The organism is Opitutaceae bacterium, from assembly GCA_015075305.1.
Taxonomy (GTDB): Bacteria; Verrucomicrobiota; Verrucomicrobiia; order Opitutales; family Opitutaceae; genus UBA6669.
Map to the genome: position 1 here is coordinate 115,343 of JABTUS010000006.1, position 57,671 is coordinate 173,013.

At 59.8% G+C, this 57,671-nt stretch carries 38 protein-coding genes, 1 tRNA gene and 1 pseudogene (2 of these 40 running past the window's edge); 29 read left to right on the forward strand and 11 right to left on the reverse strand.

What is annotated here, in order from left to right:
* Positions 1–614: the start of a sulfatase gene (locus HS122_12675; protein MBE7539253.1), read on the reverse strand. 805 nt of this gene lie to the left of the window's left edge; the window shows 614 of its 1,419 coding nt (coding positions 1–614); its start codon is at positions 612–614; the stop codon falls past the left edge of the window.
* A gap of 330 nt (positions 615–944) precedes the next feature.
* Between HS122_12675 and HS122_12680 the strand changes: the two genes are divergently transcribed.
* The 10 genes from HS122_12680 (at position 945) to HS122_12725 (ending at position 21,934) form a co-directional block, all read left to right on the forward strand.
* Positions 945–3,260 (forward strand): TonB-dependent receptor plug domain-containing protein, encoded by a 2,316-nt coding sequence (locus HS122_12680; protein ID MBE7539254.1) that lies wholly within the window; start codon positions 945–947, stop codon positions 3,258–3,260.
* 265 nt (positions 3,261–3,525) lie between these two features.
* On the forward strand, positions 3,526–5,856 hold the full coding sequence (locus tag HS122_12685; protein ID MBE7539255.1) for a TonB-dependent receptor plug domain-containing protein: 2,331 nt from the start codon (positions 3,526–3,528) through the stop codon (positions 5,854–5,856).
* An 11-nt stretch (positions 5,857–5,867) separates the two neighbouring features.
* On the forward strand, positions 5,868–7,319 hold the full coding sequence (locus HS122_12690; GenBank protein ID MBE7539256.1) for a sulfatase-like hydrolase/transferase: 1,452 nt from the start codon (positions 5,868–5,870) through the stop codon (positions 7,317–7,319).
* A 61-nt stretch (positions 7,320–7,380) separates the two neighbouring features.
* Positions 7,381–8,508 (forward strand): lactonase family protein, encoded by a 1,128-nt coding sequence (locus HS122_12695; protein ID MBE7539257.1) that lies wholly within the window; start codon positions 7,381–7,383, stop codon positions 8,506–8,508.
* 112 nt (positions 8,509–8,620) lie between these two features.
* On the forward strand, positions 8,621–11,413 hold the full coding sequence (locus tag HS122_12700) for a discoidin domain-containing protein (protein MBE7539258.1): 2,793 nt from the start codon (positions 8,621–8,623) through the stop codon (positions 11,411–11,413).
* 182 nt (positions 11,414–11,595) lie between these two features.
* On the forward strand, positions 11,596–15,036 hold the full coding sequence (locus HS122_12705) for a TonB-dependent receptor plug domain-containing protein (protein MBE7539259.1): 3,441 nt from the start codon (positions 11,596–11,598) through the stop codon (positions 15,034–15,036).
* Positions 15,037–15,094: 58 nt separating this feature from the next.
* Positions 15,095–16,024, forward strand: coding sequence for an alpha/beta hydrolase (locus HS122_12710; protein MBE7539260.1), 930 nt, complete (start codon positions 15,095–15,097; stop codon positions 16,022–16,024).
* A gap of 1 nt (position 16,025) precedes the next feature.
* A complete protein-coding gene (locus HS122_12715) occupies positions 16,026–17,009 on the forward strand; it encodes an alpha/beta hydrolase (GenBank protein ID MBE7539261.1) in 984 nt (327 codons plus the stop codon).
* Positions 17,010–17,184: 175 nt separating this feature from the next.
* Positions 17,185–20,358 (forward strand): hypothetical protein, encoded by a 3,174-nt coding sequence (locus HS122_12720; GenBank protein MBE7539262.1) that lies wholly within the window; start codon positions 17,185–17,187, stop codon positions 20,356–20,358.
* A 136-nt stretch (positions 20,359–20,494) separates the two neighbouring features.
* Complete coding sequence (locus HS122_12725; protein ID MBE7539263.1) at positions 20,495–21,934, forward strand: hypothetical protein; 1,440 nt, start codon at positions 20,495–20,497, stop codon at positions 21,932–21,934.
* Between the two features lie 62 nt (positions 21,935–21,996).
* Here HS122_12725 and HS122_12730 read toward each other — a convergent pair whose 3' ends face one another.
* The gene (locus tag HS122_12730; GenBank protein ID MBE7539264.1) at positions 21,997–24,672 is read right to left on the reverse strand and encodes a discoidin domain-containing protein; all 2,676 of its coding nucleotides are present in this window, start codon (positions 24,670–24,672) and stop codon (positions 21,997–21,999) included.
* Positions 24,673–25,108: 436 nt separating this feature from the next.
* Positions 25,109–25,864, reverse strand: a complete 756-nt coding sequence (locus HS122_12735) for an FCD domain-containing protein (GenBank protein MBE7539265.1) — start codon at positions 25,862–25,864, stop codon at positions 25,109–25,111.
* Positions 25,865–26,383: 519 nt separating this feature from the next.
* Here HS122_12735 and HS122_12740 point away from each other — a divergent pair.
* The 4 genes from HS122_12740 to HS122_12755 all read left to right on the forward strand — a co-directional run bounded on the left by HS122_12740 (position 26,384) and on the right by HS122_12755 (position 29,739).
* Positions 26,384–26,956, forward strand: coding sequence for a sigma-70 family RNA polymerase sigma factor (locus HS122_12740; protein ID MBE7539266.1), 573 nt, complete (start codon positions 26,384–26,386; stop codon positions 26,954–26,956).
* Positions 26,957–27,181: 225 nt separating this feature from the next.
* Complete coding sequence (locus HS122_12745; protein MBE7539267.1) at positions 27,182–28,540, forward strand: Nramp family divalent metal transporter; 1,359 nt, start codon at positions 27,182–27,184, stop codon at positions 28,538–28,540.
* A gap of 375 nt (positions 28,541–28,915) precedes the next feature.
* The gene (locus HS122_12750) at positions 28,916–29,218 is read left to right on the forward strand and encodes a DUF1778 domain-containing protein (GenBank protein MBE7539268.1); all 303 of its coding nucleotides are present in this window, start codon (positions 28,916–28,918) and stop codon (positions 29,216–29,218) included.
* Positions 29,218–29,739: a GNAT family N-acetyltransferase gene (locus HS122_12755; GenBank protein MBE7539269.1), complete on the forward strand. Its 522-nt coding sequence runs from the start codon at positions 29,218–29,220 to the stop codon at positions 29,737–29,739. The genes HS122_12750 and HS122_12755 overlap by 1 nt, the downstream gene beginning before the upstream one ends.
* A 401-nt stretch (positions 29,740–30,140) precedes the next feature.
* On the opposite strand, the gene HS122_12760 is transcribed toward HS122_12755, so the two are convergent.
* From HS122_12760 to HS122_12775, 4 genes are all read right to left on the reverse strand, one after another.
* Complete coding sequence (locus HS122_12760) at positions 30,141–31,907, reverse strand: IS1634 family transposase (protein MBE7539270.1); 1,767 nt, start codon at positions 31,905–31,907, stop codon at positions 30,141–30,143.
* Positions 31,908–31,969: 62 nt separating this feature from the next.
* Positions 31,970–32,767: a hypothetical protein gene (locus HS122_12765; GenBank protein ID MBE7539271.1), complete on the reverse strand. Its 798-nt coding sequence runs from the start codon at positions 32,765–32,767 to the stop codon at positions 31,970–31,972.
* Positions 32,764–34,269, reverse strand: a complete 1,506-nt coding sequence (locus tag HS122_12770; protein ID MBE7539272.1) for an Eco57I restriction-modification methylase domain-containing protein — start codon at positions 34,267–34,269, stop codon at positions 32,764–32,766. Before HS122_12770 ends, HS122_12765 begins: the two co-directional genes overlap by 4 nt.
* Positions 34,270–34,632: 363 nt before the next feature.
* Positions 34,633–34,707 (reverse strand) — tRNA-Asn (locus HS122_12775).
* 185 nt (positions 34,708–34,892) lie between these two features.
* Between HS122_12775 and HS122_12780 the strand changes: the two genes are divergently transcribed.
* The 11 genes and pseudogenes from HS122_12780 (at position 34,893) to HS122_12830 (ending at position 46,070) form a co-directional block, all read left to right on the forward strand.
* Positions 34,893–35,684: a 50S ribosomal protein L25 gene (locus HS122_12780; GenBank protein ID MBE7539273.1), complete on the forward strand. Its 792-nt coding sequence runs from the start codon at positions 34,893–34,895 to the stop codon at positions 35,682–35,684.
* A 63-nt stretch (positions 35,685–35,747) separates the two neighbouring features.
* The gene (locus HS122_12785; protein ID MBE7539274.1) at positions 35,748–36,344 is read left to right on the forward strand and encodes an aminoacyl-tRNA hydrolase; all 597 of its coding nucleotides are present in this window, start codon (positions 35,748–35,750) and stop codon (positions 36,342–36,344) included.
* Positions 36,325–36,621 carry a 30S ribosomal protein S6 gene (locus HS122_12790; GenBank protein ID MBE7539275.1) on the forward strand — a complete coding sequence of 99 codons (297 nt, stop codon included), beginning with the start codon at positions 36,325–36,327 and terminating at the stop codon, positions 36,619–36,621. The genes HS122_12785 and HS122_12790 overlap by 20 nt, the downstream gene beginning before the upstream one ends.
* A 28-nt stretch (positions 36,622–36,649) precedes the next feature.
* Entirely contained in the window at positions 36,650–37,132 is a 483-nt protein-coding gene (locus tag HS122_12795; protein MBE7539276.1) for a single-stranded DNA-binding protein, read from the forward strand.
* A gap of 84 nt (positions 37,133–37,216) precedes the next feature.
* Entirely contained in the window at positions 37,217–37,768 is a 552-nt protein-coding gene (locus HS122_12800) for a 50S ribosomal protein L9 (protein MBE7539277.1), read from the forward strand.
* 139 nt (positions 37,769–37,907) lie between these two features.
* Positions 37,908–39,328 (forward strand): annotated as a pseudogene (dnaB, locus tag HS122_12805) (replicative DNA helicase).
* Positions 39,309–41,663 (forward strand): outer membrane protein assembly factor BamA, encoded by a 2,355-nt coding sequence (bamA, locus tag HS122_12810; protein MBE7539278.1) that lies wholly within the window; start codon positions 39,309–39,311, stop codon positions 41,661–41,663. Before dnaB ends, bamA begins: the two are co-directional and overlap by 20 nt.
* 36 nt (positions 41,664–41,699) lie before the next feature.
* A complete protein-coding gene (locus HS122_12815; GenBank protein MBE7539279.1) occupies positions 41,700–42,386 on the forward strand; it encodes an OmpH family outer membrane protein in 687 nt (228 codons plus the stop codon).
* Between the two features lie 103 nt (positions 42,387–42,489).
* Positions 42,490–43,557 carry a UDP-3-O-(3-hydroxymyristoyl)glucosamine N-acyltransferase gene (gene lpxD / locus HS122_12820; protein MBE7539280.1) on the forward strand — a complete coding sequence of 356 codons (1,068 nt, stop codon included), beginning with the start codon at positions 42,490–42,492 and terminating at the stop codon, positions 43,555–43,557.
* 18 nt (positions 43,558–43,575) lie between these two features.
* The gene (locus HS122_12825) at positions 43,576–44,526 is read left to right on the forward strand and encodes a ribose-phosphate pyrophosphokinase (protein MBE7539281.1); all 951 of its coding nucleotides are present in this window, start codon (positions 43,576–43,578) and stop codon (positions 44,524–44,526) included.
* Positions 44,527–44,603: 77 nt separating this feature from the next.
* Positions 44,604–46,070: a Do family serine endopeptidase gene (locus HS122_12830; GenBank protein MBE7539282.1), complete on the forward strand. Its 1,467-nt coding sequence runs from the start codon at positions 44,604–44,606 to the stop codon at positions 46,068–46,070.
* A gap of 38 nt (positions 46,071–46,108) precedes the next feature.
* Here the strand turns inward: HS122_12830 and HS122_12835 are convergent, their stop codons facing one another.
* Positions 46,109–46,687, reverse strand: a complete 579-nt coding sequence (locus tag HS122_12835; GenBank protein MBE7539283.1) for an orotate phosphoribosyltransferase — start codon at positions 46,685–46,687, stop codon at positions 46,109–46,111.
* Between the two features lie 121 nt (positions 46,688–46,808).
* Here HS122_12835 and HS122_12840 point away from each other — a divergent pair, with 121 nt between their 5' ends.
* Positions 46,809–47,651 carry an MBL fold metallo-hydrolase gene (locus HS122_12840; GenBank protein ID MBE7539284.1) on the forward strand — a complete coding sequence of 281 codons (843 nt, stop codon included), beginning with the start codon at positions 46,809–46,811 and terminating at the stop codon, positions 47,649–47,651.
* Positions 47,652–47,682: 31 nt separating this feature from the next.
* Here HS122_12840 and carA read toward each other — a convergent pair whose 3' ends face one another.
* Positions 47,683–48,855 (reverse strand): glutamine-hydrolyzing carbamoyl-phosphate synthase small subunit, encoded by a 1,173-nt coding sequence (gene carA / locus HS122_12845; GenBank protein ID MBE7539285.1) that lies wholly within the window; start codon positions 48,853–48,855, stop codon positions 47,683–47,685.
* A 142-nt stretch (positions 48,856–48,997) separates the two neighbouring features.
* Here carA and HS122_12850 point away from each other — a divergent pair, with 142 nt between their 5' ends.
* On the forward strand, positions 48,998–50,209 hold the full coding sequence (locus HS122_12850; protein ID MBE7539286.1) for a KamA family radical SAM protein: 1,212 nt from the start codon (positions 48,998–49,000) through the stop codon (positions 50,207–50,209).
* A 194-nt stretch (positions 50,210–50,403) separates the two neighbouring features.
* Here HS122_12850 and HS122_12855 read toward each other — a convergent pair whose 3' ends face one another.
* Together HS122_12855 and HS122_12860 are read right to left on the reverse strand one after the other, a co-directional pair.
* A complete protein-coding gene (locus HS122_12855) occupies positions 50,404–51,312 on the reverse strand; it encodes an aldo/keto reductase (protein MBE7539287.1) in 909 nt (302 codons plus the stop codon).
* A gap of 15 nt (positions 51,313–51,327) precedes the next feature.
* Positions 51,328–52,773 carry an aldehyde dehydrogenase family protein gene (locus HS122_12860; protein MBE7539288.1) on the reverse strand — a complete coding sequence of 482 codons (1,446 nt, stop codon included), beginning with the start codon at positions 52,771–52,773 and terminating at the stop codon, positions 51,328–51,330.
* A 297-nt stretch (positions 52,774–53,070) separates the two neighbouring features.
* Here HS122_12860 and HS122_12865 point away from each other — a divergent pair, with 297 nt between their 5' ends.
* On the forward strand, positions 53,071–56,298 hold the full coding sequence (locus tag HS122_12865) for a DUF1553 domain-containing protein (protein ID MBE7539289.1): 3,228 nt from the start codon (positions 53,071–53,073) through the stop codon (positions 56,296–56,298).
* Between the two features lie 15 nt (positions 56,299–56,313).
* Positions 56,314–57,671, forward strand: partial view of a DUF1501 domain-containing protein gene (locus HS122_12870; GenBank protein MBE7539290.1) — the 5' portion only. It continues 94 nt past the right edge of the window; the window shows 1,358 of its 1,452 coding nt (coding positions 1–1,358); it begins with the start codon at positions 56,314–56,316; its stop codon lies beyond the right edge, outside the window.

Here is a 57,671-nt window from a genome sequence, read left to right on the forward strand (position 1 = left end):
CCATCGCGAAGTTCGTAGGTCCCGTCGTAGTAGGCATGGCGGTAATAGTCAGCATGCCCAAGCAACGTGCCGAAATATTCGTCGAAACCAAAGTTCAGGGGGTTGTATTTGTCCTTGTAGCCAAGGTGCCACTTGCCAAAGCAAGCGGTGGCGTATCCGGCGGTCTTCAGCAAACGCGCGATGCTGGGGGCGGTCGGGGGAAGGCCCAGGGCGTTCATGTCCGGCTCCTTCACCCAGGCGCCGTTCACCTTCCTCACCTGCTCCCCGGCAAAGCCCATGGCGAATTCCATCCCCGTCCGCTGTTGCCAGCGTCCGGTGATGAATGCGCAGCGGGTGGGGGTGCAAACCGGCGCGTTCGCGTAGAAGTTGTCCAACTTGACGCCCTCGCGGGCAATGCGGTCGATATTGGGTGTCCGGATGTCAGTGGCCCCGTAGCAGCCCAGGTCGGCGTAGCCCATGTCATCGATCAGGATGAAAACGATGTTGGGGCGCTGCGTCTTCGCAGCGCCGAGCGAGGAAGCGAGGCCGAGCGCGATGGCAAGGGCGACTGCTCCAGTGATTGCGCGAGCGTGGAGTCGACTCGCTGCCGTGAATCCAGCGGGGAAGTGGATCATTGGGAATGGGAATGTTGGAATGGCAGGTGTGCGAGGGAAGTGACAGCAGGCGCTGGTAGCCGCTGGCCGCTCGTCAACAGCAAGACTCGCCAGCGATCCCGGGCGTTTACGGTCGACGACCCTTTGGGCCGGCTTTCCCAGGCAGTGTCAGTACAAACGTCGCCATTCCCAATTGGGTCGGCCAAACGGTGTAAAACCCGGCAATGCAGTTTCCCACGTAAACGCCGCGGCGGATTCAAGCGTCTGCAAGTTGGCGCAGTTTTGCTCGCCGCGATGCCGGTGATGCGACGTTGCGCACAATGCCCAGCATTCGAATTGAGGATCCAATAAATGACACCCCATCATGTTCAGCGATTCGCTCCCAGTTGGTCCATAAACCAGGCTGGATTCCGCAATCTCATGGCAGCGGCGGCGCTTGTCGCCACCACCTTGGACATAGCCGCGCAGGCGACCGTTACCAAGTCCCTCCCCCAGGATTCATCCCCCGCCGACGATGAGGTCATCAGTTTGTCGCCCTTCTCGGTCAATGCATCCGATGACGTTGGATATGGCTCGACAACCACGGGATCGAGCAGCCGCCTCAAGCAGGCCTACATCGACACGCCACAGGTCACCTCAGTCGTGACCAGCGAGTTGATGAAGGATGCCGGACTCTATGATTCGTCAACGGCGATCACTTTTGTTCCCAACGTCTCGACGTGGCGCACCTCGGATCTCCAATCCTTCAATATTCGTGGCATCGGTACAAACACCCTCTACATGGACGGATTTTTCGGCCATGCCCTCCTGTTCATCGACACCGCGTTCACAGATCGGGTCGAAGTCGTGAAAGGGCCGAGTACAACCGCGTTTGGCCGAGGCGATCCGGCCGGTTTCATCAACTATGTCTCAAAGCGTCCGCAATTCAGGGAGGGCACTCGGGCGAGTGCCATGGCGGGCACCGGAGGCCCCCGGGACACTTTCCGCTTCACCGTCGATCGCAACGGCCTTCTTGGCGACAAGGGGACCACCGCCTATCGTTTTGTCGGCCTCTATACGCGGGGCAGTGGTACACGGGATGGCAGCGAGTTCGACCGAAAGGGAGCGCTCCTCTCGGTGGATCACCGGTTCAAGGACAGAGGTGAGCTTCAATTCACAAGCAACTACTTCGTCAACAACTCCGCGGGTACGGTCGGCAACCTCAGTTTCAGCGATGCGACGCTCCAGCGCGCATTCCGGTCGACCATAGTGGGTGGTCCGGTTGTCCCCTTCCTCGGGGTTGATGACACGTTCAACTACGATGGCACGGGATTCAAATCGGACTACGTTGGGGCGACTGTGGTGCTGAACTACAAGCTGGGTGAAAAGTGGAACACCCGGCAGGCCTTCAACTATGCCGAGTCCACACTCTACGGAATCGGCTCCGCAGGGAATGTGGCATCGGTCCGGAGCGGGCCGAACGGTCTGCTGGTCACGCTTCCGGCGAACCTGAACGACAAATACAACCGCGGCTGGTCCTATCAGGCGGACTTTCTCTACGAGACCACGGGGAAATTCCTAAACAGCAAATACAGTCTGCTCTTCGGCGGCGACGCATCGGACGGCGCGTCATTCAGTTCGGCGCAGGCTGCGACGGGAGTGGGCACACAGCTCCTCCTTGCCTTCAACCCGCACGTACCGCTGAATTTTCCCTCTCCCACGCGGTCGATCGGCTCACAGACCAGTGGACTTACCTGGAGCCCGTACGTGCAGGTTCAGGACTCGCTGTTCGATGGAAGACTCCAGATCACGGCCGCGGTGCGCTACATCTATTTTGACCAGGAGGGCCTCACCCTCGCCACCGGCGCCGTATCGCCCATCAAGTATCGCTCACCCCTGCTGCCCACCTACTCAATCCTCTACAAGCCGGTCCGCTGGCTGTCGGTCTATGCATTGAAATCCAAGTATCAGAACCGTCCGAGTTTCCGACCGCAGTACACAGGGGTGGGTGGCGCGCAGATTCCACCCGGCGACCCGAGGCTCGGACTCACCATCACGACCCAGCCCACCACCGAGCTGACCGAGTTCGGAATCAAGGGTTCGATCTTCAAGGAGAAGATCAATTTCAGCCTGGCATACTTCGAAGTGGACAACACCGGTGTCGGTCGCTTTGCCACACTTCCGGATCCCGTCCTGGGTTCGGTCATTTACAACTTTGCCAGCCAGGATGTCGTGAAGGGATGGGAGATCGAGATCTTCGGACAGCCGACCAGGAATATCACGCTCATGCTCGGAGCCGGATTTCTGGACAGCCATGCCAATGTGCCTGTGGCGGGCGGCCAGATCTTCGACCTCGCCTATCCGAACAATCCCAACACGGTGCACGGCAACATCAAGTACTCGTTCGGCCCGAAGGCCCGCGAGGGCTTTTCGATGGTGGCGGGCGCCAAGTCGATCCTGTCGGGCTGGAGCGCCAACGTGAACAGTGTGGGGTCCTTGGGAAATCTGCCATATCCCAAGACAGTGACGCTGGCCAACTTCGGCTTGGAATATGGTTTTCGCGGTGGCAGGGACTCAATCAGTCTGCGAGTAAGCAACGCATTTCACCGTCATGCAGTGGTGGCGGGTTCCTATGTTGGTGCGGCTCAGGGGCGCCAGGTGTTTCTCAGTTACGACAAGCAGTTCTAATTGATGGAAGCGGTCCGGGCAGCGGCCGGAGACACCGCCCCGGAGCTTCCTTCTCCATGGTGCAGTGAGGTTCGTTCGACATGGATTCGCATGCGAGAATGGCGTCCGTCAGAAAAATGCAGTTCAAGGAAAATGAACGGCACCGTAAACGCTCCTCGGTCTTCGTTGGTCACAAAATCAGATCCGCTTCCCTATCTCCGTATGGCAGCGGGTTCTTTTCCGGTAACCATGGCACCTCTCACAAACCCAAGCTTTGATGTTTACGATGAATAAATCAGCTCCATCGCGTCGCGCAACGTTGGCGAACTCCAGGATACTGCGGAGTTTGCGGCTGGCTGGAATTGCCGGCGCGCTCAGCCCCCTGCTCCTGGCGCAGGCACCCGCTTCAAGACAGACCGAGGACGCCAGCACCACCGATCGCGATCAGGAGACAATCAGCCTGTCTCCATTTTCTGTGACTGCCTCCAACGACGTCGGCTACGGCGCGGGCACTGAAGGCTCCAGCGGCAGATTGCGAATCCCGTACCTGGATTCTGCGCAGACAAGCACGATCGTGACCAGCGAGCTCATGGAGGATTTTGGCCTGTCCGATTCCGCCCAGGCCATGCTCTTCATCCCGAATGCGGAGGTGAATCGGACGCAGGATGTCCAGACCTTCAACATTCGCGGCCTCAACACCACGGGCCTCTACATGGACGGCTTCTTTGCGCACAGCCTGACGTTCATCGACACCGCGTTCTTTGACCGCATCGAGGTCGTCAAGGGACCCAGTTCGGTCGGGTTCGGACGGGGTGATCCGGCCGGATTCATCAACTTTGTCTCAAAGCGCCCCCAATACAATCGGCGCACCCTGCTCACCCTTTCCGCCGGAACAGGCGGTCCCAGACCCAACTATCGCGCGGTTCTTGACCACAATGGCTTCTTCGGGAAGAGCCAAAAAACCGCTTATCGTTTTGTGGCGCAATATGGAGGGGGAAGCACCACCCGGGTTGGCAGCGAATTTGAGCGAAGGGGAGCGCTCCTTGCGGTGGACCACAAATTTGGCGACGCGGGCGATTTGTCGGTCACCGCCCACTACTTCCAGAACAATTCCGGATATGCCGTGGGAAACCTGAGTTTCAGCGACCCCACCTTGCAATATGCTTTTCGCTCCACGATCACCGTCGACCAGAAGGTGCCGGTGCACAGTGTCGACACTACATTCAATTTCGCCGGTACGGGAACCGAGGCCGACTATGCGCTCCTCTCGGGCATCCTGAACCTGAGGCTTGGCAGGCACTGGAACATCCGCCAGGCCGCGAAGTATTCGGAATCGCAGAATACCTCACAAGGCACCGCGGGGAATGTTTCCTCGGTGCGGCGCAGGGCTTCCGACGGACAACTTATCTTCACCCAGAGCGCGGCAAGGCACTTTGCGAGCAGCAAGAGTCTCTCCTACCAGCTCGACATGCTCTTTGAACAGTCGAGCAAGTTTCTCGACAGCAATTACAGCCTGCTGTTTGGAGGAGACATCAGCTACGACCGGAATGTCGGACAATCCCAGGCGGCGGTCGCGAACGGGTATCAGACCCAGTTGTACCTGGCGTTCAATCCAAACACGCCGATCACTTTTCCAACCATTCCCCTGTCGCAAACAGGATCGCACACCGACGGCATCAACTGGAGCCCCTATGTCCAGGCTCAGGCAAACTTTCTGGACAAGAAATTCCAGGCGACGGCCGCGGCCAGATATGTCTACCAGGATGTTGATTCGGTGAGCAATGTGACCGGCAGGGTTACACCCATCAAAAACCGGACGCCGCTTCTCCCCATGGCTTCGCTGCTCTACAAGCCGACGAAGAACATTTCGCTCTATGCACTCTGGTCGAAGTTCGAGCAGCAGCAAACGGTGGTGACGACCTACGTCATTCCTGGAGGGGGGCAGCTTCCCATCACCGATCCGCGTTCGCAGTTGATCAGCATTCGAAAGCCCACCACTGAGTTGAAGGAACTTGGAATCAAGACAATGCTCTTTGACGGAAAACTCACCTTGTCGGGCGCAATCTACCGGACGGAGAACAGCGGAGTGGGGCGCCTCGCCCTGCTGCCGGATCCCACCTACGGCTCGGTGCAGTACAACTTCACCAGCGTGGACGTGCTCAAAGGTTATGAAGTTCAGATTGCGGGGCGGGTGACGAATCATCTCACGATCATGCTCGGTGGGGGAATCCAGAAAACCGAAGCCCAGGTGCCGGCCCCTCCGAGTGGCGATATCGTCAATCTTCCCTATCCCGGAAATGCCGACAATGTCTCCGTGAACATCAAGTATTCCTTTGAGTCCAAACCGCGCAGAGGCCTGACCCTGATTGCAGGCGCCAAGAGTTTCCTGAAGGGATGGAGCGCAAATGCCAACAACGTGCCGGCTCTGAAAGATCTTCCCTATCCGGATACCGTGACCGTCGCCACCCTTTCTGCAAGATACGGATTTCGCGACGGGCGCGACAGTCTGACGCTCAGGGTCAACAATGCCTTCCACAAGGAAGCAGTCGTTGCCGGGGGCTACCTCGCGGCTGTGAGCGGACGCCTTTTCACACTTGAATACACCAAGGAGTTCTGACCGGAGGGACGATGCGCCTGATATCCTGTCTCCCTCTTGTCTCCCTGCTGGCCGTCGCGATGACTGCATGGTCTCCCGCGGCGGCCGGAGCCGCGTCGCGGCCAAACGTGGTCTTGATCGTGAGCGACGACATGGGCTATGCGGATCTGCCTGGCTTCGGAATGAACATGGGAATACCGATGCCCCAGATGGACCGACTTCGCACCGGTGGAGTCTCCTTCACCAACGCCTACGCTTCCGCACCCATCTGCGTTGTTTCACGCATGGGAATGTACACCGGCCGCAATCAAGCCCGCTGGGGCGTGTATGAGAACGTTTACGACGGCAATCCCGCCTACATAAAGTTCCAGCGGGAGAAGACCATCGCCAGCTATTTCAAGGAGGCGGGCTATGCGACGTCGCTCGTTGGCAAATGGCATTTGTCGGGCAATGGAAACATCTTGGATCAGCCGCCAGACTTTCTTCCGGATGCCAAGGGATTCGATGAAATCACGATCATCCCCGGTGGCATGTCGAGCTATCAGCCGGGCACGCTACTCTACCGCAAGGGTGGTTCTTTCATTCCTGCGCCGGAGCATCTGACAGATTATTTCGGGCACCTGGCGGCGGACTTCATACAAAGAAAGAAGGACGAGCCCTTCTTCCTTCTGCTCGCGTTCAACGCCGTGCACGCGCCGCTGCATGCCTTGGAAAAGGACATCGAGGAATTCGGCAGCCTGAAGGGTTATGACAGTGGCACCTATGTGCCGGAGCTCGCGGTGGCGAATCGCAACGTCCGCCGGGACCGGGAGGTATACAGCGGCATGATGCGCGCTTTCGACCGGAACATCGGTCGGGTGCTGGATGCCTTGAGTCAGGCGGGAGTGTCGGGTGAAACACTGGTTGTCTATGTCAACGACAATGGAGGACCCGCGCTGGATACTCCGGTCCATTCCTACAATGAGGCCTCAAACCTGCCCTATCGTGGAGGCAAGTTTGACTGCCTTGAGGGAGGAATCCGCGTGCCCATGGTGATCAGCTGGCCGGGGCACATTCCCACCTCCCGAAGATATGGAACGTTCACCGGACTGACCAGCAGCCTCGACATACTCCCAACGGTGCTCGCGGCATGCGGTATCTCGGCACCCAAGGACAGGCCTCTGGACGGCACCAATCTCATCCCGTTTCTCAATCAAACGCCCGTCAGCGACCCGCACAATTCACTGTGCTGGCAGGGATTCTTCCTGGATGAGAAAAACACCGGGCAGGCCGCGATCCGTCAGGGGAAATGGAAGCTCCACCAGTACGCATCCGTTGTGGCCGGGCCGCGCCTTGAGGACTGGGCGCTTTACGATCTCACGGCCGATCCCGGCGAAAAGAGAGACCTTTCAAGAGATCATCCGGGCAAGGTGAAGGAACTGGACGACGATTGGAGAAAGTGGAAGGCGGAGATGCAGCCGCTCGCCCTTGCCAAATCCAAATGAGGCGGACTCACGCGGGGCGTTCTGTGCCGGGCTTCCAGCCAGCGATGAGCGCATCGATCTCATGCAAAGCGCGCACATCTTCGTTTTTGCTTTCCTTCTCCTCAGCGGGCGTTCCCTGAGCCTGGCCAGTCCGCTGGTTTTCGTCACCTCCTTTGGTCCGGGCGCCAAGGGAGCCATCCATGCCTGCCATCTCGATGCGACGGCAGGCGTGCTGGAAGCTGGCCGCCAGGTCGCCCAGCTTCCCAATCCCTACTACCTTGCGCTCTCTCCAGATCGTCGGTTCCTCTATTCCATTTGCGCCGACAACTTCGGCAGCAAGGAGGAAGAAGCAATTGAAGCCTTCCGCATCACGGACAGCGAAGGCAGCCTGCAACCGCTCAACCGACGTTCCACCCGGGGCTCCGCCTCCTGTTTCCTTTGGATCGAGCCCACCGGCCAGACGATGCTCGTCGCCAACTATGCAAGCAGCAGCATCGCTTCTCTGCCCGTGCATGCCGACGGTTCGCTCGGGGAAATCGTTTCTTTCCATCGACATGTCGGCAAGGTGTTCGACCCCGTGCGACAGGGAATGCCTCATCCTCACGCCATCATCCCCAGCCCGGACAACCGCTTCGCCCTGGTGCCAGATCTGGGCCTCGACCGGATCGCGGTCTACACCCTGGACGTCGCTTCTTCAAAGCTCACCCCCCATGAACCGCCTTTTGTCGAAGCCCCTCAACGCTCCGGCCCCCGCCACCTCGTGTTCCATCCGAACGGTCACTGGCTGTATGTCATCAATGAAATCGCGAACTCCGTCACGCGCTACGACTACCATGCCGCACGAGGAACGCTGACCCGCCGTGAAACCATTTCCACGCTTCCCGCCGGCTACGACGGGCGAAGCAACTGCGCCGATTTGAGGATCACGCCTGACGGTCGTTTTCTGTATGCATCCAACCGCACACACGACAGCATTGCGTGCTACACCATCGCTGCGGACGGCGTGCTGAGCCTGATTGAGATCCGTCCGAGCTTGGGAGGGATGCCGCAGGATCTGTGCATCACTCCGGACGGGCGGCTGCTGCTCTGCGCCAACATGCGCGGCGACAATGTCGCTGCGTTTCGCATCGACGCGCACAGCGGGCGGTTGGAGCCGGCCGGCGAGCCGCTTCCCGTGCATAAACCCTCGTGCATTTTGTTGCTGCCTTGATGTCGCGGGACGCGGATGTGGCATGTCCCTATTTGAAAGATTCACGTCCTTTCCGAGAGGTCGGGCAATTGCAATGATCCACCCGACTTTGGAACAACCGGCTGATTCTGCCATGGAATTTATGCACAACATCATCGAGCCAGGACAAAGCGAGGCCGCTCGACGGTCCGCATGGCTCCGGAGCCCACAGGCATGCACGAAACCTTCACTACCCCTGCCGCGCAAGAAGCGGAGCCTCTGCATTGTTTCCAGTTTGCTCTGGCTGGCCGGAGCGGGAGTGATGACGAGGGCGGCGACACTCGACGGGCCCCATGTCTCGCTCACAATTGAGATAGCCGGCGATGTGGTGAATGCGTCGTTGGGATCCTCAGCCCTGCCCGCGTTCGCCTCCGGTCCCTATGCCTGGAACGCAAGAGTGGATGGGGTCGGCTTGGACGGACTGAAGTCGGCCCAGGTCCGCCGGGCAAATGACCGCACCTTGATTGTCACAGGCCGTCTTGGTCCGCTCGATATCGAGCAGCGTTTCACGCTTCTGGAGGATGGTGGCGGCTTTTCCGAAAGCATCATTCTGCACAACCCGACCGGCCGCACGGTGGACATCGACGACCTCCGGTTTGGTTTCTCCCGGAAAGTGGATCCCGCGACCGACCCCTTCCGGTTGGTAGCCGTGCCGTACCGGAGACAGGCGGACGGTTCTTTCCATGACAATTCGATGGCGGACATCGTGGCCGTCGTTGAACGGGGTGGTAAAATCAATGCGACCGGCAATCAGCCGCCGGTGGCGCCTCTGGTTGACGAAGAACACCGGCGTCTGCGCTCGGAAGGTTGGGTGCTGACCGACGGAGCTCGCAGCCTGCTTGTGCTCAAGTACAACAACGAGGCGGTGGAGTTGTCCGCGGTGAACTGGGAGGCCGCGCAGGCTCGGGTGGTGTTCGGGGGCTGTGCTTTTGTTTTGCACAAGGAACCGGTGCAGGCTCGCTCCCTGTGCCCGGAAACCCGGTTCCAATTTGGCGAGACACGCTACGTCTTCTACAATGGCGGCTGGCCGGAGGGTTATGCACTCTACAAGGACTTTCTGAATCGCAGGGGCCATGGGCTCGCGCCGGAATATGATCCGCAGGTTCAGTGGAATGTGCTGTTCGATCTCAGCGACAAAGCCTGGCCCTATAAAAAGGTCCTGGAGCAGGCTGCGCTCGCGAAGGCTGCCGGATGCACACGCCTCTATCTTGATCCAGGCTGGCAGGTTCCCACCACGCCAACCAATCCCCAACCTCTGTATGGCTCGGCGCTGTGGGATGAGAAACGCCTTGGGCCGCTCGATGAATTTGTCCGCCTCATGCGCGATTCCTACGGACTCGAGGTGGGACTGTGGGCCGCCGCCAGCGTCGGACAGAAAGACGCGCAGTGGCCCAGGGATTACTACCGGCAAATGCCCGCCGCCGTTCTGCAAACTCCGCCTCCACGGCAGAGGTATCAAGATCTCGTCCTGCTGCCGATGGTCAAGTCCGCCGCCTCCTCCGCCCTGGACGCGGAGCATGACGCCGGAAAGGTGAGGGATGGCCAGTATGGAAATGGCGCAAGCTGGATCGCCGGTCGCATGCCGGCCTGGATCGAAATCGATCTCAAGCAGCAGCGTGCTATTTCCCAGATCAATCTGAGCAACGACAATACCCGGCGGCACACTGACCGCGCTGCGACCTCCTTTCGCATTCTGACCGCCACCCGTTACAACGTGGATTCCAAGGCGGACACCTGGAAGGTGGTCGGAGAGTACAACCAATACTCCGCCGGCCTGACGAATCAGATGGAGTTTTCCTTCCCGCCGGTCACCGCGCGCTGGGTGCGGATCGAATTGCTCGAACCCGCGGCGGAGCCCGTCCGCATTGATGAAATCGAAATTTATCAGGCGGCTCCGAACAGGGAGAAGACCATCCTGCCTTCAAGCGGGCGGTCCGACGGTGGCAGCGGATTGCTGACCCTGAACGAGCTGTGCATGTCTGACCGGGAGTGGCTGGATGAGAGATTTCGCCGCCTTTCCCGCCTGACCGATTCGGGTGTCCGGTTCCTGATGTTCGACTTTCACGGCTGGAGAGGCCCGTGTTATGCGCCCGATCACGGCCACCCGGTTCCCTCCACCACGCTTGATCACATTGACTCCCTCTATGGCCTTGCCCGCAAGCTCCGGCTGAGGCATCCGGACCTGCGCATCGAAATGCACGACGCCGTCTGGCCCTGGGGGGCGCGCTACCTGCCGGGCTATTTTCGTCAAGGACTGCGCGGCGGCGACTACGACGAGAACTGGGGATACGAGTTCATGTGGAACTCGATCGGGGACATCCGCTCCGGAAAGGCCGCGTGTCTCTACTACTACAACCTGGCCTGCGACATGCCGATGTACCTGCACTTCAACATGCACGCCGACAACGACCAGCTCCTGGCCTTCTGGTGGATGGCGAGCACCGTGCGGCACCTCGGATTCGGCGGGCGCACCAACGCCGCAAAGATGGAGTATCATGGCAGGCTGGAGGAGCTGTCACCGGAACGCGCCACGGCGCGATTCGAGAAACTTTGCGCGGCCATGACCACCTACAATCGCCTTAAGCCGTATTTCACCCACGGGAAATTCAGCGGCATCGGCGGTGACGAAACGCTTCACCTGCATACGCTGCCTGGACAGGCCGGCGGCGTGCTGCTCCTTTTCAACCTTGGAGACCAACCAGTCAATCGTGTCGTGCGCGTACCGCTCAGCCAGTTGGATCTCGGCTCGTCCGCGGAACTGCCGGCCATCAGCGGTGCCAGCGGTTCAATTTCAGGGGACAGCCTGGTGCTCTCCGTACCGCTTGCTCCCGAGAGTCCCGCCCTGATCGCCATCGGCTCAGCCGCCGCGGATGTGGCGCGGAGGTAGGAGTTGCTGCCATTCGATCCTGTTCAGCGCGTAGATTCCAGGATCCCGGGAGGTTCTCGGATCTGATCTCCCGGTTTCCCCATCACTTTCCCCGCTTTGACAAGATTTGGGTAAACAGTCCCGCGGACTCGGCAGTCTCTGAAGTGGCGCATCGAAAATCGCCGCATGCCCTCCAAAAGTCCATGAAGACAAAAGTGTACACACCTGCCCCGCACCCATCCATCGCGCGACCGTTTTCCACCCCCGGTTCCTGGCTCCGTTTCCTGCCAATCGGGATCGTCATCGCCATCTGCCCCGGCGTCGGCGCGCAGGCAACAAGCAGCCCACAATCGAAATCCGACACCGTTCCCGCGCAAAAAATTCCGGTGGTTGCCGCGACTCCTGACGCCGAATCAGAGGGCAATGGCGATGCCAAGGATGTGGTGGCCCTGAATCCCTTCCTCGTGAACGCATCCCAGGACACGGGATACACGGCGCGTTCGTCCCTCGCAGGCACGCGTTTGAACACGCTGCTGAAGGACATCGCATCGTCCATCAGCGTTGTGACCAAGGAGTTTCTTGAGGATACCAACTCCACAAGTCTGGAAAATCTGCTGGTCTACACCGCCAACACGGAGGTTCCCGGCATAGGCGGCAATTTTGCCAACCCGAATGCCTCCCGGGTGGCAGGAGGGGTGATGGCTGCAAGTTTCAGCAACCCGGAGGCCTATACGCGGGTGCGGGGCCTGGCGGCGGCCGATCTCACGCGGGATTTTTTCTCCACATCGATCCCGATGGATTCCTACAACACGAGCCGGGTGGTCATCAACCGCGGAGCGAATGCCATTCTTTACGGTTTGGGAAGCCCGGCGGGAATCATCGACAACCAGACCATCAAGCCTCTCTTCAAGAGCCAGGGAATGACCAGCTACGAGTACGGCAGCTACGGCACCCGCCGCGGAGTGGTCGATCTGGAAAAGGAAATCGTCAGGAAAAAGCTCTCTCTGCGAATCGCGCTGCTGGACGAGGATACAAGGTACCAGCAGAAACCCGCCAAGGTGGTCGACCGGCGAATCACAACTGTTGGCGAATGGCGGCCCTTCAAGAACACCGCGGTTCGCGTCTCCTACGAATATGGCAAAATGGATGGGAACTACCCGCGTCCAATACCGCCGCAAGACCAGGTGAGCCGCTGGTTCGACGTGTCGCCGACAGGAGTCGCCAAGCCGGTCAAGGATCCCTACAACAAGGGGACCCTCAACATGTACAATGCGGCCGGCAGGATGGTGGACAATCTCTACTGGGGCCCGGCGGGCTGGGGATTTGAGCCTGTAATTTTCTTTCCCAATGCTGATGCGTCTGTGGCCGGCGGCGCCCTGCCCAACGGTGCGGATGGATTTGTACCCCTCAACCATCCGATACTGGGCGCTGATGCCTCCAATGGAGTAAGCTACCAGGCGTTTGCGACCATCAGGGGGCTGAACCAGTTGCTTGCAAACATGGTTGGCGCTCCAAAGGACCAGAACGGCAACCTGAAATCCGTCACGCGAAACTTCTATGTGAATGAAGTGGTTCAGGACACGAGCATCTTCGATTTTCGCAATCTGCTTATCGACGGTCCGAACAAAAGCGAGGACCGGGACTTTCAGGTTTTGAATGGGGCCGTCGAGCAGACATTCCTTCAGGGCAACGCAGGACTGACCTACCAGTTCAACAAGGAAAAATCAGGGTACACGCGGCACTCCATCCTTGGCGATGGCTCCCAGTTCTCGGGTCTGGCCGTCGATGTAAACGGAAGGCTGCCCTCGGGCGAGGTGAACCCAAACTTCGGCCGCCTCTTTTTCTCATCAGGCAGTCTGACAAAAAGCATCATCAACGCGGAGAGGGAAAATCACGCGTTCACCGGTTTCTACAAACTCGATCTGGAGAAATACGCAGGCGGCTTCTGGAGACACCTTTTGGGCAATCATACATTGACCGCTTTCTACTCAAAGTCGGAAAGAAACAATGAGTCCTACAACTTCAGTCGTTTTGACATGGATGGATCCTGGCTGCTGGGGAAGGGCAATTTTCATCCGAATCCCCTGGCTTTCTCCGCCTTGGGCACCCACGTCTATGTCTCCCCCAGTATCGCAAACCAGAGCACGGCCGCCGGAGCCCATGCCTCGAATATGCGCACAAAGATCATATTTGAGCCGGAATACTCGATTACATATCTGAACAGGGATACGCACAAGTACACGGTGGGCACCTTTGGGAATGAACAGAACGTGCCCTGGGGCGCGACACTATCGAAACAGGACATAGACAGCAGAGTTCTCATCCTTCACAGCCGGTTTCTTAACAACAATGTAGTGGCCACGTATGGCTACCGGGAGGACGACGTGGGGATCTGGACCAATAATCAACCGCCGCTCAACATCAATGAACGGCGCAACATAAGTCCCAGTGTCTTTCATCTGCCCAGCGACCCCACCTTCACTTCGAGCTCGAATTCCAGGAGTCTTGGCCTTGTCGCCCATGCCCCGGAGGCGTGGCTCAACCGGCTGGGCGCAAGGGGCCTGGGATTGAGCTTGTACTACGCAACGTCAGACAACGCGCAGGTGGGCGTCGAGCGCAAGGACCTCAATGGAGACACGCTTCCTCCGGTGGCCGGAGACACGGAGGAAATAGGATTCGCCGTTTCCTTCGCGGATGGAAAATTCGCCGTGCGGGTCAACAAGTATGAAACATTGGAGACGGGTCTGAACTCGGGTTTGACCGGCCAGTTCTCGGGTTTCATGAATTTCTACCTGCGGGAACATGCGCTGGTTTTCCAGCAGAGCATCATCGATGCGAACGCCTTCAATCAGCCTGATATCGGGCATTTGGCCAACTATGATCCGTTCAAGGGCTCCGAGTATCTCCGGGATCTGATCAAGTTCTCCCGCCAGCCTTTTGAATACACCTTTCCGCCTGGGCTGGTGTTCCCCACGAACCTGCAGTCGAAAGGATGGGAGATCGAGGGGGTGGCGAATCTTACGCCGAACTGGCGGCTGACATTCAACGTCGCGAACCAGGAGGTGATATCGACCAATACGGCGCCGTTGCTGCGCGAATTCATCGCCAAGACAGTCGAACCCGTGCTGGCGGAATTCGGCAAGTTCCCCGTCGACATTCTTGGAGCGGAATCGCTCAAGAGCGCCGTCGAACGCGCCGGCTTGATTGCAACCAAGACAACGCTGCTTTCGGATGGAGCGCCAAAAACCGACGAGATTCGTCCCTGGCGCGCAAATTTGGTTACAAACTACACCTTTGACCGGAGGTCGCGGTTCAAGGGCTTCAACGTTGGCGGGGCCGTTCGTTGGCAGGATAAGATCGGCATCGGGTTTCCAGTCATCCAGGATCCCGCGCTTGGAATCATTTCCGATCTGGCCAACCCCATCTACGGGCCTTCATCGACCAACGTTGATGCCTGGATTGGCTGGATGAGAAAGCTGGGGCCCCGGTTTGGAAACACCGTGCTCAGGCTGCAGTTGAACGTGCGCAATCTCCTGAACGACGATGACCTCATTCCCGTCGTCGCCAATCCCGACCTGACCATCCCCGTCGTCCGCGTACCGGAGGAGCGTGCGTTTGCCCTGCGGGCCTCGCTCAGCTTCTAGTTTTTCATGGTGGTTCCCCCAGACATTCGTCGTGCGTTGAACCCTTTCATTATCCTCGATGAGTATCACACCCGCTGATTTCCGTTTCAGGCGGCACTCCCCGCTTCCTGCCCGACGATTCGCATCCCTGCTCGCGATCGTGTGCCTGCCTGTTCTCGCCGGAGGTGCGTCGGCTGCAGAACCGGTGGTTCCTGCCGGCGTGGAATTTAACCGCGATTTGGAGTTTTCCAATCCCGGCAATCAGCATCTGCAGTTGAATCTGGCCCTTCCCAAGGCGGAGGGCGGTTTGCGTCCGGCGGTGATTTGCATCCACGGCGGAGGCTTTCGCCAGGGCCGCCGTGAAAACTACGACGGTGTCTGCCTCGAACTGGCATCCCGCGGCTATGTCGCGGCCACCATCACCTATCGGCTTGCCCCTGATCACCCGTTTCCGGCGGCAGTGGAGGATTGCAAGGCCGCCGTGCGGTGGCTTCGCGCGCACGCTGCCGAGTACCGCGTGGATCCGGAGCGCATCGCAGCTTGGGGTGGTTCGGCGGGGGCAAATCTCGCCCTGCTCCTCGGCACAACCGCCGGCGTGAAGCAGTTCGAACGCGGGCCCAATCTGGAACAATCGAGTGCGGTGGCCTGCGTGGTCTCCTTCTCGGGTCCCTCCGACCTGACGCGGTCCTACGGCAGCAGCGTGGATGCCGGGGTGGTGCTGCCCCTGTATTTTGGAGGAGACCTCTCCGCAAAGCGGCGCGAGCATATCATCGGCAGTCCGCTCTACTGGGTCACGCCAGAGGCCGCTCCCATTCTCGCCATTCACGGCACCGCCGACCCCTACGTTGCCTATGAGCAATCTTTCTGGATCGTTGACCGCTTGCTCGCCGCAGGCGTCGAAGCCGGTCTGCTGACGATCGAAGAGGCCGGACACGGATTTAAGGGCGCCGACGCAAAGAGAGCCTTGGAAACCGCGATCGTATTCCTGGATCAGAAAATGAAGAAGTAAAATGAACCTTTTCGCACGCTCACCGGCTCGTACGCATTCAAGCGAGAATCCAAGCAATGCGCGCTCTCCGAGGCGGACGCTCCGTGGATATGGGAGAGTCTCCCAGCGAATCGCCTGGGTGTGGGCATGCTGCGGATTGCTCAGCGCCTGCGGGGTCGCCCGGGGTGTCGAATTGAAAGTCCCCTCCAACGTCGAATTTGCCCGGGATATTCAGTATGCGAATCCCGACAATGTTCCCCTCCGGCTCAATCTGGCCCGGCCGAAGGTTGCGGATGACAGGTTGCCCGCGGTGGTCTGCTTCCATGGCGGGGGATTCCGCCAGGGTACGCGTGATATCTACGACGGCCTTTGCCTGGAACTGGCCACGCGCGGCTATGTCGCCCTGACGATTCAGTACCGGTTGTCTCCGCAGTCGCTCTTTCCGGCGGCGGTGCAGGACTGCAAGTCCGCCATTCGATGGCTCCGGGCGCACGCCGCCGAGTATCGGGTGGACCCGGATCGGATCGCAGTTTGGGGAGGCTCAGCGGGAGGCAACCTCGTGCTGATGATGGTTGCCACAGCAGGTGTGCCGGAATTCGAGCGGGGTGACAACCTGGGTCAATCCAGCGCGGTGGCCTGTGGCGTGAGCTTTTGCGGCGCGTCCGATTTCACTCGCTCCTACGGCCGAAGTCTGGGTGCCGCGAGCTCGCTGCCGAACTACTTTGGCGGTGATCTGAGCAGGAAGCGGAAGGAACACATTCATGGAAGCCCCCTGTACTGGATAACGCCGCAGGCGGCCCCGACCATTTGCATTCACGGCACCGAGGACCCCAATGTCGCATGCGAGCAGTCCGTTTGGATGGTCGAGCGATTGCTCAAGGCGGGCGTCAAGGCCGAGCTCTTCTCCGTCCAAGGCGCCGGACATGGCTTCCGGGGAGCGGATCGCGTGCGCGCAGATGCAGCCGGATTTTCCTTCCTGGACCGCCAACTGAAGAACAAGCAGTGAACTTCCGGTTTCGGCGGCACGTTGTTGAGGATGGACGTGTGGTGAATCCCGACCCCATTTGCCTCCGCCTGACACCGCCGCAATGACAAGCAGACAAATCGAATTTCCCCATGGGAGGTCCCACAACCGGACGATTCCGCTTAGTGGGTGCGACTGGAGGATAAGGGATGAACCCATGCCGGGAAGTGACGCGTTCTGCCACGATTGGATCCCTGCGACGGTTCCGGGCAACATCCATGCGGATCTCGAAACAGCGCGGATGCTCAAGCCACTTGCCTACGGGGATTCAGACCAGCGACTTCACGAGGTCGCGAAGCACGCGTGGCAGTACCACAAGTCGTTCCACGTGCCGGCAGGCTTTGCCGGTCGAAGGATTCGCATCGAGTTTGATGGCGTGGACTATCACTGCACCGTGAGAGTCAACGGCGAGGCAATTGGCGAGAACGGCAACATGCACCGCCGGTTCGCGTTTGATGTCACGGATGTTGTCAGAACCGGAATGGTCAACGATCTCGAAATCCGGCTCTCCCCGATGCCTTCGGTCCTTGAACCCTATCTGGAAAAGAGCGACGGGAAACTCAGCGGCACAGGCACCGAATGGCATATTGTTCCAGGCATGACCAAGGCCATCGAGGTGCTGAAAGACATCAAGAGCCCAACGAACTTCGGCTACGACTGGGGCGTCAATATATGGACCTTGGGAATCTGGAAGGATGTGCGCCTGGAGGCCAGGGGGCCGGCAATCATCGAGAGCCTGAAGGTGGAGACTCCTCTGTCGCGAGACTACGCTCGTGCGAGCGTGAAAGTTGCAGCGGTGGTGGACAGCCTCGTCGCAGGGAAGGCCAGGCTTCGGATCAAGGTCAGCGGACACGGCCCGGACTGTGTGGTGGAGCGGGGGATTGCGCTCAATCAGGGGCACAATTGCCTGCAGGCTGAACTTGAGCTGTTTGCTCCCTCGCTGTGGTGGCCCAATGGGCATGGTGGGCAGCCTCTCTACACGCTCGAGGCTGCGGTCGTGGATGGCTCGGGGCGGATTTCACATGTCAAGGAGACGCGTTTTGGCGTGCGTGAGGTGAGTTGGGAGCACACGTCGGAGGCTCCGGCGGATTTTCCGGAGAAGTACATGGCCGTGATCAATGGGAGGAGGATCCGGATGATCGGCTCGAATCTGATTCCCCCGGACCTGCTGTTCGCCCGCATTCCGGAGCGAGCGCCACACTTGTTGCGCCTGGCGAAGGCATTGGGATTCACCGCGCTGCGGGTGTGGGGTGGTGGCGTGATTTTCACCCGTGAGGTCTATGATCTCGCCGATGAACTGGGCCTCATGCTCATCCTTGAACTTCCCATCGCCAACATAGACCCGAAGCAGGATGCGGAACTGTTGAAGAACCTGAGCATCACTCTGCCGAACATCATCAGGCAGGTGTGGAACCATCCCTCCATCGTCGAATACACCGGAGGAAACGAGATGCTGTACGGTGCCAGCGGCGATTTTTCCGTGATCGAGCACATTCGCGGGATCTTTGCCCAGGTTGATCCGAGCCGGATTTTCCGGGACACTGAGCCGGCTGCGGGTGGAGCCCATGGCAAGTGGCACTTCCCCGTAAATCTGAGCAGCCGCGGTGACTGCCTGGAGCTTTACTACTCAGGGTGGAACCAGGATTGTCCAACGGGTGCCGAATTTTTCCCCTACGCGCCGTATCGCGTGCCAGTGCCTGTGTATCCTATCATGCGGCATGGTGAGTATGGGTATCAGACGACTGGGCATCTGGAAGTGTGGCAGCGGGATATTCCGCCTGGCTCGCAATGGCCGATTGACAGGGAGGATCCGGTTCTCATTCGCAAGAATGCGACGTATGCGGTGTTCGATGACGACGCCTGGTTGCTCAAGCCGGTCATCGACTTTCTGTTCGGGGAATCGCCAAATCTTGAGCGGCTGTTGAAGGCCGGCCAGTACATTGGCGCGGAGGGTCTGCGCTATGCCACGGACGCAATCCGCCGGCGGGGAACGGCGACGGGCGGCATGATGACGTGGGACTTCAACGAGCCTTGGACCAATGGCGCGGGCAGCTATTTGGTGGACTACGACGGCCGGGCGCTGATGAACAGTGCGTTCCTCAAACAGGCGGTGGATCCGCTGTCGCTGTCGCTGAAACACGCCTCGCCCCTCTACGACATCCGCGAGGGCATTCGCACCGCGCTCTACCTGACGAGCGATGCCTGCGAACCGGCGAAAGGTCTCACTTGGTCGTGGCGTGCCCGGGATCGTCGCGGAGCGGTGATCACTTCGGATCGAGGGCAGGTGGACATCAATCCGATCGAAGTGAAGAAGCTGGCCGATATCGCGCTGACGCTGCCGGAGAAAACCGCCTTCGGGCCATTTTTCCTGGAGCTGCAACTCGACGACAACCAGGGCCATCGGCTGCACGAGCGCGTGCATGTCTTCGGGCTGCGCGGCGTGCGGGCTCCATTGCAAGGGCTCCTGAGCCGGAGCCTGCTGGATCAGGATGATGATCCGACGGCGCTGGAAGCCTTGCTCGCGGCCGGCGGGCCGGCGACGCATGGGGTTTCACGTCCGGTACAGCGGACCACGCTGCAGGTGGGACCATCTGTAATTTGGGAGGAGGGAGACGAGGAGTTGCTCGAATTTGCGCTGACCAACACGGGGGGAATGACCGCGTTGTTCTGCGACCCACGGCCGGTGCTGAACTATCGCACGGATCTGATCATCGAAAATCTCTTCGTGTGCATTCCGACAGGTGAGTCGCGGAAATTGAGGATTCGCGCCCCGCTCAATTCCAGGGATGGACTGGGCCTGGCGCAGACCGGGTGGCGCATCGAGAGCTGGAATGCGGAACCGGTCTCGATCGAGCCAACAAGCGACGTCGTGCTCGCGCTCGGCCGTGCGGACCGAATGGCCCGGGAGTATGCTGGGTATCCGGGATTGAGGCCGGCGGTTTCGGAAAATTTGATCCGCCTGGTGGGCCACCGGCCTGATCCCGGAAAAGTTCCTTATCTGATGGAGGAGGGCAGGATCGTCGAGTTCAGCTTCGATGCGGGGACCGACGTCGGGAAGCACAGTTCGCTGCTCCGAATCCATTCGGCCGACCAGTCAACCATCGGTGCGTTGGTTCAGGTGGAGCTGAATGGCCGCACTTTCGAGATGCAGTTTCCGCAGGGCTACGGTTTTCAACGGGATGATCCTGCGCACCTTGCCTCGGCGCGAACAAATGCTCTGGCTTTGTCCGCCGGCGTGGTGAGGTCAGGCAACAATGTTTTACGCATCAAGACACTCAACGCAGGCTGGTTCACTTGGGATGCACTCGACCTCAGGACGTTCTCCGAATGACACACGCTGCTGAAGCTTCGCCTGCACGCCTCATGATTTTTCGAAAACAAGAATGGAACTCCGTGACTGCCCATCGTTCTGCTGAGTCATCGCGTCCAACAGGTCGCGCGGGACGAATCGACAGGAGCTCACTATCATGACGTGGATCGATGGCATCATCATCGTGGTCTATATGGCGGCCGTTGTCGTGGCGGGCATTGGGGGACGTGGCCGTCAGGAGAACACCCGGGACTACTTCACTTCCCGTGACGGATTCAAGGGACGCATCGGGCAGGTTATTGTGGGTCTCAGCATCGGAGCCACGCTCTTCAGCGGGATAAGCCTCGTTGCGATTCCGAGTCTCTTTTACGCGTATGGAGTGACCATCACGGCGGTCATGATCAGTTTCCCGCTGGCCTATCTGCTGTTGCGGTACTGGTTTCTTCCTCGCTATCTGGCCGTTGCCCAGAACAGTCCCTATGACATCATTGAAATCCAGTTCGGGCGTCCGACGCGGCTGGTGGCATCCGGCATGTTCCTGCTCCTGCGCCTGGCTTGGATGGCCGCGCTGACCTACGTGCCCGTGCTCGTGATCATGGCGGGAGTAGGGCTTGGGCATGAATGGTTCTGGCCGCTCATTCTGTTCATCGGGCTCAGCAGCACGGCCTACACTGTGGCCGGGGGCATTCGCGGAGTCATCATCACGGATGCCATCCAGTTCATCATCATCATCGTCGTTTTGCTGGCGATCATCCTGTTCATCGGCTTGCGCCTGCCGATGTCATTTGCGGAAGTCAGCGGCTACTTGCAGGGAAACACCGCGCTCCTGAAATTGAACTGGTCGCTGAATCCGACGGTGGCGATGACGGTCCTGGCCATGGGCATCGGAGGGACTTTCAGCAACATGAGCTCCTACATCGCCGACCAGATGTCGCTCCAGCGCTATCTTGCGTCGGGGGGAGTCCGACCCGCGGTGAGTGCATTCGGATCGTGCATGGTGTCAACGGCGCTGATTTTTGTGCTGCTCTATGCCGTTGGACTGGCGATCGGAGCGTGGTACCACATTCATCCCGATTCCGGATTGCCCGCGGATGCAGACAGGGTCTTTCCGTATTTTGTCGCGTCGCAACTGCCGGTCGGATTCATGGGCCTCACGCTTGCGGCCATCCTGGCGGCGACGATGAGCAGCATCACAAGCGGCATCAACGCCCTGTCGGGTTCGCTGTTGAACGATTTCGTTCCCCTTGTCGAACGGGTGGAATCCCGGCGACTGCTTTTGTATGCGCGATTGACGAGCGCGGCCATCGGGATTGGCACGACAATCGGCGCGGGCTTCGTCGAGCGGGTGGGCTCGCTCTACAACATACTCTTTGCCTTCTTCGGCATCTTTCTCGGACCGTTGCTGGCCTGCATGATCTGCACGATTGGGCGTCTGCAGGCGACCGGGCGGATCCTGATACCCGCAATGCTGCTCGGCTGCCTGTCAGGGGTAGGAGTCGCCACCACCCCGATAGCCGATGTATGGATGCCGGCGGTCACGTGCCTGGTGACGTTGTCCGCAGCGTGGCTCGGGTCCCGCATCTGGCGAAAAGTCTAGCGGGTTGTCCGAAGCAGACTCGTTTCGGATTGGAGCGCCAGGATGAGCGGAATTTGCCTTGCTCACTGACTGCGAGTGGACGTGGCGATCGTAGGACCAATTTCAATCAAGGCAGGGCTTTCCGGTGGGAGGGCGACGGTTAGGACGAGATCATCGCCATCGATAGTGCCAGTCGCACCGGCCAGTGCGGGGATGCCGGAGGGCGTTTCGAGATTGAGTTGGCGCAGCGGGACGCGGATGTGGCGGCTGACCGGCTTGTCGCGCAGGTTGAAGACAAGGAGCACCCCGCCGGGTTTCCCGTCCAGGGTATGCAGGTGCAGCGATTCGTCCCCGTTGATTCCGCTGAAATGGCCGTGGGCGAAATACGGCTTGAGCCTGTTGTAGGAGGCCATGGCTACGCGGTATTTCTCCCAGCGTCGGTCCGCACGTTCGGGGGAGATTTCCTCCAGCTTGCCGTGGGGTTCGAGCTTTGCCGCGTTGGAGCGGCCGCCGAAACCAAGATGCCGGATCGTGCTGGCCATCCACCAGAATGCCACCAGTTGATCGTTGTCGGCGAAGATGTTGAAATGAAGATACAGGGGGATGTCCGTGCCCAGATTGTAGTAGTAGAGGCATGCCGCCTTGCCTGATCGGATGTCACCGATCGAGTTCCACATGAACTCGTAGCCCCAGTTTTCATCGTAATCGCCATCACGCAGACCCTGGCGGAAATAGCCGGGCAGGTAGCGCGATCCCCAGGTCCAGATGGCGTCGTGCATTTCGATGCGCAGATTGGGATGCTGCAGACGAAGCCGCCGCGACAATCCGTAGATTGCGTTGATGTGGTCGAGGGTCGTCGAAGGCACGGGGTGCCCGTGGTCCGGGGCATAACAGGGGCCGTTCCAGCTGTGGAAATCGAACATCAGGAAGGACACCCCGTCATCGACGAGCCGCGACAGCCGGCGAAATCGCTCAGCCAGCCACTCCTTGTCCGACATGCAAAGTTCATTGACCGTCTGCATCTTCTCTCCGGAGGGCGTGGCGGCGACGTCGCCGAGCAGTGATTTGTCCTGGCCGTCATCCGCCTTGTAGATCTCGACTTCGTCGATCCGCACGTTTTCCGACGCAGGCTCGCGCACTTCGATGCGCACCCAGCGGGCGCTGATTGGCGCAAACGAGAACTCCATCTGGCCGGTGAGTCCTGATTCGTACTGACTGTATTCCGCGACCGGATGCCAGGTGTTCGCGCGGCTGTCGGCGTTGTGCTGCGTGGCTGTGAGAATCCGGAAAGAGGTCGCCGAACGGTCGGTTTTTTCCCCGGTGTTGTCATTGCTGAGGCGGACGTGCGTGATCACGTACGGTCGCTGGAGGTCGATCTCGACCCATCCGGGCATGCTGCCGGGAATCCAGCTCGCGCCGGCTCCGAACCGGCCGTCACGCACTTTTTTGGGTCCATGATCCGCGTCGAGCGACGAAGAGGCGGCAACGGTCGCGGTGGGCAGCAGGGACAGGTTGTTGTAGCGGTGGCGTCCCTTCGGGGCGTTCAGGATGGAGACGGGCACCTGGCGGAAGTATTGCTTTGGCCATTGCGAATCAAACCGGGCGCGCGCTGCGGTCCAGAGCCCCAACTCCAGTCCGTACTCATCGCGCAGGAGCCTGACCATGGCGTCGAGGGGGCCGAGTCGCTTTTCATCCCATTTCACCGAACCGGCGATTGGCGTCCGTGAACCGTCGTCGGCCGGAGCCTCCCAGCCCGGATCCAGATAGAGCCGCGTGCAGCCGACATCCCTGGCGTAGGCCGCCTGCTTGAGGACCGCCTCATAGGTCCATGCGCCACCACCGAGGTCGAAGAGACCGTTCCATTGGACCTGCGGCTTGTATTCCGGAACCAGCCCGTGCCCCTTGCCGTTCAGGAACGCCTTGTAGATCGCGTAGCCCTCGGGCCAGCTTCCCTTGTAGAATTCGTAGCGCGTTTCTCCGAAGGTGAATGTCCCGTGCGGGCCCAGGGAATTGGCCTGCACCGGCTCCTTGTGAAGCACGAACGCACATCCGCCGAAAACGAGCCGGTTCTTGCCCGCGATCCAACTGACGGCGGAGTGCTCAACGGCCTCGTTGTTGTACTTGGTCACGAGGAGCCCATTGACGCCGTTTGTCAGTATCCAGCTTTCGGAGCGGAGACGCCGGAGCTCCTCGTCCACCAAGGGAGCCACGGGCGGGCAGTTGCCCATGGCGTTGATCTTGCCGCCTCCTCTGATCACGGCGACAACGTCGGCCATTGAGTAGTCGTGGAAGGATCCGTCGGCCTGCCTGCGGTAGGGCACCGCGACCAAGCGATACGGATCTGTCGCCGGATCCATCCGGCGCGAGAATCCGAAACGGACGTCGCCGATGACGACACTCCTTTCGGTTGGATTGCGCAGGCTTATGGTTTCAGTGAATCCCTGGGCGTTCTCGAGCAGGGATACGCGCTGTTCAACCTCCAGGGGACCAAGCTGGCCGGTGACAACCAAGCTGCGCCTGTCGAGCAGTCGAACACGCGCCCCCTTCAATCCATCGTTTTCGATCCCGTCGATTGTTGCCTGCCAGACATAGGGTCCGGCGGCGAAACTGGTCATGGCTTTGGATTGCAGCAGAGCTTCGATGCTGCCGCCTTCCGCATCCAGGGAGAGAGACACCAGGGGACCATCGATTCTTTCAGCCACCGCCTGCACGCCAGCGAACAGGGTCAGAGCAAGAGCCAGGCAATTTGTTCTTATCATTTCGAGTAGGTTGGAGTGCCGGCCCTATTGCGCGTTCCAGTGTTGAACAGGCACGACATTTGCAGCGATTTCGCCGATGATGGAGTGGAATGGTTGGCGAAACACGTTTCCTTGGCCGCGATCCGCAATTGAATCTTATCCGAGACAACCGAGCGGATCTGAGCGCTTACAACCACGTGAAAGATCCTCCATCTGAGGTGTAAACACATGCGAGTGGGCGAGGGTTTGCTCGGACTTCCGATTTCGGCGGAGATCGCGTGTCCGCTGGTGTTCTGCGCTCGCAAGGAAATGAACTCGGCCCGCGAAGTCTGGATTCCGGATGGTTTGCCTGGGATGCGCTTGATCTGGTGTGGAGGGGTGGGGCGGCAGTGGCGCCGCCTTCGTGAGGACTGCGGCGGGCGAGGTTGGACGCCGGGTGGCGGCAATTGCGACGCGGTCAGGCTCGGGACCTGCGGGTGGAAGACATCCTGGGCGGCTTGGCAGTCCCGCCTTCCTTTGCCGTCCAATAGTCAACGGACGCAATCTTGAGGTGCTCGGTCATGGCGAGATCGGCGGCTTCGGAGTCATGATTGGCGATCGCCCGGAAAACCTGTTCGTGTCCCTCATATGCCCTGACAATCGCCCCCTTGAGGCGAATGCCTGCGTCGCGCTGTTCCTGCAGCCATTCGGACAGCGCGGCGTTCATGGCGGTGAAGATGGGATTGCGCGGGATTTCCGCCAGGATCGTGTGGAAAGCCAGATCGGTCTTCGCAAACTCCTCGGGCGAACCCATGACAGCCCGGTTCTCCGCAAGCGCGACCGCCAGCCGGTCCACTTCCTTCGGAGACGCGTGCCGCGCGGCGTAGCGCGCGAGCCCGCACTCGAACAGCATGCGCGCCTCCTGAAGGTCCGCCACACCATGGGGCTGGGCGAGCAGGCCCTGAACGGATCCGGTCAACTGGCTGAAGAGCACCGCATTGTTGGCGCGCGACACCCGTGCGCGGGCCTTTTCCCTCATTGAGATGAAGCCGGATGCCTGCAGCGAAAGCAGGGCTTCCCGGACGGACGTTCGGGATGCACCGAAGTTTTCGGCAAGGACGCGTTCCGAGGGAAGACAACTGCCTTCGGGCAGCTTCCTGCTGATGATCTGGTCGGCAAGCTTGCGGGCGATGTCCTGGTATACGCGGCGGGACGGCGGCGGGTTGGCGCTCATTGGAAAATTGCAACGGTTGGCCGACGAGCTGGCCGCCGCCGGGTGAACCGTTGCGTCTGGTAGGACCATAGTCAAGAATCGGCTTGGTTCATGACAGTCACGCGCGAGCGTGTTCCCCCGGAATGAAATCCGATGGCTGAAGTGAAGGGCCGGGCGGCCCCGACAGGGACTCTGGATGCGCCGATATGTACGGCAACGATGAGGGCGAAGGGCGGGCAGGCACCTTCAGGCTGTTGCTCGCTGGGAATCTGGCAGGCGCGCCTGCCACGGATGCCATGAAGCGCATGACGCAGGAGGGGTGTTTGGCTAGCTTCGGACAATCAAACCTGGCGAACCGAAGTCAGCGGGGTTTCACAGGATGTTCAATACTGGTAGGACCAGATAGATAATCTGGTCATATAAAGTGCTTGACCTTCCGCACGCACAAAATACAGGTCAATCAATGCTCTCCGCACCCCCGGGCCAGTTCGATGCAGCCGCCCCTCGGTCAATGCCGGCCCCTCAACACAATGCTTCACAATGATAACGGATGTTGACAGTCATGGCACTCCGTGTGCCCGCCGCGGCAGTCGGGCCGATTGGTTCACAACCCAGGTTCAGCCGCATGAACCCGCGGTTCGCGGCTACCTGAGGAGCCGGTTTCCTTCGGTCGACGTCGATGATGTCGTCCAGGAATCGTACCTCAAGCTCTGGCGGCACGAGGCCGCCGCGACGATCACCACTGCCAAGGCGTATTTTTTCTCCACCGCACGCAACACGGCGCTGACGTGGATTCGCCGCAGGAGGATCTATTCCGACACTCCGGTGAACGAACTGCCGGAATTGTGCGTGATGGTCAGTGACATGGATGCACCCAGGTGCTGCCAGCGGAGCCAGCAGCTCGAACTGGTGACCGACGCGATCGGCCGTCTGCCGCGGCGCTGCCGTGATATTTTCACGCTCGCAGCAGTGGAAGGACTCTCCAATCGCGAGATCGCAACCCGTCTTGGCGTGGCGGAGAGCACAGTGCGGGTGCAGATCGCGCGTGGGATTCGCAAGATTGCCAATGTCGTCCAGATGCAGAATGAAAGGTGCCAGGCGCTCGGTGCTTGAACCGTCTCCATTGCCGGCCTTCTGTTCAATCGGTGTTGCTTCCGGCAGGCTCCGGGTTGCCGGCAAGTTTGACGCTGCGGCGCAATCGCAATTCCTCACGGGTCGCCACGCCTTGCAGGACTCAACCACACAACGAACGAAATGATTGTCTACCCCGAGCCGCCTGCAGATCTGAGCAGTCGCCGGCCTTGGCGGCATTTGCAGTATTTTGGAGCGGGCGCGATCATGGCGTCGGTCACCATCGGTTCGGGGGAGACGCTCTTCGCCGCCCGCGAAGGCGCCATCTTCGGTTATACCCTGCTCTGGTGCTTCATCGCCGGAGCCGTGTTCAAGGGCGTGCAGGTGTATTCTGCGATGCGGTACATGACGCTCACCGGCGAGCACCCAATGACGCATTGGGGCCGCCTGCCCGGGCCGCGCAACTGGGTGCCGTTGGCGACGGGCGTTCTGTGCATCGTCTGTTTCCCGTTCTGGCTGGCGGGACTTCCCTTGCTGCTGGGGCAGACGATCAACTGGGCTTTCGGGGTGTCCGGCACGGAGGCTGAGCTGCTGCTGAACGCGCGGATCTGGGCCACAATCACGATTGTGGCCGCCGTGAGCGTCACATGGGTGCAAAGCTACGGCGCGCTCGAGAAGATCCAGACGGGCATAGTTTTCCTGCTCCTCGGCTGCATGCTGGTGGCGGCCGTCGCCGCCCGTCCGGATCTGCACGGGATTCTGCTGGGATCGGTGGTGCCGGTCGTGCCCTCGGACTATGCCCCATGGGTGAAGGAGGCATACCCCTTGATAGCCGTCCGCCCGCCCTGGGTGGAGGTCGTGGCAGCCCTTGGCGCCATTGGCGGCGGCACGTATGATTATCTTGGATACGTGAGCCTGCTCCGGGAAAAATGCTGGGGCGCCATCGGTGTGAATCGCGATGCGCCTGACGGTGAAACGGAGAGTGGCGGGGTGGGGCGCACTCCCAATATCGACCTGTCGACCGAGAACGTGCGCCGGGCGAGAATGTGGCTGCGGGCGCCGAAGATAGACGCGGCCGTCAGCTTCTCATCCGTGGCGTTGTTCACGGCCTGTTTTGTCGTTCTGGGCGCGGTCATTCTTCACCCGCAGAAGCTCGTGCCCTCGGGGGACGACCTATTGAGCCATCAGGCGCAGTTCCTGACGAACATATTCCCGTGGCTGCGCTGGGTGTATGTCGTCGGCATATTCTTCGCGATCGGAGGCACCGTCTATGGAGCCTACGAGGTGTACATCCGCACGTCCTTCGAATGCGCGCGGCCGGTGAGCGCAGGCCTGCGCCGGGCCCCGATTCGTGTTTTTCGCGCGACCATCTTGGTCTACTGCGCGGTCGGCGGGATGCTGCTGCTCTGGACGCTTGAGGATCCGATCGCGATCGTCACTCCCGTGTCGATCGTCGGGGGAGTGTTCACCTGCGGACTGTGGTGCTTTGCGATGATCTGGGTCGATCGACGTTTCCTGCCGAAGTGCCTGCAGATGCGCCGAGGGCTGACGCTGCTCCTGGTTGTTTCCGGCGCCTTTCTCACGGCGATGGGAGCGAAGGCAATCTGGGATTTCCTGAGCCGGTAGGAGACTGGCGAGCCTGCTCGTTTCCGATGTGGCAAAGCTGGAGGCCGGCCTGCGGCAACACGCTATTCCTCGATGCCCGGATGCAACCAATCGAGGATCAATGAAACTTTCCGGCCAGGCCGACGCAGCTTGCCCGCGGTGACGTGGATGGGATTCCAGCGAGGATTGCCCCCATGCCGTCGCATTCGACTTCCATGCAGAATGGTTCCGCCTCCGAGGACATCGCACTGCAAAACGACACAGCCGTGTTGCAGGGAGCCGGGTTACCAGGTTGAGATGCCACATGACGCGGCTTCGGTGTGGTTTGAGGCCATGGCCGGGAACGTCGAATAGTTTTAAGTTGCAGGACCCGGCAAATTGCCGGATGGTGGTTTCATGGCTACTTTGGCAGCAAAATCCCGTTCCCGTGCTCGCGCCACCGCCCGACTGGAGGCGAGGATTCCCCGTGATTTCAAGAAGACCTTGGAGCAGGCTGCTGCCGTGACCGGGCACCCGACGGTCACGAGTTTTGTTCTCTTCGCCCTCCAAGCCAGCGCCCGGAGGGTCATCGAAGAACATCAACAGGCCAGACTTTCGGCAGAGGAATCCACTCAGTTCGTGAAGGCGTTGCTTGCGCCAGCCGCACCGAACGCGGCGTTGCGGGGGGCATTTAAGCGTTATCGCGAGGTCAGTGCCTGATGGCCTGCCGTTTTGAACCGCTAACGAAGCAACACGACCGGACCGGGTTTCGTTGCGTCAGCGCGCCTCTCAACACCTATCTCCAGCACATTGCCCGGAAGGACGCGGAGCGTCATGTGGCTGCCGCGTTCGTCATGGTGGATGACGCTGCTCCGTCCACCATCGTGGGCTATTACACACTTTCGGCTTTTGCTGTGGATGTCGCTGAGCTGCCGGAAGCCTTGCAAAAGAAGCTCCCCCGATATCCGCGGCTTCCTGCAACCCTGTTGGGACGGCTGGCGCGAGATGAGCGTTTCCCGGGGACAGGATCGCTGCTATTGATGGACGCGCTGGTCCGCGCGCACCAGAAAGCCGCGGAGATTGCCTCGTTCGCCGTGGTCGCGGACGCGAAAGACGAGGCAGCCCTGGCGTTCTATCAGAAGTTCGGATTTGCCCAGTTGGGCAGCGACCCGAACCGGGTTTTCCTGCCGATGGGCACCATCGCGGAGCTGGTTGGCAGGCAGGATTCGCGCTCGATTTGAATGGGGCGCACATCATCGTCGCTTGGCTTGCATTTCGCCGCTCGATCACGCTGCGCCAGCAATTGGGCAATTTGTTCGGTGGACTGATGCACGCACAACCCGTTCACTTTCGCGCCCGGTCTGCTTCAATACGCTCTTGAGCGATGCCCAGGGATAGATTTGAGCGAGCACCCCGATACTGAGGTGCTCGGCAATTTTCCCACCGCTCGCCATTGTCATCGCACTTCGTGCCATGCCCTACTTTTGAGGGACTCGTACGCGAGGGTAATCACTAAGTGAACAGTATTGGGGTTAAGAAAAACAAGGTCATCGTCCAGTAGACCTTAGCCCGACTTCGCCAACTGGAGGGTATTGAGTTTGTAAGTCGTTGATTCATCGGTCGGAGGTCCGAAAAGTCGGGCCTACACGGCGCTTTTCTGGAGGAGGGGTGAGCGGATCCAGGGAGGAGGCTGAACGGGAAGCGCCAGACCGAGCTGATGGAGGAGAATCGCGACGTCGCTGGCTGGTTCGGTGCGGCGGACCAGAAGCAGTTCGCGTCCGTCGGTGGTGGGAACCCGAACGTCGAGCATTTGAACGGTCGAGAGTTTTTCGAAGACCGTGCGTGGCATCAGTCCACCGGAGAGGTTGCGCAGTTGCTGGCGCAGCGTGATCGACAGGCAATACGCGAGGAAGGCGACGAAGAGGTGCGCCTCGATTCTTTCGGGCTTTTGGTGATAGACCGGGCGAATCGCCAGATCGCCTTTGAGCGTGCGGAACGCCTCCTCCACAAACACCAGCTGCATGTAGTACCGCCACAGGGCGTCCGGGTCGTAGTTGGTCAGGTTCGTTCGCAGCAGATAGCGGCCTTCGCGTCGTCGCACCGTCCGCAGTTTCTGCCGATTGAGCTCATAGGTGAGCATTCCCTCGGGCGAGACCGTGGTGTCGATCAACCGCGCTGCTGCTCCCGCCTCTCCGGAAGCCTTGCCAAGTTTCAGCAGTAGTTCGTCGCGATTGCCTGTTCTCAGTCGCGAGAGTTCGCCGAGGCGTTTCCAATATTTCTTGAGCGCCCGGCGTCGCATCGCCCGCTCCTTGTTCACCCGGGCCGGGCTTTCCGTCAGCACGTAGATCTCGCCGTCTTCCGGCACGCATTTGACCCGCAGTTCTCCGCGCACCTCCACCCATGGCCGTTGTGCCAGTGCCGCTTCCATCCGGTTGAGCCGCGCCTTTGGGGTTCCAACCAGGTAGTGCACCGGCGCGGGGCCTGATCGCATTTGCTCAAGCACCGCCTCGGTCGGCACACCTCGGTCCATCACCCAGATCCTCTGCGCCTGGCCGTGACGCTTCTGCACCATTTCGAGCATCGCGGGCAGCGTGGTTTTGTCAGAGGTGTTGCCTGGCAGCATTTCATAGGCAAGCGGCAGCCCCTCGGGGGTGACCACCAGTGCGATGACCACCTGCACGCAGTCGCTGCGTCGATCGCGACTGTAGCCGAAACGACGCGGATCGGTGTCGCTTTCCGGCGCGTCGCACTCGAAGTACGTGCTCGTCAGATCATAGAGCAGAATCTCATAACGCGCCGCGAACAGATCGCGCCAGCGCTCGCGCAGATGACCGAACAGCGCCTCTTTCTGGGCAAGCAGTAGATCGAGGCATCGGTAGAGTGTGGCAGGTTGTGCGGAGCGTTCATCGACGCCGAGCAGATCCGGCAGGGCGCTCGTGCCAAACCACTGCCGGTGCAGCCGCCATTCGGACCCCGGTGCCAGCAGTCGATAGATCGCAAGAACGCGCAGCACCTTTTCCCAGTCCGTTCCCTCCCGGCTGCAGCCGAACCTCTCGCGGAAAAACTCATCGAGATGAAGCTGCCGCCACAGCGAATCGGCCAGCCAGCACGCTCCCCACTGCCGCGGACGCTCCAGACTCATTGCGCTCAACCTCACCCGCACCGCGTCCACCTCGCCAGACGTCAGCTCTCGATCCTCCGGCCACAAGGCCATCTGCCTCATCGTTCCGCTGTTTTCATCGAGCACGCTCACCGCTTTCTCCCACGACTCCTTTTGTCGGTCGTTCACCTCCCCGAGATAAAGCACATGATGATGCACCACGCGTCCTCCTACCCGCCGACTCTCCACGATCGACCAGCTGCGGTGATCCTTCCCATTCTTGCGCCGAACCCGACACTTCAAGTGCATGCACTCACTTTAGAGGTGAGCGTTCCACGCGGGACCAAGTTGCGGGCGGCAGCGATCTGACGCTACTTCCGGTAGTTGGCCCGGACGTGGGCTTCGAGACTGTTCAGAAAATTCTTTGGGCCAAACTCCGGAAATCGGATTTCATGGTTTGGCTTCGCCCTGCGAATACCTTCGTGAGTCGTTAGGAATGCGCCCGCGTCATAAAGGCGCTTTCCAACCGCCTGTTGTAGAAACACCCGGTAACGCTCGGCGTAGCTGGGACCGAGAAATTTCGGGACATCTGTGAACCGGTCCGCCCCACCGCGATAGACCTCGTGCGCGAGAAAGTGAGGCTGACGAATCTGCGTCTTTCCGTGATCGGTCTCCGCATACTTTCCGATGAAAAAGTACCCCAGCCACGGGCGCGGAAGCGGGGTCGAAAACAGGTTCTCTTCATACGTGTGCCAGAAATCGCAGGCGTTCCCCAAGCTCTCCTCAAGTCGGTTGTTCTGATTGTTGCCGATGCTCTTGTCCTGCGACTTGAACTCTATGGCGGCGTGCAGAATCGGCTCCGATCCAGCCTGCCGATTGGTCGCACAAAACCGGCTGTTGCTGACAACGATTATGTCCCAGTTCTTTGATGGTCTGAAGGTGGATGGCAGAATCGCGCCAGCCTTGCTGAAATGACCGCCGATGTAGATGTCGTCCTTGTCGACGCCCAACCCGATCAGAAAACTTCGGATCGCTCCGATGAATCCGTCCAGATTCTTTCCGCTCAGGTTTTGATCACGACTACCGCCCTGTTTCGAATCACCTTTTCCTTTTTTCTTGAATTTCCACCAGTAGGAAACGGCAGATTGGAAAAAGTCAGTTTCACTCATTCGGGCAGGGCGTTGATGCCGTAAAGCGTATGAGCCAACGCAGTTGCCCTGGCACGATCAAAATCCGTGAAAGCTCTGGCTAGCTGTTCCTGAATTGATGCCGGGATACTATCGGGATGTGGCACCCTAATCCGCCTAAGGTACTGAGCTTGAAACCGGAAGTATCCACCGCGCATCCGAACGCCGTAGCAGCGCACGAAAAATTCGCCGACATCGGACATCAACAGTCCACCCAAGACGGGCAGGTCCCACTTTTTTGAGGTGATCCAGTATATGTTATGGTGCGGATAGGTTTCCCCCTTGTCCAGTGCTGGTTCGAGTCGGCCGCGGATGTCTGCGATGTATAGCTTGCGCTCTCGCACGAGTGAAAGATTTACGCGGTCAATTGTCTTGTGCCACTTCGCAGGATGGTCTTTCGCGGTATGTCGTCCCCTCAGCGTCTCCAAATGAGGCAGCAGGTATGCATGCGTCTTTGGGAATCGATTCAGTTCGACCAGCCCATCCTCGGTCCACGGATTGATTAGATAGCTTCCGGACCAATTGACCCGTGGACCGGCCAGATCGTCACCCATGGCCAAGGGCAGGAGGCGATCTTGCTCAACATCCGGAACCTCCTTTGGGATGAAAATCCTGTCCGCTCCGGTCGCAACTCCTATGCCCACCCGCGTTTCAGTTTCCTCGGTCTCCAGCGGGATACACGAAGCCTCGATTTGCCGAAGCACCGCCAAGCGCTCAGGTGATGAGCACGGCCAGGGTTCAGCACCGCGGAACCATTGATGCAAGCGCGCGCTTCGAAGAAAGGAATCAGACTTCGCAGCGCCCAGCCGATCCAGCAGTTGTCCGCGGTCGGCGGATTCAGCGCCAGGATGGAGCTTGGCGACGGTAGCCGGCCCCTGCTTGCCAGTAGAAATCACTGTAATCGCCGGATAGGCAGAGACCTCAGCTTCGAAGGCATCCACGTCGTGCGCTTCGATGATGAATCGCACATTGAAGCCATCCGTGATCAGGTTGCGAAGCGTCGAGCCATAGTCGTTCAAAAGCCAGCGATCCGCACAGATGTAAGCACACGTGCCGCCTGGTTTCAGCTGCATCAGAGCGGCCTCGTAGAAAGCGACATAAAGGTCGGACCGTCCGCGCATCGTGTGGAAGGCATTGCGATAGAGGGCTGCTTTTGCCGGCGGAATCTCCTCCAAACGAACATACGGGGGATTACCGACGACATAGTCAGCGACCGGAAATCCAAGCGAAGCATCGAGAAAATCCTCGCAGCGAACCCACGAGCGGGCGAGGCGGGCTGCGGTCGTTCCACTTACTCCTAAGGAAATCAATTCCGCCTCAACAGCGTTGACCGCATTCGCCGCTGTTACGGGATCGATTTCGAACGCCCTCAATGCCTCCTCGGCGCGGCTAAGCGACTCTTTGTGCTGTCGGCAGGATTCCACGAGCCGACGGACCATCGCACGGATGAAGGCTCCATCCCCTGCGGATGGCTCCAGCGCCACCTGCTCAAAAAGGCGCTTCGCCGAGTCGTACCCCGCAAGGTCCAGGATGAGATCGACCGCCCAAGGCTTCGTGAAGACCACCCCAGCCGCACCTGTTGTCGATGATGCTAGCATCGCTAGAAGCCGTGGCCTTTCTGCCCATCGAGCAACCCCAAAAGCTCTTTAGACATCGGATATCGGATGGAAAACAGCGCAAATTTGGCAGGAGCTTGAGTCCGCATGATGGATCGTAACGAAACATGGGACGTACAAGACAATCCTCGACGACTCGCGCTGAGCCCCTGGAAGAGGGAAAACGGGACAGCAACCGGACAGGGGATATTTCGGGAAAATCCAGGAAACCCGCATCTTCCTGATCTTCAATGGCTGCCCGGGTAGGGATCGAACCTACGACCAAGTGATTAACAGTCACCTGCTCTGCCACTGAGCTACCGGGCAATCAGACCTATCTCCCAAATGGGACCGGCAAGACATGCGCCGGCTTTTGCCTTGTCAACGCTCCATTTGATCAAAAGTCGCATTGGCTAAAGTTTTGATTGATTTTGGGAGTGGAACGCGATTGCCTCGCCAACTTTTCCATTACGCCTGCCTCCATTCAGGAGCGACCAGGTGGAACGAATATCATGAAGCAAAATCTCGTCCTTAATGTCGCGCCGCGCACGCAGTCCGGTCGGAGTGCCTCCCGTCGCTTGCGCAAAGTAAACCGCGTTCCCGCAATTCTTTACGGGAAACACACAAAGCCGGAAATGCTGGCGGTCGATGGACCGGAGTTCACCCGTTTGCTGAAATCGGTTGCAGGCCGGGCACTGATCATTGAGCTCGCTCGTGCTGACAAGCAGATCAAGGCACTTTCCTTCCTGCAGGAAATTCAACGTGATCCGATCACGGACCGCTACGTCCACGTCGACCTCCACGAGGTGAAGGAGGACGAGCCGTTTGAAATCCGCGTCCCCGTGACCACCGTCGGCGAATCCTTTGGCGTAAAAAACCAAAGCGGCGTTCTGGAAATCGCCACGCTTCAACTGCGCATTCGCTGCCTTGCCAAGGATCTTCCTGAGTCAATTTCGGTCGATGTCACCGAGCTCAAAGTTGGCGAGACCGTCAAGGTGGGTGAGCTCAAGGAGGTTCGCGGCGTCAAGTTTCTCGATCCCAAGGGGCAGCCCGTCGTTTCGTGCGTCGAGCCGGTCGCCGAGGTTGTCACCGCTGAAGTTGCAGCTCCCGCCGCCGCAGCAGCAGCAGCTGGCGCCGCAGCGCCTGCCGCTGGTGCCGCCGCACCCGCCGCCGGCGCAGCCGCCCCCGCCGCGGGCGCCGCTGCCCCGGCCGCCGGTGCAAAGCCCGGTGCCGCCGCCGCGCCTGGTGCCAAGGCTCCGGCGCCCGCCGCCGGTGCGAAACCCGCCGCACCCGCGAAGAAGTAACAACTTTTCGGATACGGTGGCCGTGTCATCCACGGCCGCCGCAGCCCGATCGTTCTTTGAGTCATGTCCATTGCGCTCGTCGCCGGCCTTGGAAACCCTGGCCGTGAATACGAGGGCACCCGTCACAATCTGGGGTGGATCATCCTGGATGCGCTGGCTGCACGGCATCGGTTGTCATGGAAACCCGACAGCCGCTTCGATGCTGAGGTCGCACGCTGGGATCTGGGCGAACGCACGCTGTACCTTGTGAAGCCGCAGAGCTTCATGAACGACAGCGGGCGCCCCCTCCGTCAGCTTGCGAGCTTTTACAAGATTCCCACCTCCTCAATCATCGCAGCCTACGACGACGCCGCCATCGAACTCGGTTGGGTCAAGGTATCCGTGACGGGGAGCGCGGGCGGCCACAATGGTGTGGCCAGCCTGCTCGAACACCTCGGCGACGGATTTGCCCGCTATCGGCTCGGCATCGGTCCCAGGCAGCCGCCGCAGATGGACATCAAAGACTTCGTGCTTGGATCCTTCACTCTAGAACAACGTCAACTCCTCACTCAAATACTCGACCGCCTAGTCGCCGGACTGGAGCTTCTCATCACGGAAGGTCCCGATCGGGCGATGAATCAACTTAATCGCAGAGACAAAAATGAAACCGACCAAACGTAGCTACCGCGCGACATTCATCCTGGACAACCGCGGCAAGGAAGACTCCATCGACCAGATCATCGATGGCGTGAAACAGGATATAGCCGCAGTCCAGGGCGAGGTCACCGCCGTGGAAAACCTCGGCCGCCGCGAGTTCGTGCGAGTCACGGATCGCAAGCTGACCGGCGGCACCTATGTGCAGGTGGCGTTTTCGGCCCCGGCATCCGGCCCCACGGCCCTCCGTGAGCGCCTGCGTCTGAACGGCAACGTCTACCGCACCTTCGTCCAATCCGTCTAGGCTCGGGCGGAAATCCGCCGCTACAACCATGGCCTCGCTCAACAAAGTCTTCCTTATTGGCAACCTGACTCGTGATCCCGAACTCCGGGTAACGCCAAAGGGCACCGCCATTTGTCAGTTCGGCATCGCAGTCAACCGGCAGTTCAAGGATGACTCGGGCGCCACCCGCGATGAAACCACTTTTGTCGACGTCGAGGCGTGGGGCAAGCAGGGCGAACTCGTTTCCAAGTATCTCGGCAAGGGCTCGCAGTGCATGGTCGAGGGTCGCCTCAAGCTCGACCAGTGGGAGGACAAGACGAGCGGACAGAAACGCAGCCGCCTGAAGGTCGTCCTCGAAAACGTCCAGTTTCTCGGTGCCCCGCGCGGCGCGGGCGGCACCCAGGGAGCCGCACAGGCTTCCGGTGGAGAGGATGCGGATCAAACCGCGTCCTACGAGCGTACGTCGCCACCACCGCGTGCGAAGGCTCCTGCAGCGCCTCCCGACAATATCGACGAGGACGTACCGTTTTAGTTTCACGATCCTTTCCAAAGCGCCCACCGCGAAAACGCGGCCCGGTCGCGGCATTAAACAACCACTCTCAACACGTCACCCATCATGGCTCACAACGAAATTCTGCTCCTTCAACCCGTCGACGGACTCGGCGGCGAAGGGGACCAAGTCAAGGTTCGCGCCGGCTACGCCCGCAACTTCCTCCTTCCGCGCAAGATCGCCGTACCGGTGACGCGCGCCAACAAGAAGCATGTCGAGGCGCTTAGAAAGCGTCGAGCCGAGCGCGAAGCGGCCGAACTTTCCGGTGCGCAGGAAATTGCGCGCAAGCTGGAAAAGACGTCGCTCGCGTTCGCGGTCAAGACTGGTGAAGGCGGCAAAGTGTTCGGTGCGATAACGTCGACGGACATCCACGCCAGGCTTGCGGAGGCCGGTATCACGCTGGACAAGAAGCGCATTCACCTGCACACGCCCGTCAAGGCACTCGGCAAACACGAGGTGAAGATCAAGCTGCATGCCGATGTTGCGGTGGATCTGTCATTCGACGTCGTTTCCGAGAATCCCATCGAACCGGTTGTCGAACAGAAACCGGCTGAAGAGGTTCGTGAAAAACGGCGCCCGGTCCGCAAGTCGACCAAGGAAAAGGATCCGGCCAGGTAGGTCGGAAATCATTCCGGGTTGAGCCGAATGACCTTCACATGGGAAAGCCGCGACGTTATCGCGGCTTTCCGGTTTTGGGTCTCGCAGCCCCCGTACACGCGGAATGTTTCCGGTCGCTCTCCATTGAATGGAAATCGCAATGCCTGACGACGCGCCCAGCTCCAGGTTGAGACGCAGGCGGGTGGACGGAGCCGGGCCAGCCACCGTGCAGGAGGGCGGCGGCGTCATGGGCCGCACGCTTCCCCATTCAATCGAGGCAGAGGAGTATCTGATTTCCTGCTGTTTTCTCGACGGCCTCGACGTGGTTTCCCGTTGCCTTGAGAGCCGGTTGCATCCCGCTTCCTTCTACGTCCCGGCCCATCGGACGATCTTTGAGAAACTGACCGAACTCTACAACAAGCAGGCTCCGATCGACATCGCCGTTGTCGCCGAGGAATTGAAGGTGGCGCGCCAGCTCGATGAAATCGGCGGGTACGCCTTCCTCACGCAGATTGCCAATCGCATCCCCACCACGGCGCAGGCGAGCTACTTCATCGACAAGGTTCGCGAGCAGGCGCTGCTCCGGGAATTGATTCGCACGGCGACCGGCACGGTCGAACAATGCTACGAATTCAGCGGAGGCATAGACCAGTTTGTCGACACCATTGAGCAGCAGCTTTTTGCGGTGACCCAGAATCGGACCTCGGAGAGCGCGAGGCACATGAAGGAGCCGACCCGCGAGGCCATGAACGTCATCACGAAGATGATGATGAAGAAGGGTGAGCTCACGGGCGTCTCGTCCGGATTCAAGGATCTTGATCAGTTTACGTTCGGTTTTCAGAGGCAGGAAATGATCGTGCTCGCGGCGCGCCCTTCCATGGGCAAGACGTCGCTTGCGCTGAACTTTGCCGAGGCGGCCGCGATGCCGAGGCGAGGCGAAGGTGTGCCAGTGCTGGTGTTTTCGCTTGAAATGGGGGCCGCCCAGCTTGCGCTGCGCATGCTTTGTTCGCGGGCACGCGTCAACATGAAGCTGTTGCGCGATGGCCTGCTCTCCAGGAATGGGGCGGAACAGCAGGAACTCATCAAGGCGGCGGATGAATTTACGAAGTCCCCGATCTTCATTGATGACTCCTCACAACTGACAATCATGGAGTTGCGCGCAAAGGCGCGGCGCCTGAGTTCGCGGCAGAAAATCGGACTCATTGTTGTCGATTACTTGCAGCTGATCGCTCCAACCGATCCGAAGACGCCCCGGGAACAGCAGGTGGCGGAAATATCCAGAGGATTAAAGGGCCTGGCCAAGGAACTTGACGTGCCGGTGATTGTTCTCAGTCAGCTCAACCGTTCAGCCGAAAAGGAAAACCGCACTCAAGACTATCAGATCTGCGTGAATCAGGATCGATTGAGCAAGATGCTGACGTCGTGCTTATGCTCGCACGACCAAAGGAGGCGGAGGAGAGATTCCAAGTCGCCGCGGACTCGGCCGAGTTAATCGTTGCAAAGCAGCGAAACGGACCGGTAGGAGAGTTGAAGCTTACGTTCCTGCGAGACATCACCCGCTTTGAAAACTACACACAGTAACCCGGTTTTCCGGTTGATTCGCCTCGTCGTGATTCTGGCTCTGGCAGCCTCCGGTCCCTGGCGCGCCGCCGCCCAGTCTGCGACACAGCCGGCGGAAACGCCGTTTCGCGTCGGCACCGTGACCGTGAAGTTTGTGGGGGCGGCGAATGTCAACGAGCAGGTCGTGCGGGCCAACATGCAGATGCGCGAGGGAGGGCCGGTTGACGATGCGATCATTGATGGTGACATCCGCTCACTGTACCGCACGGGTCTCTTCGAGTTCATCGAAATCAAGCAGGAAACCCGGCCCGATCACACGAAAAACATCGTTGTTGAAGTGACCCCTAAATTCCGGGTGCTCAGCGTAAAATTTGAAGGCAACAAGAAGGTGAAGTCGCGCCGGCTGGAAAAAGAGATCAAGACCAAGGCGAACTTCGCCCTGGATGAGCGCCAGGTGAAGGAGGACGCGGAAAAGGTCCGGGAGTACTACCAGAAGGCGGGCTACAACCAGATTTCGATCAATTATTCGATCGAACGCGATCGGAGCACGGGCTTCGGCACCGTCATCTTCAAGATAAGGGAGGGCAACAAGGTCCGGATTGGCGAAATCAAGTTTGTCGGCAATGCAAACGTGAAGGCCCGCAAGCTGCGGAAGGAAATGGAGACCAAGCGCTGGTGGATGTTCTCCTGGCTGACGGGATCCGGGCGCTTCAAGGACGACCAGTTTGAAGATGATATCGACAAGGTCCGGGACTACTACCGGGAGCAGGGTTACCTCGATGTCGAAATCGACAACGACAAGATCAAGTATGACTACCCGTCGCCGAACCGGCTCGTCCTGACCATAAATGTGGTGGAGGGAAAGCAGTATCACATCGGAGAAATCACGTTCAATGGAAACAAGCTATACCAGACAGGGCTGCTTCGTTTGATCCTGCGCCAGAAATCAGGCATGGTGTTTCATCCGTCCAAGCTGGATGAGGACGTCACCGCCCTTGAGGATTTTTATGGCCGCGACGGCTACCTGGACACGCGCGTGCGTCTGAATCGCAAACCCAACATTGCGACGGGCAACATCGACATCGAATACCAGGTTCAGGAAAGCGAGAAATACTATGTCGAGTCGGTGAAGATCGAGGGCAACACGAAGACCAAGAGCATCGTGATCCTGCGCGAGCTCGTTCTTGGCCCCGGCGAGGTCTTTGACATGGTCCGCATGAAGATCTCGAAGCAGCGTCTCGAGAACACGCGGTTTTTCGAGGACGTTAACATGACTCCCGAGACCTCGAACATCCCCTCGCGCCGCAATCTCAAGGTTGCGGTGAAGGAGGGGCGCACGGGCAATCTGACCTTTGGAGCCGGGTTCAGTTCGCTCGAAAAGGCGGTGATTTTTGCCGAAATCACGCAATCGAATTTCGACCTGTTCAACCGCCGCAGCTTCTTCCAGGGCGACGGCCAGAAGTTCCGCCTGCGGATGCAGCTCGGCTCGCAGTCCAGTGAACTTGTCCTGTCGTTCGAGGAACCCTGGCTGTTCGAGCGTGAACTGGCGCTCGGATTCAGCATCTTCCGCACGAGCTCCGACTACGACAGCGCGTTCTATGAGGAAATCCGCACCGGTGGAGAGGTTTATCTGCGCAAGCGCCTCTTCGAACTCGTCGAGGCCAAGCTCGCGTACAGTGCGCAGCAGGTGCAGATCAAGAATGTGGAGCAAAACTTCCAGCTTTATTTCCCCGAGGGGAAGAGCTTCCTTTCGACTGTCAGCCTGCAGATGCTGCGCGACACGCGCGACAAGATCGTCAATACGACGATGGGCAATCGCGCTGAATTGAACCTGGACCTGTCGAGCAGCGCCATAGGGTCCGACTTCAACTACTACAAGGCCGAGTTTCGCGGCTCCCAGTTCTTCCCGATCTTTGACACGCAGTCGCAGGTCGTCGCAATCTACGGGCGTATCGGCGTTCTCGATACGTTTGGCCGCAATGACAAGGGCAAGCCGCGGTTCGAGTACTTTACGCTCGGCGGTCCCTACAACCTGCGCGGTTTCGAGTATCGCGATGTGGGTCCCAAGAACCCGTCGGGTGAGCCCATCGGAGGGCAGAGCTACGGATTCTTGTCCGTCGAGTACACCATCGACATCGTGAGCCCGATCCGGTTTGCGATATTCTATGACGCCGGCTTCGTCAACGAGGGCCCGTACGATTTCAACCCGAGCAAGTATAACGACAACTTCGGCTTTGGCCTGGGCCTGTTTGTCGCGGGTGCTCCGCTTCGCCTCGATTTCGGCATCCCCATCACCGGCGACCGATTCAACAAGAAGGGTAATCAATTTAACTTTTCTTTCGGCACGCGTTTCTGATCTCCTTCCCTTTCCCTGGCATCTCTCAACATACTTATGAACAACGTCCTCCGACTCGTTTTCTCACTGGCCGTCCTCGGCTCCTCGACGCTCTTGATGCAGGCGCAGCCTGCGCCGAAGATCCTGGTCGTCGATATGCAGAAGGTCTTCGAAAGCCACTACAAGACCGAAGACAACACCGCAAAGCTGCGGGCAGATGAACAAAAGGCCCAGGTCGAGCTTGAGCGCCTATCCAAGGAGGGCCAGGCCATTGTCGACACTTACAAGGAGCTGGTAGAGGCAGTCGAAAGCACGCGAAGCAGCCCGGTTGCCTCGAACGATGCGAAGGCAAAGGCTGAGAAGGCGGCGCAGGACAAGATGCAGGAAATTCAGAAAAAGCAGCAGGAAGTGCAGCAATTCCGTGCCAATGTGGAGCGCCACCTGCAGCAGCGCCTGCAGCTTTTCCAAGAGCAGATTCTTGAGGAAATCAGCAAGATCGCGACGGAAATCGCCAGGAAGAAGGGTGCCACGATACTCGTGGACAAGTCGGGTCGCACTAATTTCGGCATCTCCAATTTCATCTATCTGGATCCGGCCTATGAGATCACGGACGAGGTTCTCAAGGAGGTGAACAAGGATCGTCCGGCTGTTACCCCGAAACCTGCGGAGGCCCCTGCGGCCGCGGCGCCAGCCCCGGCGGCGAGCGAAACGCCTTCCGTATCATTCCCGGGCGCCAAGAAATAGCCCCCTCGGTAAAGACCCAATTCATTCGACCCGCCTGACACCCGTCCGGCGGGTTTTTCATGCCCGCAGTTGCCTCCATTGATTCAACCTCCACGCTCGCTCCATGCAGGTCTCCTTTTCCACTGACGAGATTGCCGCAATCACGCAGCCGCGCGCGATCAAGGGATCCACGGCTGAAAGGATCCGGGGATTTGCCGGATTGGCGGGGGCAGAGCAGGGTGAGCTCTCCTTTTTGGGAAACAACAAGTACCGCTCGCAGGTGGCCGGCAGCCGGGCATCCATCATTCTGCTGCCATCAGACTATTCCGGCGAACCAGCCAGTGGCCAGGTGTACCTGTGGGTCGACAATCCATCGATTGCACTTTCGAGGATCTGCGCACGCGTTGAACAGGCGCTCTGGCCAAAACCCGCCCCAGGCATTCATCCAAGTGCGGTGGTTGCAGGAAGTGCGAGGATTGCCGCCAGCGCCACGGTGGGTCCGCTCTGCGTGGTGGAGGAGGACGCCGTCATCGGTGAGCGTTGCCACATTCAAGCGCAGGTTTTCATTGGTCGCGCCGCCTCGCTGGCCGAAGACTGCTGGCTGCAGCCGGGATCCGTCGTCGCAACTTCATGCCGCCTCGGCGCCCGAGTCCGACTTCACCCGGGAGTGGTTGTCGGATCCGATGGCTTTGGCTATGACTTTGTCCAGGGACGTCACGAAAAAGTCCCCCAGGTGGGTCATGTGGAAGTGGGTTCGGATGTGGAAATCGGGGCGAACTCCACGCTGGATCGCGCACGTTTCAGCCGCACGCTGGTCGGGCAGGGGACCAAGATCGACAATCTTGTCCAAGTCGGCCACAATGTGACTGTTGGAAAGCACTGCCTTCTGTGCGCACAGGTCGGCATTTCCGGAAGCGCAACGATTGAGGACTATGTGGTGATAGGTGGTCAGGCGGGAATCGGCGGACACATCACGATAGGCAAGGGATCCAAGATTGCAGGCCAGGCCGGTGTGACATCTGAAACCGTGCCAGGCAGCTACCTTCGCGGCACTCCGGCAATATCCTTTCAACTTGAGCAGCGCATCAATGTGCTGAAACAACGGCTTCCCGGGTTGTTCAAACGCGTGAAGGGACTGGAGGAACAGATCGAGAGTCTAAAAATGTCTTCCGCGCAGCGGGAGGTTCGGTAACGTCGGGCAACCGCACACATGAGCAACAGGCCCGGTCTGAAAATATTCTCTGGCAATTCGAATCGCCCGCTCGCCGAGGAAATATGCCGCCACATTGGCATTTCCCTCGCCGAGGCGACGGTCACAAGCTTTCCCGACGGGGAGTCGTTTGTTAAGATCAACGAGAACATCCGCGGTTATGATGTCTTTCTCGTGCAGTCGACCTGCCCGCCGTCGAACCATCACGTGATGGAGCTGCTGATCATGATCGATGCCTGCCGTCGCGCGTCGGCCCATCGCATCACGGCGGTGATGCCGTTCTACGGGTATGCCCGGCAGGACCGCAAGGATCAGCCGCGGGTGCCCATCACTGCCAAACTGGTTGCCAACCTGCTGACAGCCGCGGGCGCCAATCGCGTGCTGACAATGGATCTTCACTCGCAGCAGATCCAGGGCTTCTTCGACATACCGGTCGATCATCTCTACGCATCGCCGACACTCTTCAAGTACCTCGCGCAGACACCGAACAACAATCTTGTCGTCTGCTCGCCGGACGTGGGCGGCATGAAAATGGCCGCCGCCTATTCCGACATGCTGGGTGCCGGCCTCGGATTGGTCGCGAAGAAACGCACCAGCGCGACGCATGTCGAGGCGATCAACGTCGTGGGCGACGTCAAGGGGTGCGACGTGCTGCTGGTTGACGACATTACGGAAACCGCGGGCACGCTGACAGCCGCCGCGCGACTGGTTCGGGAACACGGCGCCCGCAGCGTGCGCGCCGCAGTGAGCCATTGCATCCTCAGCGATATCGCCCGCGACCGGCTTGCGGAGGGGCTGATCGACGAGTTGATCATCACCAACTCAATTCCAAACGATCCCAGGGGTCTGCCGATCACCATACTCAGCGTGGCCGGTCTGCTCGGCGAGGCGATCCTTCGAATCAACAACAACGAGAGCGTGACCGGGCTGTTCAAGGTCAAGGGTTTCTGAGCATCGCCTCGGAGATTGATGTTCCCCCGGGCGGTCGCCATCGATCCGGCGCCACGCTCGATGATCCACTTTAGCGGATGAGCTTTTCCACCATTCTCTCCACTGTCGTTGTTTTGATCATGATGCTGCCCGCGATGGCTCCGGCCGTCGAGAGGAGCCGGCCTGCTGAAACCGCGAGGCCCGAGATCAAGGTGGACTCCACGGCGCTTGAAAACAGGCCTGGTGCGGCGATCGCGAGCTACGCGGATGTCGTGCAGACTGCCCAGCGCGCCGTCGTATCCGTCAACGTCACCAAGATCATCACGCAACGCCGCGCGGGGAATCCACTGCTCGACCAGTTCTTCGGGGGGCGGCTGCCCAGGGAACGCGAGGCGCGCGAGCAGGGCATCGGCTCGGGGGTCATTGTATCCAGGAACGGATACATTCTCACGAACAACCATGTGGTGGAGGGTGCGGATGCGCTGAATGTGACGCTGCCGGACGAGCGGGAGTTCACGGCGCGCGTGATCGGTGCGGATCCGCAGACGGATGTGGCGGTGATCAAGGTCGATGCCGACGATCTTCCCGCGCTGACCCTCGCCGATTCCGACAGGATGCGGGTGGGTGATGTGGTCTTTGCCATAGGCAACGCCCTGGGGATCGGACAGACCGTGACCATGGGCATCGTGTCCGCACTTGGACGCAACAATCTCGGTCTCCTGGACCGGGAGGATCAGGTGGGGTATGAAAACTTCATCCAGACGGACGCGGCGATCAACATGGGCAATTCCGGCGGTGCTCTCATCGACGCAAAAGGGCGCCTCGTCGGCATCAACACCGCGATTGTCTCAACCACGCGTGGAAACATCGGCATAGGCTTCGCCATCCCCGTAAACCTCGCCTCGATGGTCATGCACAGCCTGGTGGAGACGGGTTCGGTGGCGCGGGGATTTCTGGGCGTGAATGTGGATCCGCTCACGGCGAACCTTGCGGAGGCGATGGGCCTTGGAAAGGAGGCTCGCGGGGTGATTGTCACGCAGGTGGAGCCGGGCAGCCCGGCGGAGAAGGCGGGGTTGAGGCAGGGTGATGCGATCCTTTCCATCAACGAACGCACCGTGGCTTCCCGTCAGGATCTGCGCCTGTTCATCTCCCAGTTTGCCCCCGGCACGGAAGTACGTGTGAAGACGGTCAGGGTTGACGGCAGGGGGCGCCGGCGCGGCGGCGGGCAACCAACGGAAATGGAAATGACCGTCAAGCTTGGGAAGCGAAACGACGGTATCGGAAACGATGAGATTCTTGCCGGCGTCAGGGTTGCCTTGGTCACGGATGAGGTGAGGGAGCGGCTGAATCTCGAGGATCGGGTGAAGGGTCTCGTGGTCACGGAGGTCGACCCGGCATCGCCTTTTGCCGAACAATTCGCGCCGAATGTGGTCATTCTCGAGGTCAACCGTGTTCCCGTGAACAGCCTCGAAGCGGCACGCGAAGCGATCGTGAACGGACAGAACAATCTTTTCCTCGTCTACTATCGCAGAGCCTACCGCTATCTGCCTGTTCCCGTGCCCTGAGCGAACGCGCCGGCTGCCGAGCCACACAGACGCGGATTTCAGCTGCCGGGCTTCTCAATTGGGATTTTCTTGAGCGAATCCGGAAGTGCGTCAGGAGCGTGGGTGGGAAAACTCAGCTCGAGCAGCGAGAAGGAAGGAACTTCGAACCTTGCGCTCTTTTCGCTGCGATCGACGAGCATGGCGACCGCGGCGGGCTCGCCTCCATTTTTTCGGACAATGTCCAGGCATTCGATGACGCGGCCGCCACGGGTGACCACATCCTCGACGATGAGAACCTTTTCCCCGGGGGAGAGCTTGAACCCTCGTCGCAGGACCAGGACATTGTTTTCCTTTTCAGCAAAAATGTAACGGGCTTTCGACTGGCGCGCGACCTCCTGGCCGATGACGAGGCCTCCCATCGCCGGTGCGAGAACGGTTGTGAAGGCGATCTCCGGCCTCGCATGGATCTTTCGAAGGAGGAGTTCGGTGAGACGGGTGACCGCGTCCATGTGCTGGCAGACCTGGGCGCACTGGAAGTAGTATTCGCTATGGAGGCCCGAACGGAGGACAAAATGGCCGCGGAGCAGGGCCTTGGTGCGAGTGAAGATTTCCAGAACCTCTGTCTGTTGGGCGTCCATTTCAGAGAACGCTGGAGGCTGCAACCCGGCGTGCCAAAGGGATTTTTTGGATATCCCGCGCGCGAGCCGGGAGCGTCCATCAGGACCTTGCACAGTGTCGCATCTGCGGCATACTGTCGCTGTGGTCATTGAACGCACACCACTTGAGGATGAACTGGGCGACGTGCTCGACAAGGCGCTGCGTCGTTGTGACATCACTGAAGCCCTGCTGGCGCAACGCTCAGGCGTGCCGGAATCCAAGATACGCGACGCCATCGACTATCGCTACGAGCTGGACGCGGTGGAACTGAACCGCATCGCCTCAATTCTGGGTCTCAATGAAGTCGGATTTCGCGCCATTGCGGAGGGCCGCTATCCCGTTCCGGAGGTGTGCGGGCTCCCTTTCTGCCTTTACCCGCTGCGCATGCCGCATGGCATTGGAGTGGCAAACGCCTACGTGGTGGCGGATTGTTCGCGGCAGAATGGCATTTTGTTCGATGCCGGCCCGAGTGCCGCCGGATTGCGCCGGCTATGGCCGGCGCGCATTCGTGATCTCGACGCTGTGTTTGTGACCCATGCGGAGACCGAGCATGTCGGAGGTCTGGAGGAAGCACGGATGCGAGGGAGTCCGCCAATATTCGCTCCGCCCGGGAGCAGTCTGCCAGGCTCGACGCTGGTTGGTGAGGGCGCCAAACTGGAATTTGCGGGTTTCACTGTGGAGGTTTGGGGTACGCCCGGACACACGGAGGCGCATAACTGCTATCTTGTCAGGGCGACCGCGGCACGGGCTGGGGCGGCGCTGCTGGTTTCAGGAGATCTGATATTCGCGGGCTCTGTTGGGAGCGCTTTCTTCTGCCGGGACCGCATGCAGGCAAGCACACGGCGCATTTTCCATCAATTGCCCCCATCGACGGTCATCGCGCCGGGACACGGTCCGTTGACGACAATCGAGAACGAGCGCGCCTACAATCCGTTTGCCGTCTGATCCTGTCGAGAGTGCGGTGCCGCAGGGCGCATCAAGCCTTGCCGGCTTTTCGTGCTTCAACGAGCCGGTAAAAGTCGGTGAAAAGCGGGTCGGCGTCGTTGGGTCCTGGAGCGGCTTCCGGGTGGTACTGCACTGAAAAGACAGGCAGCGAGGAATGTCGCAGGCCCTCGACGGTGTCATCGTTGAGGTTGATTTCGGTGACCTTCGCCCCTGATTTCTCCAAGCTTCTGGGGTCCGTGGCGAATCCGTGATTTTGCGCCGTTATGGACACTTTTCCGGTTTCGAGATTCTTGACCGGCTGGTTGCCACCGCGGTGGCCGAACTTCAGCTTGAATGTCGAACCGCCCAGTGCGTGCGTGAGCATCTGGTGTCCGAGGCAGATGCCGAAAATCGGGAAATCAGGAAGCAGATTGATGACCGTCTTGTGCACGTAGTCCAAGGCGGCGGGATCTCCGGGGCCGTTGGAAAGAAACACGCAGTCCGGGCGGTGTTCGCGAATGAGCTCCGGTGCGGCCATGGCGGGAAAGACCTGCACATCAAAACCATGGTTCACCAGCTTTCGGAATATCGAATGCTTCGCGCCGTAGTCGAAGGCGGCCACGCGGAAGCGCCTTGCGGGAGGCGGAGCGGCGTTCATTGTGGTGCCCACGGGAAGATAGGAGGCGTTGAAGTTGGCCGGATCGTCCTCCTTCCAGAGAAAGGGCTCGCTTGCGGTAACGCTGCGTACGTAGTCGGCGCCCGCCATGTCCCGCCAGGACCGTGCCAGCCGGACCGCCTCGGTGTCGCTTATCGGCAGGGTGCTCAGGCAGCATTTCATGGCGCCGTCGACACGCAGTTTTTTTGTCAGGGCGCGTGTATCAATTTCGCTGATACCGGGAATGCCGTGGCGCTTCAGGTAGTCGCTGAGAGACTGTTCGCTGCGCCAGTTGGAGACGACCGGCGACAGCTCCCTCACGACGAGCCCCGAGCACTTGGGGATCTTCGCCTCGGAATCGGCGCCCGTGATCCCGTAATTGCCTATTTGCACTGCGGTAAGGGTCACAATCTGGCCGAAGTAGGAGGGGTCTGTGACGATTTCCTGATAGCCCGTCATCGAGGTGTTGAATACACATTCCCCGGCAACCGTGGCATCGGCTCCAAAGGCCATCCCTCGGAAGAGGGAGCCGTCTTCAAGTGCAAGGAGTGCGGGCTTGGATGTGGACATTAAAGCCGAACGAAAGGATGCGAATGCGCTTCTGCCAAGGGTTTTCCGACATTGACCACATTTCCGGCATCCCGACCGGCGATGAACAATGTGGTGTGTCGTTTGACATCAATGGCTAGGCACCTGATTGTCCCTGAACTCGATGGCATACCAAGAAGATCGTTCGGTTTGGTTTGAAGGGCAGGGCCTTTGGCAGCATGTGCCCGCAACACAGTGGCAGGACTGGATCTGGCAGCTCAAGAATCGCATCACGACGCTGGATCAGTTGGAAATGTACATGACGCTGACCCCGGAGGAACGCAGGGGAGTCGCCTTTGCCGGCAAGAAACTGGCGCTGGCAATTACTCCGTACTTTTTCAATCTAATCGATCGCAACGATCCCAATTGCCCGATTCGCAAACAGGTCATCCCTCGCGAAGGAGAGATGTATGTCGCGAAGGAGGAAATGCTCGATTCGCTCGGCGAGGATGAGCATTCGCCAGTACCCGGGCTGGTCCACCGGTATCCGGACCGCGTGCTATTCCTGGTGACAGATCGCTGTGCATCCTATTGCCGCTATTGCACCCGCAGCAGGCTCGTGTCCAACGCCCAGGACTACAATTTTCATCCCGAGTACGAGCAGGGATTGCGATACATTGAATCCCATCCGGAGGTTCGCGACGTCCTGCTTTCGGGAGGAGATCCCTTGCTTCTGTCAGACAAGAAGATCGAGCACCTGCTAAGTCGCCTGCGGGCTATCAAACACGTTGAGTTCATCCGGATTGGGTCGCGAATCCCCGTCTTTCTTCCCCAGCGCATCACTCCCGAGCTCTGTGAAATTTTCAGGAAATACGGACCGATCTGGATGAGTATTCACGTGAACCATCCGAAGGAAGCGACCGCGGAGCTGCGAGATGCGTGTGAGCGACTTTCCTTTGCCGGCGTGCCGCTAGGAAACCAGAGCGTGCTCCTGGCGGGCGTGAATGATGACGTTGACGTTATGAAGGCGCTGGTCCACCGCCTGTTGCGGATGCGCGTACGGCCCTACTATCTCTACCAAATGGATCTCATCACGGGAGGATCCCACTTCAAGGTCGATGTACGGAAGGGTTTGGAAATCATTGAAGGTCTGAGAGGTTACACCACGGGATATGCTGTTCCTCAATATGTGATCGATGCTCCTGGCGGGGGAGGAAAAGTTCCGCTCAATCCGAACTATGTCCACGCGATTACTGAGGACGAAGTCATCTTCCACAACTATGAGGGGCGCGAGTTCAGGTATCCGTTGAAGTCAACCCAACTGACTGTTTCCGAGGATGCGCGTGCCATCATGAACGAAGTGAGTGGAGCGGGAAAAATTTCAGAAAAAAATTGAGCGAAACTGAAAACACCGCGTCTACCTTTACGTACACAACTGACGCTTAGGTAACGGCAGTTGTTTGTAGTTCTTACGGTTTGCTTGGTGTTAGGTCACAAGGCCGCCTCTGAAAAGAGGCGGCCTTAGTGTTTGCGGTGAAGGGGAAACAGCGAGCGATCGCTCGTATCTCGGGCACTTTTGGACGTCTCGACTTAGCAGGCGTTCAATGCTGAGAGAAGGGAAGGCTCGTCCACCTTCAACGCGTCAAACGCCTGGTCGATGTGAGAAAGGGAACGGCCGCCGATGAGTACCGAGGTGATGCCTGGCTGGTGCAGCGCCCACACCAGGGCCAAGTGCGACATTGTTTGACCCGTTTGATCCGCAAGTTTCGCAAGGTTTTCCAAGCGGCGCGCCGCGGTCGGCTGGAAGTAGATCGCCTGATGTCCGGGAATGACGTCAAAACGCGATCCCGGTTGAACACCCTCCCGGTGCTTGCCTGTCAGAAAGCCGGCGCCCAGGGGGCTGTAGGTGACAATGCCGACACCATTTTCCCGGCAGAGCGCGCGCAGTGCGTCATCAACGTCCCGAACCGCGAGGTTGTTGTTGTTCTGGATGAATTGAAAACGGGTGAGACCAAGTGCCGACTGACGGGCGAGTGTCGCGCGGAGTTGTTCGCCGGAAAAGTTGCTGGCTCCGATATGACGAACGCGCCCGCAGTGCACGAGCCGGTCGAGTGCTCCCAGTGTTTCAGTCGTTTCGACCTGGGGGTCCCACTTGTGCAGATAGAGCAGATCGATGACTTGCACTCCGATGCGATCCGCGCTGGCTGCAACGGCGCTGTCGAGCGCCGCGGGCGAATAGGGCGGCAGGACCTTTGTCGCGACAGTAACACTTGTCCGGAGCGACTCGTGGGATGCCAGCCAGGCGCCGACAATCCGTTCGGACTCACCGGCCGAATAGGCGGCCGCGGTGTCGATGTGCGTCATGCCGCGCGCGACGGCGTGATCGATCAATGCATGAGCGGCGGCGGCATCGATCTCCCGTCCAAACGTGGCGCCACCCAGGCTCAGGCGGCTTATGGTGAGGTTCGCGGGTAGGGGGAGTCCGGGTGAAAGGGGCATGCGTTGTTGGTGGATTCAGGTGCGAAGGCCGGGCGGTGTTCGGATGACCAGGTTGCGGATTTCTGTCATGTCCTCCATCGCAAAGCGCACGCCCTCGCGTCCGAGGCCGCTGTCCTTCACTCCTCCATAAGGCATGTGGTCGACACGCCAGGAAGGCACATCACCGACAATCACGCCGCCGACCTCCAGTTCATCCCACGCACGCTGCATCTTGTAGAGATCGCGTGTGAACACGCCGGCCTGCAGGCCGAATGCGCTGTCGTTTGCCATGCGCAGCGCCTCGTCGAAATCGTCGTAGGCGGACAGGACGGCAACGGGTCCGAATGCCTCGCACCTGCAGACGTCCTGGTCGGAGGGAACATTCTCGAGCAGGGTGGCCGGAAGCATGGAGCCGCTGCGTTTGCCCCCGCAAAGGAGCCGAGCGCCAGCCTGCTGCGCGGACTGAATCCACGCTTCGAGGCGGCGCGCCTCGCTCTCGGAGATCATCGGGCCGATAAAAGTCTTCTCGTCCTTGGGATCGCCACAAACGAGAGTTTGCGTACGCGCGACAAGCAGGTCCTTCACCTTCGTGTAAATCGACCGGTGGATCAGGACACGCTGGACGCTGATGCAACTCTGCCCCGATTGATAGAAGGCTCCGAACACAATCCTCGCGACGGCATCTTCAAGATCCGTCCAGTCCGGTTCGATGATGCACGCGGCGTTGCCGCCGAGTTCAAGCACCACCTTCTTTTTTCCGGATCGCGCCTTGAGGGCCCATCCCACATCGGGCGAACCGGTGAAGCTGAGAAGCTTCAGACGCTCGTCCGTGGTGAACAGGTCCGCGCCGTCCCGCTGGCAGGGCAGGATGGAAAAGGCGCCGGCGGGCAGATCCGTTTCAGCAAGGACTTCGCCGATCAGGAGTGCGCCGATGGGAGTCCGGCTGGCGGGTTTGAGGACAAACGGGCAGCCGACGGCGATTGCCGGGGCGATCTTGTGGGCTGCGAGATTCAACGGAAAGTTGAATGGCGAGATGAAGGAACAGGCGCCAATCGGCACGCGACGATACATGCCGCGATACCCGCGGGAGCGCGGCGAGATCTCGAGGTTCATGACCTCACCGCCCATGCGCGTCGCTTCCTCGGCGGCTATCTTGAACGTGTCAATCAGTCGGCTGACCTCGCCGCGACTGTCCGTGATCGGCTTCCCCGCCTCGATGCACAGTGCCTGTGCGAGTTCCTCGCGCCGGTCCGTAAAGCGTGCCACGCAGTGCGTCAGCACCGCCTTGCGCTCGTAGGCGGGGAGGTGGCGCATGGGGGCTTCGGCCGCGTGGGCAGAGGCGATCGCCTGCTCGATGATGCCACGATCCGCATTGGCGACGCGGGTCGCCGGAAGCCCAGTGTACTTGTCCGCAACCACGAGATCCTGATTTGGGCTTTCAGGTCGGTTTGCCAGGTACAATGGATACGATGACTTGAGCATGGGATGCCTTTTCGTTGTGGACCTTCGCTTCGCAGAAATGAGCACAGGATCCGATGCATGTTATGCAAAGCCGTGTGCGTTGCAATTGGCACGCTCAACCTACTGGTGAGGGGGGATGACCACTGGCTGAATTGCGCCATGGCGGGGCAATCTCCTGCTTCGGTAGAAATGCGACCCATGGAATAATTGAACGCGCGCCGGGCTTGCGATTTCACGATATTTGCTGGTGGAAATCAGCGCCATCGGGCGCGTTTCGATTGGCAAACTCATGATGCCCCGGCAACGTCGCGTCATCTCATGTGCCTGCGCTCGCGCATCGCCGAATTCAGTCTCCGCCCTGTGCTGCGTTCTGCCGGGCTGACGGGCCGATTGCCATGGGTAGTGTGCCTGCTGCTTTCGGCTGCGTGCGTCTGCAAGGCGCAGCGGCGGATTGATTTTCGCTGGGACGTCCTGCCGATCCTTTCAGACGCCTGCTTTCGCTGTCATGGCCCTGATGAACCAAAACGTGAGGCAAAGCTGAGGCTCGATACAAGGGATGGAATCTTTCGAACGCATGAGGGAGTCACTGTGGTGCAGCCGGGAAGGCCGGGCGGCAGCGCCCTGATTCAGCGGGTGAAAAGCCGGGATCCTGAGAAGGTGATGCCACCGCGGAATGCGGTTCGGCAACTCACATCCCTGGAGATCGCCACACTTGAACGATGGGTCGCTGACGGTGCCCCATGGTCGGGACACTGGGCGTTCGCACCCATTGAGAAGCCGTCCCCACCGGTCAGGAGTGGAAGGAACATGACGCCCATGGACAGCTTTGTGATCGATCGACTCATGCGCGAGAAATGGGCGCTTTCGCCGGAAGCGGATCGCGAACGGCTCCTTCGCCGAGTCAGCCTGGACATCACCGGACTCCCGCCAACGCCGGCGGAGCGTGCGGCATTTCTCGCCGATGAATCGACCGATGCCTATGAGCGGGTGGTGGACCGGCTGCTTGCCTCGCCCCGGTATGGCGAGCGCATGGCTGCGGAATGGATGGATATTGCCCGTTTCGCGGACACGCACGGCTACCAGATGGACCGCGCGCGGGCGATGTGGCCGTGGCGCGACTGGGTCATCCAGGCATTCAACAGGAACATGCCCTACGACCAGTTTGTCACCGAGCAGCTTGCAGGCGATCTGCTGCCTTCACCGACAAAGTCGCAGCGTCTCGCCACGGCTTTCAATCGCCTTCACAACCAGAATGAGGAGGGTGGGATTGTCGATGAGGAGTACCGGCAGGCCTATGTTGCGGATCGGGTTGTCACATTCGGCACGGCATTTCTCGGACTGACGCTCGATTGCGCGCGCTGTCACGATCACAAGTTTGATCCGATCACCCAGAAGGACTTTTATTCGCTCGCTGCCTTCTTTCAGAACATCGACGAGGCGGGACAGATCAGCTACAAGGGTTTCGCCGACTCGATGCCGGTGCCCACGCTGCTGCTCACCACTGATGAGCAGGATCGACAGCTTGAGGAACTGCGGCGGAAAACCGAAGCCGCGGAGCGCAGGCTTCGGGAAATCGGGCGGAACGCGAACGCCGATTTCCTCGAATGGCTGTCGCATCAGGGCGGATTGCCCGACCGACTTCCCGGGCTTGTCGCCAGCTTCTCCTTTGACGAGCTGATCGAGGGAAGGACGACGAATGCGGTTGATGAAGGCCATCCGGGAATTGCCGTCGAGGCTCCGGGAATGGTCGCCGACCGCGGCGGCCGGGTCGTCGAATTCAGCGGGGAAAACGGATTTAGGTTTCCGCAGGTCGCCCAGTTTCACCGCACGGATGCCTTCACGCTGGCCGTCTGGGTGCATGCGCCATCTGCGTCATATTCCCCGCGTGCGGTGATCCTGCACCGATCCAAGGCATCGACGGACGCGGGCAGCCGTGGTTATGAAATCTTGCTCGAGAATGGGCATGTTTCGTTCGGTCTGCACTACCTGTGGCCAGGAGCATCCATCAAGGTCATCACGCGTGCACCCATTGGTCGCGGAACCTGGACCCATGTTGCCGTGACCTACGACGGATCGAGCCGTGCCGGAGGAGTTGGAATCCACATCAATGGTGAACGCGCAGTCGCCGACACTGTGCGCGACGGATTGTTCAAGGACATCACCTACGAGAAGTCTGAGCCAGACCTGGCCGTTGGGTTCCGGTTTCGCGACAGTGGGTTCACCGGTGGAAAGATCGACGACTTGCGCGTCTTCAACCGGGAGCTGACAACGCTGGAAATCGAGTCACTCGCCGGGAAGGGTGGCCTGCAGGATGCCTGGAGGACCCGTGCCGAAGCCTTGACTGAGGCGCAGCGAAAGGGTTTGCGGGAGTACTTCCTGAGCGCAGTCCATCCACCATCGCTGGAAGCTAAAGCGGAATTGAAGCGCCTGAGAGACGAGCAGAATCGCATCGTGCAATCGGTGTCGGAGGTGATGGTCATGCAGGAGATGCCCGGTCCTCGGAAGGCTCATGTGCTTGTGCGTGGCGCCTACGATTCGCCCGGGGAGGAGGTCGGCGCCGGAACCCCGGCATCCCTGCCGGCGATGGCGCCGGAGCTTCCAAGGAATCGCCTTGGGCTGGCGCGATGGCTGACAAGCCCGAGCAATCCCCTGATGGCCCGGGTGACGGTCAATCGCATCTGGCAGATGATGTTTGGACACGGGCTGGTGGAAACGAGCGACAACTTTGGCCTGCAGGGTGCACAGCCGACCCATCCGGAGCTGCTCGACTGGCTCGCAAACGATTTCATTGCGAGCGGTTGGAATATCAAACGGGCCATCCGACAGATCGCGGTTTCAGCGACCTATCGCCAGGGCTCGATTGGATCCCCGGAAAGCATGGCCCGTGATCCGCAGAATCACCTCCTCGCGCGCGGCCCGTCGCGGCGCCTTTCTGCGGAGATGCTTCGGGACCAGGCGCTGGCATTGAGCGGGCTGCTCATCGAGAGACTGGGCGGTCCGAGCGTGAAGCCCTATCAGCCCCCGGGGTTGTGGGAGGAAATCACGGCGGACAAGGCTGCCTACAATCAGGGCACGGGGGAGGATTTGCACCGGAGGAGCCTCTATACCTTCTGGAAACGAACTGTGCCGCCGCCAGCGATGATTCTTTTCGATGCCGCCGAACGAAACGTGTGCACGGTCAGGCGTCAGACCACGAGCACGCCCCTTCAGGCACTTGTGCTGTTGAACGATGTCCAGTGGGTTGAAGCGGCGCGATTCATTGGCGAGCGCATGCTGACCGAAGGAGGCGAGGATCCAAAGTCGCAACTGGCGTGGGTTTTTGCGCTCGTGACAGGCCGCCACCCAGATGAGCGCGAATCCGCAGTTCTGCGGAAGATGCATGATGAGCAGATCGAACTGTTTGCCGATGAACCCGCCGCCGTGGATCGCCTGAATGCGATGGGGGAGTCGAAAGGGAACCCGGCGCTGCCAGCCAGCAGGCGCGCTGCTGCGACAGTCGTTGCCCTGGCGCTTCTGAGTTTTGACGAAACGGTCCATTGCCGATAGGGAGTTTCCTGCAGCATGTTTTGCGATCACGTCAATTTCAGTCTGAGCCGCCGCGAATTCTTCGGTCGCTTCGCCATGGGCGTGGGAGGCCTGGCATTGATGAATCTGCTTCACCGCGGTGCCAGGGCGAATCCATTGGCGCCCGGCGGCGCCGGGTATGGCGGGCTGGGCGCTCCACATTTCGCGCCCAAGGCGAAGCGAGTCATCTATCTCTTCATGGCGGGAGGTCCGTCGCAGCACGATCTTTTCGATTACAAGCCGCTCTTGAACCGGATGAATGGACAGGACCTTCCGGAGAGTGTGCGGGGCACGCAGCGCCTGACGGGGATGTCGGTGAATCAGGCGCGGCTTCCGCTCGCCGGCGCGCAGTTCAACTTCAGGCAGCATGGCCAGTGCCGGGCGTGGGTGAGCGAGCTGATGCCGCACACTGCCAGAATCGTGGATGACCTCTGCTTCATCCGCTCGATGCACACCGAGCACATCAATCACGATCCAGCGATCACGTTTTTCCAGACTGGAAACCAGCTGCCGGGGAGGCCCGCGATCGGAGCCTGGCTGTCGTACGGGCTTGGAAGCGCCAATGAAAACCTGCCTGCCTTTGTCGTGTTGATTTCGAAGGACCGGATCGACCAGCCGCTGTATGCGCGGCTCTGGGGCAATGGATTTCTTCCCAGTGTTCACCAGGGTGTGCAGTTCAGGAGCGGTGCGGATCCCGTTCTTTTTCTGAAGAATCCCGATGGCATTTCCGCGACGGGCCGCCGAAAGATGCTCGACAGGCTCGCCGAGTTGAGTGCGCACCAGTTCGAGAATCTGGGAGATCCCGAGATCACCTCCCGGGTTGCGCAATACGAGATGGCATATCGCATGCAGACCAGCGTGCCGAGTGTGATGGATCTCAGCCGCGAGCCTGCCTCCACGTATGAGCTCTATGGTGATGAGGCCAGGCAGCCAGGGACGTTTGCCGCCAACTGTTTGCTCGCCCGCCGGCTTGCGGAAAAGGATGTCCGGTTCATCCAGCTCTACCACCCGGGATGGGATCAGCATGGCTCGCTTCCAAAGATGATCCGGCGTCAATGTGCCGACGTCGACCGTGGCTGTTTCGCTCTGATTTCCGATCTCAAGCAAAGAGGCATCCTGGAGGATACGCTGGTGGTCTGGGGAGGAGAATTTGGCCGGACCGCCTATTCGCAGGGCAAACTGACGGCAGACGACTATGGTCGGGACCACCATCCCCGTTGTTTCACCGTCTGGCTGGCCGGAGCGGGAATCAAGCCGGGCTACGTCCATGGCGCCACCGATGACTTCGGCTACAACATCACGGAAAATCCTGTCGGTGTGCATGATCTCCAGGCAACGATGCTGCACCTCCTCGG

Excerpts from the sequence above, each read along its gene's own strand:
- HS122_12680 (MBE7539254.1), top strand. The coding sequence starts at position 945 with ATGACACCCCATCATGTTCAGCGATTCGCTCCCAGTTGGTCCATAAAC.
- HS122_12685 (MBE7539255.1), top strand. The coding sequence starts at position 3,526 with ATGAATAAATCAGCTCCATCGCGTCGCGCAACGTTGGCGAACTCCAGG.
- HS122_12690 (MBE7539256.1), top strand. The coding sequence starts at position 5,868 with ATGCGCCTGATATCCTGTCTCCCTCTTGTCTCCCTGCTGGCCGTCGCG.
- HS122_12695 (MBE7539257.1), top strand. The coding sequence starts at position 7,381 with ATGCAAAGCGCGCACATCTTCGTTTTTGCTTTCCTTCTCCTCAGCGGG.
- HS122_12700 (MBE7539258.1), top strand. The coding sequence starts at position 8,621 with ATGGAATTTATGCACAACATCATCGAGCCAGGACAAAGCGAGGCCGCT.
- HS122_12705 (MBE7539259.1), top strand. The coding sequence starts at position 11,596 with ATGAAGACAAAAGTGTACACACCTGCCCCGCACCCATCCATCGCGCGA.
- HS122_12710 (MBE7539260.1), top strand. The coding sequence starts at position 15,095 with ATGAGTATCACACCCGCTGATTTCCGTTTCAGGCGGCACTCCCCGCTT.
- HS122_12715 (MBE7539261.1), top strand. The coding sequence starts at position 16,026 with ATGAACCTTTTCGCACGCTCACCGGCTCGTACGCATTCAAGCGAGAAT.
- HS122_12720 (MBE7539262.1), top strand. The coding sequence starts at position 17,185 with ATGCCGGGAAGTGACGCGTTCTGCCACGATTGGATCCCTGCGACGGTT.
- HS122_12725 (MBE7539263.1), top strand. The coding sequence starts at position 20,495 with ATGACGTGGATCGATGGCATCATCATCGTGGTCTATATGGCGGCCGTT.
- HS122_12730 (MBE7539264.1), bottom strand. The coding sequence starts at position 24,672 with ATGATAAGAACAAATTGCCTGGCTCTTGCTCTGACCCTGTTCGCTGGC.
- HS122_12735 (MBE7539265.1), bottom strand. The coding sequence starts at position 25,864 with ATGAGCGCCAACCCGCCGCCGTCCCGCCGCGTATACCAGGACATCGCC.
- HS122_12740 (MBE7539266.1), top strand. The coding sequence starts at position 26,384 with ATGATAACGGATGTTGACAGTCATGGCACTCCGTGTGCCCGCCGCGGC.
- HS122_12745 (MBE7539267.1), top strand. The coding sequence starts at position 27,182 with ATGGCGTCGGTCACCATCGGTTCGGGGGAGACGCTCTTCGCCGCCCGC.
- HS122_12750 (MBE7539268.1), top strand. The coding sequence starts at position 28,916 with ATGGCTACTTTGGCAGCAAAATCCCGTTCCCGTGCTCGCGCCACCGCC.
- HS122_12755 (MBE7539269.1), top strand. The coding sequence starts at position 29,218 with ATGGCCTGCCGTTTTGAACCGCTAACGAAGCAACACGACCGGACCGGG.
- HS122_12760 (MBE7539270.1), bottom strand. The coding sequence starts at position 31,907 with ATGCACTTGAAGTGTCGGGTTCGGCGCAAGAATGGGAAGGATCACCGC.
- HS122_12765 (MBE7539271.1), bottom strand. The coding sequence starts at position 32,767 with ATGAGTGAAACTGACTTTTTCCAATCTGCCGTTTCCTACTGGTGGAAA.
- HS122_12780 (MBE7539273.1), top strand. The coding sequence starts at position 34,893 with ATGAAGCAAAATCTCGTCCTTAATGTCGCGCCGCGCACGCAGTCCGGT.
- HS122_12785 (MBE7539274.1), top strand. The coding sequence starts at position 35,748 with ATGTCCATTGCGCTCGTCGCCGGCCTTGGAAACCCTGGCCGTGAATAC.
- HS122_12790 (MBE7539275.1), top strand. The coding sequence starts at position 36,325 with ATGAAACCGACCAAACGTAGCTACCGCGCGACATTCATCCTGGACAAC.
- HS122_12795 (MBE7539276.1), top strand. The coding sequence starts at position 36,650 with ATGGCCTCGCTCAACAAAGTCTTCCTTATTGGCAACCTGACTCGTGAT.
- HS122_12800 (MBE7539277.1), top strand. The coding sequence starts at position 37,217 with ATGGCTCACAACGAAATTCTGCTCCTTCAACCCGTCGACGGACTCGGC.
- HS122_12815 (MBE7539279.1), top strand. The coding sequence starts at position 41,700 with ATGAACAACGTCCTCCGACTCGTTTTCTCACTGGCCGTCCTCGGCTCC.
- lpxD (MBE7539280.1), top strand. The coding sequence starts at position 42,490 with ATGCAGGTCTCCTTTTCCACTGACGAGATTGCCGCAATCACGCAGCCG.
- HS122_12825 (MBE7539281.1), top strand. The coding sequence starts at position 43,576 with ATGAGCAACAGGCCCGGTCTGAAAATATTCTCTGGCAATTCGAATCGC.
- HS122_12830 (MBE7539282.1), top strand. The coding sequence starts at position 44,604 with ATGAGCTTTTCCACCATTCTCTCCACTGTCGTTGTTTTGATCATGATG.
- HS122_12835 (MBE7539283.1), bottom strand. The coding sequence starts at position 46,687 with ATGGACGCCCAACAGACAGAGGTTCTGGAAATCTTCACTCGCACCAAG.
- carA (MBE7539285.1), bottom strand. The coding sequence starts at position 48,855 with ATGTCCACATCCAAGCCCGCACTCCTTGCACTTGAAGACGGCTCCCTC.
- HS122_12850 (MBE7539286.1), top strand. The coding sequence starts at position 48,998 with ATGGCATACCAAGAAGATCGTTCGGTTTGGTTTGAAGGGCAGGGCCTT.
- HS122_12855 (MBE7539287.1), bottom strand. The coding sequence starts at position 51,312 with ATGCCCCTTTCACCCGGACTCCCCCTACCCGCGAACCTCACCATAAGC.
- HS122_12860 (MBE7539288.1), bottom strand. The coding sequence starts at position 52,773 with ATGCTCAAGTCATCGTATCCATTGTACCTGGCAAACCGACCTGAAAGC.
- HS122_12865 (MBE7539289.1), top strand. The coding sequence starts at position 53,071 with ATGTGCCTGCGCTCGCGCATCGCCGAATTCAGTCTCCGCCCTGTGCTG.